Annotated in this window: 55 protein-coding genes (2 of these 55 cut by a window edge); 38 read left to right on the forward strand and 17 right to left on the reverse strand. The window is 51.9% G+C overall.

The genetic code is table 11. The features are described from left to right. From purF to rpnB, 8 genes are all read left to right on the forward strand, one after another. Positions 1–953: the 3' portion of an amidophosphoribosyltransferase gene (purF, locus tag ACJHXB_RS20200; protein WP_000334221.1), read on the forward strand. Its footprint begins 565 nt before the window's first position; only the last 953 of its 1518 coding nucleotides appear in the window; its start codon lies beyond the left edge, outside the window; the stop codon is at positions 951–953. Positions 954–1047: 94 nt separating this feature from the next. Next, positions 1048–1617 carry a flavin prenyltransferase UbiX gene (gene ubiX / locus ACJHXB_RS20205; protein WP_000825691.1) on the forward strand — a complete coding sequence of 190 codons (570 nt, stop codon included), beginning with the start codon at positions 1048–1050 and terminating at the stop codon, positions 1615–1617. 265 nt (positions 1618–1882) lie between these two features. After that, a complete protein-coding gene (gene argT / locus ACJHXB_RS20210; protein WP_000748261.1) occupies positions 1883–2665 on the forward strand; it encodes a lysine/arginine/ornithine ABC transporter substrate-binding protein ArgT in 783 nt (260 codons plus the stop codon). A gap of 220 nt (positions 2666–2885) precedes the next feature. Further along, a complete protein-coding gene (gene hisJ, locus ACJHXB_RS20215; RefSeq protein ID WP_000737621.1) occupies positions 2886–3668 on the forward strand; it encodes a histidine ABC transporter substrate-binding protein HisJ in 783 nt (260 codons plus the stop codon). Between the two features lie 89 nt (positions 3669–3757). Next, on the forward strand, positions 3758–4444 hold the full coding sequence (gene hisQ, locus ACJHXB_RS20220) for a histidine ABC transporter permease HisQ (protein ID WP_000965518.1): 687 nt from the start codon (positions 3758–3760) through the stop codon (positions 4442–4444). Then, on the forward strand, positions 4441–5157 hold the full coding sequence (locus tag ACJHXB_RS20225; RefSeq protein WP_000569958.1) for an ABC transporter permease: 717 nt from the start codon (positions 4441–4443) through the stop codon (positions 5155–5157). Before hisQ ends, ACJHXB_RS20225 begins: the two co-directional genes overlap by 4 nt. Positions 5158–5164: 7 nt before the next feature. Beyond that, positions 5165–5938 carry a histidine ABC transporter ATP-binding protein HisP gene (gene hisP / locus ACJHXB_RS20230; protein ID WP_001293612.1) on the forward strand — a complete coding sequence of 258 codons (774 nt, stop codon included), beginning with the start codon at positions 5165–5167 and terminating at the stop codon, positions 5936–5938. Between the two features lie 196 nt (positions 5939–6134). Further along, positions 6135–7037, forward strand: coding sequence for a recombination-promoting nuclease RpnB (gene rpnB / locus ACJHXB_RS20235; protein ID WP_000156126.1), 903 nt, complete (start codon positions 6135–6137; stop codon positions 7035–7037). A gap of 47 nt (positions 7038–7084) precedes the next feature. Here the strand turns inward: rpnB and ACJHXB_RS20240 are convergent, their stop codons facing one another. Genes ACJHXB_RS20240 through yfcG form a run of 3 tightly spaced genes read right to left on the reverse strand, consistent with a single transcriptional unit; the run spans position 7085 to position 9065 of the window. Further along, positions 7085–7978: a TIGR01777 family oxidoreductase gene (locus ACJHXB_RS20240; protein ID WP_001028316.1), complete on the reverse strand. Its 894-nt coding sequence runs from the start codon at positions 7976–7978 to the stop codon at positions 7085–7087. A gap of 20 nt (positions 7979–7998) precedes the next feature. Continuing rightward, positions 7999–8361 (reverse strand): dihydroneopterin triphosphate 2'-epimerase, encoded by a 363-nt coding sequence (gene folX / locus ACJHXB_RS20245; RefSeq protein WP_000068457.1) that lies wholly within the window; start codon positions 8359–8361, stop codon positions 7999–8001. A gap of 56 nt (positions 8362–8417) precedes the next feature. Next, the gene (gene yfcG, locus ACJHXB_RS20250) at positions 8418–9065 is read right to left on the reverse strand and encodes a GSH-dependent disulfide bond oxidoreductase (RefSeq protein WP_000566481.1); all 648 of its coding nucleotides are present in this window, start codon (positions 9063–9065) and stop codon (positions 8418–8420) included. 135 nt (positions 9066–9200) lie between these two features. On the opposite strand from yfcG, the gene yfcF reads away from it, so the two are divergent. Genes yfcF through yfcD form a run of 3 tightly spaced genes read left to right on the forward strand, consistent with a single transcriptional unit; the run spans position 9201 to position 11052 of the window. Further along, complete coding sequence (yfcF, locus tag ACJHXB_RS20255) at positions 9201–9845, forward strand: glutathione transferase (protein ID WP_000042447.1); 645 nt, start codon at positions 9201–9203, stop codon at positions 9843–9845. 55 nt (positions 9846–9900) lie between these two features. Next, on the forward strand, positions 9901–10452 hold the full coding sequence (gene yfcE / locus ACJHXB_RS20260; protein ID WP_001469102.1) for a phosphodiesterase: 552 nt from the start codon (positions 9901–9903) through the stop codon (positions 10450–10452). 57 nt (positions 10453–10509) lie between these two features. After that, positions 10510–11052 (forward strand): NUDIX hydrolase YfcD, encoded by a 543-nt coding sequence (gene yfcD, locus ACJHXB_RS20265; protein WP_000437935.1) that lies wholly within the window; start codon positions 10510–10512, stop codon positions 11050–11052. 32 nt (positions 11053–11084) lie between these two features. Here the strand turns inward: yfcD and yfcC are convergent, their stop codons facing one another. The 3 genes from yfcC to ackA all read right to left on the reverse strand — a co-directional run bounded on the left by yfcC (position 11085) and on the right by ackA (position 16216). After that, a complete protein-coding gene (yfcC, locus tag ACJHXB_RS20270) occupies positions 11085–12605 on the reverse strand; it encodes a putative basic amino acid antiporter YfcC (RefSeq protein ID WP_001274493.1) in 1521 nt (506 codons plus the stop codon). A gap of 189 nt (positions 12606–12794) precedes the next feature. Next, the gene (gene pta / locus ACJHXB_RS20275) at positions 12795–14939 is read right to left on the reverse strand and encodes a phosphate acetyltransferase (protein WP_000086716.1); all 2145 of its coding nucleotides are present in this window, start codon (positions 14937–14939) and stop codon (positions 12795–12797) included. Positions 14940–15013: 74 nt separating this feature from the next. Continuing rightward, positions 15014–16216, reverse strand: a complete 1203-nt coding sequence (gene ackA / locus ACJHXB_RS20280; RefSeq protein ID WP_000095707.1) for an acetate kinase — start codon at positions 16214–16216, stop codon at positions 15014–15016. A gap of 337 nt (positions 16217–16553) precedes the next feature. Between ackA and yfbV the strand changes: the two genes are divergently transcribed. The 4 genes from yfbV (at position 16554) to ACJHXB_RS20300 (ending at position 20165) form a co-directional block, all read left to right on the forward strand. Continuing rightward, positions 16554–17009, forward strand: a complete 456-nt coding sequence (gene yfbV, locus ACJHXB_RS20285) for a terminus macrodomain insulation protein YfbV (protein WP_185172377.1) — start codon at positions 16554–16556, stop codon at positions 17007–17009. 81 nt (positions 17010–17090) lie between these two features. Then, complete coding sequence (locus ACJHXB_RS20290; RefSeq protein ID WP_000426124.1) at positions 17091–17585, forward strand: YfbU family protein; 495 nt, start codon at positions 17091–17093, stop codon at positions 17583–17585. A gap of 10 nt (positions 17586–17595) precedes the next feature. Beyond that, complete coding sequence (hxpA, locus tag ACJHXB_RS20295; protein ID WP_001203389.1) at positions 17596–18246, forward strand: hexitol phosphatase HxpA; 651 nt, start codon at positions 17596–17598, stop codon at positions 18244–18246. A gap of 86 nt (positions 18247–18332) precedes the next feature. Next, positions 18333–20165, forward strand: coding sequence for an SLC13 family permease (locus ACJHXB_RS20300; protein ID WP_001012899.1), 1833 nt, complete (start codon positions 18333–18335; stop codon positions 20163–20165). Positions 20166–20223: 58 nt separating this feature from the next. Here the strand turns inward: ACJHXB_RS20300 and yfbR are convergent, their stop codons facing one another. Beyond that, entirely contained in the window at positions 20224–20823 is a 600-nt protein-coding gene (gene yfbR, locus ACJHXB_RS20305; protein WP_000813854.1) for a 5'-deoxynucleotidase, read from the reverse strand. A gap of 83 nt (positions 20824–20906) precedes the next feature. Next, positions 20907–22124, reverse strand: coding sequence for an alanine transaminase AlaA (gene alaA, locus ACJHXB_RS20310; RefSeq protein ID WP_000074527.1), 1218 nt, complete (start codon positions 22122–22124; stop codon positions 20907–20909). A gap of 919 nt (positions 22125–23043) precedes the next feature. Here alaA and lrhA point away from each other — a divergent pair. The 14 genes from lrhA (at position 23044) to nuoN (ending at position 39636) form a co-directional block, all read left to right on the forward strand. Beyond that, the gene (lrhA, locus tag ACJHXB_RS20315; RefSeq protein WP_000622290.1) at positions 23044–23982 is read left to right on the forward strand and encodes a transcriptional regulator LrhA; all 939 of its coding nucleotides are present in this window, start codon (positions 23044–23046) and stop codon (positions 23980–23982) included. A 629-nt stretch (positions 23983–24611) separates the two neighbouring features. Further along, positions 24612–25055, forward strand: a complete 444-nt coding sequence (gene nuoA / locus ACJHXB_RS20320) for an NADH-quinone oxidoreductase subunit NuoA (RefSeq protein WP_000062997.1) — start codon at positions 24612–24614, stop codon at positions 25053–25055. 15 nt (positions 25056–25070) lie between these two features. Continuing rightward, positions 25071–25733 (forward strand): NADH-quinone oxidoreductase subunit NuoB, encoded by a 663-nt coding sequence (gene nuoB, locus ACJHXB_RS20325; RefSeq protein ID WP_000386733.1) that lies wholly within the window; start codon positions 25071–25073, stop codon positions 25731–25733. Positions 25734–25826: 93 nt separating this feature from the next. Further along, on the forward strand, positions 25827–27629 hold the full coding sequence (nuoC, locus tag ACJHXB_RS20330; RefSeq protein ID WP_000247867.1) for an NADH-quinone oxidoreductase subunit C/D: 1803 nt from the start codon (positions 25827–25829) through the stop codon (positions 27627–27629). A 2-nt stretch (positions 27630–27631) separates the two neighbouring features. Next, on the forward strand, positions 27632–28132 hold the full coding sequence (gene nuoE, locus ACJHXB_RS20335) for an NADH-quinone oxidoreductase subunit NuoE (RefSeq protein ID WP_000545042.1): 501 nt from the start codon (positions 27632–27634) through the stop codon (positions 28130–28132). Next, positions 28129–29466, forward strand: coding sequence for an NADH-quinone oxidoreductase subunit NuoF (gene nuoF, locus ACJHXB_RS20340; RefSeq protein ID WP_000789500.1), 1338 nt, complete (start codon positions 28129–28131; stop codon positions 29464–29466). The genes nuoE and nuoF overlap by 4 nt, the downstream gene beginning before the upstream one ends. 52 nt (positions 29467–29518) lie before the next feature. Further along, positions 29519–32245: an NADH-quinone oxidoreductase subunit NuoG gene (gene nuoG / locus ACJHXB_RS20345; protein WP_001296257.1), complete on the forward strand. Its 2727-nt coding sequence runs from the start codon at positions 29519–29521 to the stop codon at positions 32243–32245. Next, positions 32242–33219: an NADH-quinone oxidoreductase subunit NuoH gene (gene nuoH, locus ACJHXB_RS20350; protein ID WP_000118507.1), complete on the forward strand. Its 978-nt coding sequence runs from the start codon at positions 32242–32244 to the stop codon at positions 33217–33219. Before nuoG ends, nuoH begins: the two co-directional genes overlap by 4 nt. A gap of 14 nt (positions 33220–33233) precedes the next feature. After that, positions 33234–33776: an NADH-quinone oxidoreductase subunit NuoI gene (gene nuoI / locus ACJHXB_RS20355; RefSeq protein WP_000172749.1), complete on the forward strand. Its 543-nt coding sequence runs from the start codon at positions 33234–33236 to the stop codon at positions 33774–33776. A gap of 11 nt (positions 33777–33787) precedes the next feature. Continuing rightward, positions 33788–34342 (forward strand): NADH-quinone oxidoreductase subunit J, encoded by a 555-nt coding sequence (gene nuoJ / locus ACJHXB_RS20360; protein ID WP_000393511.1) that lies wholly within the window; start codon positions 33788–33790, stop codon positions 34340–34342. Beyond that, positions 34339–34641: an NADH-quinone oxidoreductase subunit NuoK gene (nuoK, locus tag ACJHXB_RS20365; protein WP_000612644.1), complete on the forward strand. Its 303-nt coding sequence runs from the start codon at positions 34339–34341 to the stop codon at positions 34639–34641. The genes nuoJ and nuoK overlap by 4 nt, the downstream gene beginning before the upstream one ends. Next, a complete protein-coding gene (nuoL, locus tag ACJHXB_RS20370) occupies positions 34638–36479 on the forward strand; it encodes an NADH-quinone oxidoreductase subunit L (protein ID WP_001056618.1) in 1842 nt (613 codons plus the stop codon). Before nuoK ends, nuoL begins: the two co-directional genes overlap by 4 nt. Before the next feature lie 163 nt (positions 36480–36642). Then, on the forward strand, positions 36643–38172 hold the full coding sequence (gene nuoM / locus ACJHXB_RS20375; RefSeq protein ID WP_000926441.1) for an NADH-quinone oxidoreductase subunit M: 1530 nt from the start codon (positions 36643–36645) through the stop codon (positions 38170–38172). A 6-nt stretch (positions 38173–38178) separates the two neighbouring features. Then, entirely contained in the window at positions 38179–39636 is a 1458-nt protein-coding gene (gene nuoN, locus ACJHXB_RS20380; RefSeq protein WP_000156701.1) for an NADH-quinone oxidoreductase subunit NuoN, read from the forward strand. Between the two features lie 66 nt (positions 39637–39702). On the opposite strand, the gene ACJHXB_RS20385 is transcribed toward nuoN, so the two are convergent. The 4 genes from ACJHXB_RS20385 to rbn all read right to left on the reverse strand — a co-directional run bounded on the left by ACJHXB_RS20385 (position 39703) and on the right by rbn (position 43998). Then, complete coding sequence (locus ACJHXB_RS20385; protein WP_000525377.1) at positions 39703–40206, reverse strand: YfbM family protein; 504 nt, start codon at positions 40204–40206, stop codon at positions 39703–39705. Positions 40207–40304: 98 nt separating this feature from the next. Next, positions 40305–41279, reverse strand: a complete 975-nt coding sequence (locus ACJHXB_RS20390; RefSeq protein WP_001604680.1) for a M28 family metallopeptidase — start codon at positions 41277–41279, stop codon at positions 40305–40307. 390 nt (positions 41280–41669) lie between these two features. Then, the gene (locus tag ACJHXB_RS20395; protein WP_019843083.1) at positions 41670–42893 is read right to left on the reverse strand and encodes an ElaD/SseL family deubiquitinase; all 1224 of its coding nucleotides are present in this window, start codon (positions 42891–42893) and stop codon (positions 41670–41672) included. Between the two features lie 187 nt (positions 42894–43080). Further along, on the reverse strand, positions 43081–43998 hold the full coding sequence (rbn, locus tag ACJHXB_RS20400) for a ribonuclease BN (protein WP_001604679.1): 918 nt from the start codon (positions 43996–43998) through the stop codon (positions 43081–43083). Between the two features lie 64 nt (positions 43999–44062). Here rbn and ACJHXB_RS20405 point away from each other — a divergent pair, with 64 nt between their 5' ends. The 9 genes from ACJHXB_RS20405 to pmrD all read left to right on the forward strand — a co-directional run bounded on the left by ACJHXB_RS20405 (position 44063) and on the right by pmrD (position 52334). Further along, complete coding sequence (locus ACJHXB_RS20405) at positions 44063–44524, forward strand: GNAT family N-acetyltransferase (protein ID WP_000574084.1); 462 nt, start codon at positions 44063–44065, stop codon at positions 44522–44524. A gap of 54 nt (positions 44525–44578) precedes the next feature. Beyond that, positions 44579–44884: a stress response protein ElaB gene (elaB, locus tag ACJHXB_RS20410; RefSeq protein ID WP_000070621.1), complete on the forward strand. Its 306-nt coding sequence runs from the start codon at positions 44579–44581 to the stop codon at positions 44882–44884. 78 nt (positions 44885–44962) lie between these two features. Next, positions 44963–46258: an isochorismate synthase MenF gene (gene menF / locus ACJHXB_RS20415; RefSeq protein ID WP_001191379.1), complete on the forward strand. Its 1296-nt coding sequence runs from the start codon at positions 44963–44965 to the stop codon at positions 46256–46258. 88 nt (positions 46259–46346) lie between these two features. Beyond that, the gene (gene menD, locus ACJHXB_RS20420; protein ID WP_001469117.1) at positions 46347–48017 is read left to right on the forward strand and encodes a 2-succinyl-5-enolpyruvyl-6-hydroxy-3-cyclohexene-1-carboxylic-acid synthase; all 1671 of its coding nucleotides are present in this window, start codon (positions 46347–46349) and stop codon (positions 48015–48017) included. After that, positions 48014–48772, forward strand: a complete 759-nt coding sequence (gene menH, locus ACJHXB_RS20425; RefSeq protein ID WP_000600514.1) for a 2-succinyl-6-hydroxy-2,4-cyclohexadiene-1-carboxylate synthase — start codon at positions 48014–48016, stop codon at positions 48770–48772. The genes menD and menH overlap by 4 nt, the downstream gene beginning before the upstream one ends. A gap of 14 nt (positions 48773–48786) precedes the next feature. After that, positions 48787–49644, forward strand: a complete 858-nt coding sequence (gene menB, locus ACJHXB_RS20430) for a 1,4-dihydroxy-2-naphthoyl-CoA synthase (RefSeq protein WP_000639996.1) — start codon at positions 48787–48789, stop codon at positions 49642–49644. Next, entirely contained in the window at positions 49644–50606 is a 963-nt protein-coding gene (gene menC, locus ACJHXB_RS20435) for an o-succinylbenzoate synthase (protein ID WP_001255636.1), read from the forward strand. The genes menB and menC overlap by 1 nt, the downstream gene beginning before the upstream one ends. Then, the gene (menE, locus tag ACJHXB_RS20440) at positions 50603–51958 is read left to right on the forward strand and encodes an o-succinylbenzoate--CoA ligase (RefSeq protein WP_000577572.1); all 1356 of its coding nucleotides are present in this window, start codon (positions 50603–50605) and stop codon (positions 51956–51958) included. The genes menC and menE overlap by 4 nt, the downstream gene beginning before the upstream one ends. A gap of 109 nt (positions 51959–52067) precedes the next feature. Next, complete coding sequence (gene pmrD, locus ACJHXB_RS20445) at positions 52068–52334, forward strand: signal transduction protein PmrD (protein ID WP_001297080.1); 267 nt, start codon at positions 52068–52070, stop codon at positions 52332–52334. On the opposite strand, the gene arnF is transcribed toward pmrD, so the two are convergent. The 5 genes in view from arnF to arnA are tightly spaced (each overlapping or abutting the next) and all read right to left on the reverse strand, a layout consistent with a single transcriptional unit that may run on beyond the window. Next, entirely contained in the window at positions 52328–52714 is a 387-nt protein-coding gene (gene arnF, locus ACJHXB_RS20450) for a 4-amino-4-deoxy-L-arabinose-phosphoundecaprenol flippase subunit ArnF (RefSeq protein WP_000523863.1), read from the reverse strand. The genes pmrD and arnF overlap by 7 nt on opposite strands. After that, positions 52714–53049 carry a 4-amino-4-deoxy-L-arabinose-phosphoundecaprenol flippase subunit ArnE gene (gene arnE / locus ACJHXB_RS20455; protein WP_000638026.1) on the reverse strand — a complete coding sequence of 112 codons (336 nt, stop codon included), beginning with the start codon at positions 53047–53049 and terminating at the stop codon, positions 52714–52716. Before arnE ends, arnF begins: the two co-directional genes overlap by 1 nt. Next, positions 53046–54698 (reverse strand): lipid IV(A) 4-amino-4-deoxy-L-arabinosyltransferase, encoded by a 1653-nt coding sequence (arnT, locus tag ACJHXB_RS20460; RefSeq protein ID WP_000844016.1) that lies wholly within the window; start codon positions 54696–54698, stop codon positions 53046–53048. Before arnT ends, arnE begins: the two co-directional genes overlap by 4 nt. Beyond that, positions 54698–55588: a 4-deoxy-4-formamido-L-arabinose-phosphoundecaprenol deformylase gene (gene arnD, locus ACJHXB_RS20465; RefSeq protein WP_410233533.1), complete on the reverse strand. Its 891-nt coding sequence runs from the start codon at positions 55586–55588 to the stop codon at positions 54698–54700. Before arnD ends, arnT begins: the two co-directional genes overlap by 1 nt. After that, positions 55585–57316 carry the 3' portion of a bifunctional UDP-4-amino-4-deoxy-L-arabinose formyltransferase/UDP-glucuronic acid oxidase ArnA gene (arnA, locus tag ACJHXB_RS20470; RefSeq protein WP_000860279.1) on the reverse strand. 251 nt of this gene lie beyond the right edge of the window, so the window shows 1732 of its 1983 coding nt (coding positions 252–1983); the start codon falls outside the window, past its right edge; its stop codon occupies positions 55585–55587. Before arnA ends, arnD begins: the two co-directional genes overlap by 4 nt.

The raw sequence follows: 57316 nt of genomic DNA on the forward strand, positions 1-57316 counted from the left end.
GTCCGCTGGTACTGGGAAAACGTGATATTGACGAGAACCGTACAGAATATATGGTCGCTTCCGAAAGCGTAGCGCTCGATACGCTGGGCTTTGATTTCCTGCGTGACGTCGCGCCGGGCGAAGCGATTTACATCACTGAAGAAGGGCAGTTGTTTACCCGTCAATGTGCTGACAATCCGGTCAGCAATCCGTGCCTGTTTGAGTATGTATACTTTGCTCGCCCGGACTCGTTCATCGACAAAATTTCCGTTTACAGCGCGCGTGTGAATATGGGTACGAAACTGGGCGAGAAAATTGCCCGCGAATGGGAAGATCTGGATATCGACGTGGTGATCCCGATCCCGGAAACCTCGTGTGATATCGCGCTGGAAATTGCTCGTATTCTGGGCAAGCCGTACCGCCAGGGCTTCGTTAAAAACCGCTATGTTGGCCGCACCTTTATCATGCCGGGCCAGCAGCTGCGTCGTAAGTCCGTGCGCCGTAAACTGAACGCCAACCGCGCCGAGTTCCGCGATAAAAACGTCCTGCTGGTCGACGACTCCATCGTCCGTGGCACCACTTCTGAGCAGATTATCGAGATGGCACGCGAAGCCGGAGCGAAGAAAGTGTATCTCGCTTCTGCGGCACCGGAAATTCGCTTCCCGAACGTTTATGGTATTGATATGCCGAGCGCCACGGAACTGATCGCTCACGGTCGCGAAGTAGATGAAATTCGCCAGATCATCGGTGCTGACGGGTTGATTTTCCAGGATCTGAACGATCTGATCGAAGCCGTTCGCGCTGAAAACCCGGATATTCAGCAGTTTGAGTGTTCGGTGTTCAACGGCGTTTACGTCACCAAAGATGTTGATCAGGGCTACCTCGATTTCCTCGATACTTTACGTAATGACGACGCCAAAGCAGTGCAACGTCAGAACGAAGTGGAAAATCTCGAAATGCATAACGAAGGATGATGCCTTCGCTCAGGGTGCCGGTCTGGCACCCTGACTTGCAACTCCCGCCGAAATCCTGCAAAGTCTGCCTGCAAGTCTGACAGGGCAACTATTTATGAAACGACTCATTGTAGGCATCAGCGGTGCCAGCGGCGCGATTTATGGCGTGCGCTTATTACAGGTTCTGCGCGATGTCGCAGATGTTGAAACGCATCTGGTGATGAGCCAGGCCGCGCGCCAGACCTTATCCCTCGAAACGGATTTTTCCCTGCGCGAAGTGCAGGCATTAGCCGATGTGACGCACGATGCGCGCGATATTGCTGCCAGCATTTCTTCCGGTTCTTTCCAGACACTGGGGATGGTGATTTTACCCTGTTCAATCAAAACCCTGTCCGGCATTGTCCATAGCTATACTGATGGCTTACTGACCCGTGCGGCAGATGTTGTGCTGAAAGAGCGTCGCCCGCTGGTGCTCTGCGTGCGTGAAACACCATTGCACTTAGGCCATCTGCGTTTAATGACCCAGGCGGCAGAAATCGGTGCGGTGATTATGCCTCCCGTTCCGGCGTTTTATCATCGCCCGCAATCCCTTGATGATGTGATAAATCAGACGGTTAACCGTGTACTCGATCAATTCGCCATAACGCTTCCTGAAGATCTCTTTGCCCGCTGGCAGGGCGCATAACCTCATTGTTGCCCTGTTTCAGGGCAATTTTGCAACCGCGATCAAATCCTCGACATTTTGTTCCTTTCGATGAATCGAAACGCTGCGATTCAACCGCCATACCTGCTATCTTCAACTTTAGGACAATAATGCAACGTCTTATTAACATATTTAACGTTGAATGTTACTGTTGTCGTAAAGATGGCATAAGACCTGCATGAAAGAGCCTGCAAACACACAACACAATACACAACATAAAAAAGCCATTTTCACTTGAGGGTTATGTATGAAGAAGTCGATTCTCGCTCTGTCTTTGTTAGTCGGTCTCTCTGCAGCGGCTTCCAGCTATGCGGCGCTACCGGAGACGGTACGTATCGGAACCGATACCACCTATGCGCCGTTCTCATCGAAAGATGCCAAAGGTGACTTTGTTGGCTTTGATATCGATCTCGGTAACGAGATGTGCAAACGGATGCAGGTGAAATGTACCTGGGTTGCCAGTGACTTTGACGCGCTGATCCCCTCACTGAAAGCGAAAAAAATCGACGCCATTATTTCGTCGCTCTCCATTACCGATAAACGTCAGCAGGAGATTGCTTTCTCCGACAAGTTGTACGCCGCAGATTCTCGTTTGATTGCCGCCAAAGGTTCGCCGATTCAGCCAACGCTGGATTCACTGAAAGGTAAACATGTGGGTGTGCTGCAGGGATCAACCCAGGAAGCTTACGCTAACGAGACCTGGCGTAGCAAAGGCGTGGATGTGGTGGCCTATGCCAACCAGGATTTGGTCTATTCCGATCTGGCTGCAGGACGTCTGGATGCTGCGTTACAAGATGAAGTTGCTGCCAGCGAAGGATTCCTCAAGCAACCTGCTGGTAAAGATTTCGCCTTTGCTGGCTCATCAGTGAAAGACAAAAAATACTTCGGTGACGGCACCGGTGTAGGGCTACGTAAAGATGATGCGGAACTGACGGCTGCCTTCAATAAGGCGCTTGGCGAGCTGCGTCAGGACGGCACCTACGACAAGATGGCGAAAAAGTATTTTGACTTTAATGTCTACGGTGACTGATACGTCGCAGGGAAGCTGTACCTGATGGAATGATCATCATGGTGCACGCCAGGTTTGTTGCACTATCGTGGTGCATTGAAATGCATACTTAAGCATTTTTAATGAAAAATAATACGTCTAACGGGGCGGGATATTTTGCCTTGATGGTCAATTTTATGGCACGATAAGTGTAACAAACCTGTAAATATTCCCTATAAAAAGACTGTCAGTTGAGGACATTATGAAAAAACTGGTGCTATCGCTCTCTCTGGTTCTGGCCTTCTCCAGCGCAACTGCGGCGTTTGCTGCGATTCCGCAAAACATCCGCATCGGTACCGATCCGACCTATGCGCCATTTGAATCAAAAAATTCACAAGGTGAACTGGTTGGCTTCGATATCGATCTGGCAAAGGAGTTGTGCAAACGCATCAATACGCAATGTACGTTTGTCGAAAACCCACTGGATGCGTTAATCCCGTCCTTAAAAGCGAAGAAGATTGACGCCATCATGTCATCGCTTTCCATTACGGAAAAACGTCAGCAAGAAATAGCCTTCACCGACAAACTGTACGCTGCCGATTCTCGTCTGGTGGTGGCGAAAAATTCCGACATTCAGCCGACAGTCGAGTCGCTGAAAGGCAAGCGGGTAGGCGTATTGCAGGGCACCACCCAGGAGACGTTCGGTAATGAACACTGGGCACCAAAAGGCATTGAAATCGTCTCGTATCAGGGGCAGGACAACATTTATTCTGACCTGACTGCCGGACGTATTGATGCCGCGTTCCAGGATGAGGTCGCTGCCAGCGAAGGTTTCCTCAAGCAGCCAGTCGGTAAAGATTACAAATTCGGTGGCCCGTCTGTTAAAGATGAAAAACTGTTTGGCGTAGGGACCGGCATGGGCCTGCGTAAAGAAGATAACGAACTGCGCGAGGCACTGAACAAAGCCTTTGCCGAAATGCGCGCTGACGGTACTTACGAGAAATTAGCGAAAAAGTACTTCGATTTTGATGTTTATGGTGGTTAATCGCCATCGGTGAAAGAAAGCCCGCTCCCTTCGGGTAACCGGAGGGAGACAAGAGGCGGTAATTCACCACACACGACAGGACAGGCTGCATGTTGTATGGGTTTTCAGGTGTTATTTTACAGGGTGCGCTCGTCACGCTGGAGCTGGCTATCAGCTCTGTAGTGCTCGCCGTAATCATCGGTTTAATTGGCGCTGGCGGTAAGCTCTCGCAAAATCGGCTTTCGGGCCTTATTTTCGAAGGCTACACCACGCTGATTCGTGGCGTGCCGGACTTGGTGTTGATGCTGCTGATTTTCTACGGTTTGCAGATTGCACTAAACACGGTGACGGAGGCGATGGGCGTCGGGCAGATTGATATTGATCCGATGGTCGCAGGTATTATCACTCTTGGTTTTATCTACGGTGCTTACTTTACCGAAACGTTCCGTGGCGCGTTTATGGCTGTGCCGAAAGGACATATAGAAGCGGCGACGGCGTTCGGTTTTACTCGTGGGCAAGTGTTTCGGCGGATCATGTTTCCGGCGATGATGCGTTACGCCCTGCCAGGCATTGGCAACAACTGGCAGGTGATCCTTAAATCTACCGCACTGGTTTCGTTACTTGGCCTGGAAGATGTGGTCAAAGCCACGCAGCTGGCAGGCAAAAGTACCTGGGAACCGTTCTATTTCGCCATCGTTTGTGGCGTGATTTACCTGGTTTTCACCACCGTTTCCAATGGTGTGCTGCTGTTCCTTGAGCGCCGCTACTCCGTGGGTGTGAAGAGGGCTGACCTGTGATCGAAATCTTACATGAATACTGGAAACCGCTGCTGTGGACTGACGGTTATCGCTTTACTGGCGTGGCGATCACCCTGTGGCTGCTGATTTTGTCGGTAGTGATAGGCGGAGTCCTGGCGCTGTTTCTGGCGATTGGTCGCGTCTCAAGTAATAAATACATCCAGTTTCCAATCTGGTTATTTACCTATATTTTTCGCGGTACGCCGCTGTATGTTCAGTTGCTGGTGTTCTATTCCGGCATGTACACGCTGGAAATTGTTAAGGGAACCGAGTTCCTTAACGCCTTTTTTCGCAGTGGCCTGAACTGTACCGTGCTGGCGCTGACGCTCAACACCTGCGCTTACACTACCGAGATTTTTGCCGGGGCAATCCGTTCAGTGCCGCATGGGGAAATTGAAGCCGCCAGAGCCTATGGCTTCTCGACCTTTAAAATGTATCGCTGCATTATTTTGCCATCGGCGCTGCGTATTGCGTTACCGGCCTACAGCAACGAAGTGATCCTGATGCTGCACTCTACTGCGCTGGCTTTCACCGCTACAGTGCCGGATCTGCTGAAAATAGCCCGCGATATTAACGCCGCCACGTATCAACCTTTTACCGCCTTCGGCATTGCCGCGGTGCTCTATTTAATCATCTCTTATGTCCTGATCAGCCTCTTTCGCAGAGCGGAAAAACGCTGGTTGCAGCATGTGAAACCTTCTTCAACGCACTGAGAATACGATGTCCGAGAATAAATTAAACGTTATCGATTTGCACAAACGCTATGGCGAACACGAAGTGCTGAAAGGGGTCTCACTGCAAGCGAATGCCGGAGATGTCATAAGCATCATCGGATCGTCGGGATCGGGGAAAAGTACCTTTCTGCGCTGCATTAACTTCCTCGAAAAACCGAGCGAAGGATCGATCGTGGTCAATGGCCAGACGATCAATCTGGTGCGCGACAAAGATGGTCAACTCAAAGTCGCCGATAAAAATCAGCTGCGCTTACTGCGCACACGCCTGACGATGGTATTCCAGCACTTCAATCTCTGGAGCCATATGACGGTGCTGGAAAATGTCATGGAAGCGCCGATTCAGGTGTTGGGCCTGAGCAAGCAGGAAGCGCGCGAGCGGGCGGTGAAGTATCTGGCGAAAGTCGGGATAGACGAACGTGCGCAGGGGAAATATCCGGTGCATCTTTCCGGCGGTCAGCAACAGCGTGTTTCCATCGCAAGGGCGCTGGCGATGGAACCGGAAGTTTTACTGTTTGATGAACCTACCTCGGCGCTCGATCCTGAACTGGTAGGCGAAGTGCTGCGCATTATGCAGCAACTGGCAGAAGAGGGGAAAACCATGGTGGTAGTGACTCACGAAATGGGCTTTGCTCGCCATGTTTCTACTCACGTCATTTTCCTCCATCAGGGGAAAATAGAAGAAGAGGGCGCGCCAGAACAGTTATTCGGTAACCCGCAAAGTCCTCGTCTGCAACAGTTCCTTAAGGGATCGCTGAAATAATTCCCCCTCCGGTGGCTAACGCTGCCGGAGTATTTTCAAGGGGAATTTGCGAGTCAGCTTCCGCTGAAATGTAAAAGTTGCAGTCCGCTAAAAATAGTTCTGAATTCGCTGTCCAAAGATAAAAACTGCCTGCTGCATTGGGGGTTAATCGTGGTTATTGTCGCGTTATCTTAAATTTGAGGGGTGACGGAACGCCATGACAATATCGACAACTTCCACGCCGCATGACGCGGTATTTAAATCTTTTTTACGCCATCCAGACACCGCGCGGGATTTTATTGATATTCATCTTCCCGCGCCGCTGCGCAAACTGTGTGATTTAACAACGCTTAAACTGGAACCAAACAGTTTTATTGATGAAGACCTGCGGCAATATTATTCCGACCTCTTGTGGTCTGTGAAAACGCAGGAGGGAGCGGGTTATATTTATGTGGTGATAGAGCACCAAAGTAAGCCAGAGGAATTAATGGCTTTTCGCATGATGCGCTATTCCATTGCGGCGATGCAAAACCATCTTGATGCGGGCTATAAAGAGCTTCCATTAGTGATCCCGATGCTGTTTTATCATGGTTGCAGAAGCCCTTATCCATATTCACTCTGCTGGCTTGATGAATTTGCCGAGCCTGCGATTGCCCGCAAAATTTATTCATCGGCTTTTCCGCTGGTGGATATTACCGTGGTGCCAGATGACGAGATTATGCAACATCGCAAAATGGCGCTGTTGGAGTTAATTCAGAAACATATTCGTCAGCGCGATCTGTTGGGATTAGTCGACCAAATTGTTTCGCTGCTAGTTACAGGGAACACTAATGACAGACAGCTAAAAGCCCTGTTTAATTACGTATTACAAACGGGGGATGCCCAGCGTTTCCGTGCATTTATTGGTGAGATAGCGGAACGCGCACCACAAGAAAAGGAGAAACTGATGACTATTGCTGACAGATTACGTGAAGAAGGCCGGAATGATGGATTAATTCTGGGCAAACGCGAAGAAGCCCTGCGTATTGCTCAGGAGATGCTGGAGAGAGGTTTAGACAGAGAGTTAGTTATGATGGTGACCCGACTTTCACCAGACGATCTTATCGCGCAAAGCCACTAATTCTGTAACACCAGGAGTTAACTGGCGGATGTTTGCAGTAAACCACATCAGCGAACAACATCCGCCAGCGCCTCTTCTAAATCGTACCAGCGAAACGCAAAACCCGCTTCTTCCAGCCGTTTAGGCAATGCTCGTTGTCCACCTAATACTAGTACTGAAGATTCGCCCATTAACAGTCGAATGGCGGTCACAGGGACGCGCAAAATGGCCGGGCGATGCAGCGCATGACCGAGCGCATGGGCAAATTGTTCATTGCGTACCGGGTAGGGCGAAACCATATTAAATGGCCCGCGCAGCTCGTTATCCAGCAGCCAGAGAATGCCGTTGACCATATCATCAATATGAATCCAGGCCAGATACTGCCGACCGGAACCAATCGGCCCGCCCAAGCCAAGACGAAACGGCGGCAGCATTTTACCGAGAATACCGCCATCCGGTGCCAGCACTACGCCGGTACGCAGCAGGCACACTCGCGTTTTGTCACTTTGTGCCCGACAGGCAATTTCTTCCCAGCGGGCGCAGAGTTTATGGGTAAATTCGTTATACGGCGGTTCCTCTTCGGTAACCACCACTTCACCTAAGTCGCCATAAAAGCCCGTTGCCGAGCCGGAAATGAGTACCGACGGTGGCGTGTCGCTGGCATTAATCAAATCGACCAGTTTTTGCGTGATATTCCAGCGGCTTTGGCAGAGACGCTCTTTTTGCTCGTGAGTCCAGCGTTTATCAGCAATCGGTTCTCCGGCCAGGTTGATTACCGCATCAACGCCGTTGAGGTTGCTTTGATCGGCAAGCCCTTGCCATAGTGTCACCCGAGGGCCGAGAACAGAACTGGCTTTCTGCGGGTTACGCGTCATTACCGTGATTTGATGGCCCAGCTCCAGCAAACGTGGAATCAAATGGCGACCAATTAATCCCGTCCCTCCGGTGATCACTATGTTCATGCAGCCTCCCGATATGGCGGTTAACGCTGCCAGCTTAAGGTCATGGATACCGAATCGGCGTAGCGCAGCGCGTGCAGTTTATCGATCTCCACTTCAGCATACGTCACCCAGTGATGTTCACGTGCGATATCGAGCACATCCTGAGTTAATTTTTCCAGCAAAGAGAAACGGTTATTCTCTACATGCTGAATAATGTTTTTCGTTACGGTGCGATAATTCAGCGCATCGTTGATATCTTCGCTGGTGCGCGCTTTATCGGCGGGATAGTGGATAGTCACATTGATAACAATATCCTGACGGTTGTTAATTTCTTCTTCCTTAATTCCGATAAACGTACGTAAACGAAGGTTCTTTATACGAATAATAGCGGCAGGTTGTGCCATTGCAGGTTCTCCGTTGTTTTACTTAGGATGAAATAATACACGAGAACCTGTTTCTGTTAACTATCCGAACGCTCATCACCGAGTTGTGCTTTTAGCAGTGCCTGACCGGTGGCAGGGCGCGAACGGATCCGCTCATGCCAGTTCTTGACTGCCGGATACATTGCGAGGTCAATTCGCTGGCGAGTCCAGGCATTAACCCACGGCCAGCAGGCAATATCCGCAATGCTGTAGTTCTCACCTCCCAGCCAGGGCGAGTTTTCCAGTCGCTTGTTCAGTACATGGTACAGACGCTGAGTTTCAACCTGATAACGTTCAATAGCGTAAGGAATGGTTTGGGGGGCTGCGTGATTAAAATGATGATTCTGCCCAAGCATCGGCCCCAGTCCGCCTACCTGCCAGAATAACCACTGTAATGTGGCGGCGCGTTCACGCATTTCATGACTCAAAAAGAGTCCCGTTTTCTCAGCCAGATACAACAAAATGGCACCAGACTCAAAGAGGCTTAGCGGTTCGCCGCCATCGGCTGGAGAATGATCAACAATTGCCGGAATTTTGTTGTTAGGCGAAATGTGCAAAAATTCCGGGCGAAACTGACCGCCTTTCCCCAGGTCTACCTTTATCAAGCGATAATCCAGCCCTGCTTCTTCGAGAAACAGCGTAATTTTGTGACCATTTGGTGTCGGGGCGAAATAGAGATCGATCATTGCAGCTCCGGTTGTCTAATCATCTGAACACCACAAGTATAGAAAGCGCGGCGACTTGCGTGAGTATTCGTCACGTGACAGTGACAAAAAGGCTCTATAGTTTGATAGCTAGCCACCTTTATTGCCGAGGACATAATGAGTAAACCCGCTATCACGCTTTGGTCAGATGCTCATTTTTTCTCCCCTTATGTGTTATCCGCCTGGGTGGCGTTGCAGGAAAAAGGCCTGTCGTTTCATATCAAGACCATCGACCTCGACAGCGGTGAACATTTGCAGCCGACGTGGCAAGGTTACGGTCAGACACGCCGTGTGCCGTTATTACAAATCGATGATTTTGAGTTGAGTGAATCTTCTGCCATTGCGGAGTATCTGGAAGATCGATTTGCGCCACCGACCTGGGAACGCATTTATCCGCTTGATTTAGAAAATCGTGCGCGTGCACGACAGATTCAGGCCTGGCTGCGTAGCGATCTGATGCCCATCCGCGAAGAACGTTCGACAGATGTCGTTTTTGCGGGTGCGAAAAAAGCGCCATTAACGGCGGAGGGAAAAGCCAGTGCAGAGAAACTGTTCGCGATGGCAGAACATTTGTTAGCACTGGGGCAGCCGAATTTATTTGGTGAATGGTGCATTGCTGATACTGATCTGGCGCTAATGATTAACCGCCTGGTACTACATGGCGATGAGGTGCCGGAACGCCTGGTGGATTATGCGACATTCCAGTGGCAGCGAGCGTCTGTGCAGCGTTTTATTGCACTTTCGGCGAAGCAATCTGGCTGATAGCGACGACAGAATCCAGTATCATAGCTTACGTTTTTTCGACGAGGAGTGAGTGATGAAACTGATGTTTGCATCGGACATTCATGGGTCGTTACCGGCGACGGAACGTGTTCTGGAGTTGTTTGTCCAAAGCGGTGCCCAGTGGCTGGTGATCCTTGGCGACGTGTTGAATCACGGCCCGCGTAATGCTTTACCGGAGGGTTACGCGCCAGCCAAAGTCGCTGAACGGCTTAATGAAGTGGCACATAAGGTTATCGCTGTGCGCGGCAACTGCGACAGCGAAGTGGATCAAATGCTGCTGCATTTCCCGATAACCGCGCCGTGGCAACAGGTATTACTGGAAAAACAACGTCTGTTTTTGACGCATGGTCATCTTTTTGGCCCGGAAAATCTACCTGCTTTAAACCAGAACGATGTGCTGGTGTACGGTCATACTCATTTGCCAGTGGCAGAACAGCGGGGGGAGATTTTCCACTTTAACCCCGGCTCGGTGAGTATTCCGAAAGGCGGTCATCCGGCGAGTTATGGCATGCTGGATAATGACGTACTTAGTGTAATCGCACTCAATGATCAAAGTATCATTGCGCAGGTCGCGATTAATCCGTAATTTACCCACAACTCAAAATGCGCCGTAAGAGCGCCAGAAAAAGAAGGTTTCCTGATAATGGAACAGCGTCGTTTGGCAAGTACTGAATGGGTGGATATTGTCAATGAAGAGAACGAAGTCATTGCACAAGCCAGCCGGGAACAAATGCGGGCACAGTGTCTGCGTCATCGTGCAACTTACATCGTCGTGCATGATGGCATGGGCAAAATTCTGGTCCAGCGTCGTACCGAGACAAAAGACTTTTTACCCGGCATGTTAGATGCGACCGCAGGCGGTGTAGTCCAGGCCGATGAGCAACTGCTGGAATCCGCGCGTCGCGAAGCGGAAGAAGAGTTGGGCATTGCCGGTGTCCCCTTTGCCGAGCACGGGCAGTTCTATTTCGAAGATAAAAATTGCCGAGTCTGGGGCGCGTTGTTCAGTTGCGTCTCTCACGGTCCCTTCGCTCTACAGGAAGATGAAGTCAGTGAAGTTTGCTGGCTGACGCCGGAAGAAATCACCGCACGCTGCGATGAGTTCACTCCAGACTCGCTGAAAGCGCTGGCGTTGTGGATGAAGCGCAATGCCAAAAATGAAGCCGTAGAGACTGAAACGGCAGAATGAAAAAAGAGCCGCAATTGCGGCTCTTAACATTTTTAGTGGTAGCCCATCAACTGAGCGCCGATCACCACGACGCTGGACATAATAAACAGCAGTCCAAGCAGTGTCGCGCCCACCTTCAGCCAGTTACGGAAGTCCACCCGGCAAACACCGAGCGTTGCCATTAACGAAGCTGAGGTCGGGTAAATGATGTGGCTGAAGCCATCACCAAACTGGAACGCCAGCACGGTAACCTGACGGTTAACACCGACCAGATCGCCAAGCGGTGCCAGTAACGGCATGGTTAACGCCGCCTGACCAGAACCAGACGTCACGAAGAAATTAAATACCGCCTGGAAGAGCAACATAAACCAGGCCGCGACCGCGTTATCCAGACCGCTAATGGCATTGGCAATGCTGTTGAGGATGGTATTTAACACGCTGGCATCACCCGCTTCACCATTACCGACCAGCAGCAAAATCCCTTTGGCGAAACCCACCAGCAGGGCAGGGGCGATCATCATTCGCGCCCCTTCGGTAAAGGATGAAGCCATGGTATTAACCGTCATGCCGTTAAGGCGGAAAACAACACCGATGATGCCAATCACCAGACCCATGGTGAAGAACTGGCTGGCAATTTCAGGAATAAACCAGGCATTAACGATCACGCCCCAAATCACCCAGACCATTACGGCGGTCAGGACAATCAATACCAGCCAGTCACCAAAGGTAAACGGACGTTGTTCAACATCAGCCTGCTTTTCACGAAAGAAGCGGTCGGACTCATGCACGCGTGACAGAAGAGGATTCTTTTTCACTCGTGAGGCGTACACCATGGTAAAGATCAGGCCAATCAGAGTGGCGATAACCCACACCACGATGCGCAACCCGGAGCCAGAAAGCACCGGAACGCCGGCAATCCCCTGAGCAACGACCACACAAAACGGGTTCATCCACGAACTGGCAAAACCGATTTGCGTGGCGATATAGGTCACCAGGACGGTGGTAATACTATCATAGCCCAGCCGGACCATTAGCGGTGCGATGATAATGGCAAAGGCGACGGCCTCTTCTCCCATACCAAATACCGCGCCGCCAAGTGAAAACAGAATAAAGAGCGCAGGAATAAAGAGAATTTCATTCCCGCGGGTATGGCGAATAAGCGCCAGGATACCGTTATCAATGGTTCCTGTACGCATCACAATGCCAAACGCGCCGCCAATCACCAGCATAAACATGATGATGCCAACGGCTGTCCCGTATTTCGATCCTGAGGTTAACCCTTCAAACGGGAAGTTCATCAGGCCCGGGCGTTCATCGCCCGTCGTGAACAGCTGTACGCGGTGATACTCAGGTTCGCCTGCTTCGTTAGTCAGAATGCGAAATGAGTGTGGATCTACGACTTTGCGTGTTTTTGTTTGACCATCAACCTGATACTGCACTTCCTGACTGTCAAACATCCCCACCGGAACTACCCAGGTGGCAAGGCTGGTTAAAATAGCAACAAAAAAGATAATCACCAACGTATCGGGCATTGCCCATCTTCTTGTTGGTTTAGATTCAGTGATTGCGGACATAGCGCAAATATTCCCTTGCACAAAACAAAGTGGTAAGTATGCAAATTGAGATGGCGTAATTCATTGATGCAGCGCAGTTAAGCAAGATAATCAGAAAGGATTAATGCAAATTAAGAGAATAAAAAACCGGAAATAGTCACTATTTCCGGTTCAGATATCCGCAGCGCAAAGCTGCGGATGATGACGAGATTACTGCTGCTGTGCAGACTGAATCGCAGTCAGCGCGATGGTGTAGACGATATCGTCAACCAGTGCGCCACGGGACAGGTCGTTAACCGGTTTGCGCATACCTTGCAGCATCGGCCCGATGGAGATCAGGTCGGCAGAACGCTGTACCGCTTTGTAGGTGGTGTTACCGGTGTTCAGATCCGGGAAGATGAACACGGTAGCGCGACCAGCAACCGGAGAGTTCGGCGCTTTGGATTTCGCAACGTCAGCCATTACCGCAGCGTCGTACTGCAGCGGACCGTCGATCATCAGGTCAGGACGTTTTTCCTGCGCCAGACGAGTTGCTTCGCGAACTTTTTCTACGTCGCTACCAGCACCAGAAGTCCCGGTGGAGTAGGAGAGCATAGCAACGCGCGGTTCGATACCGAAGGCCGCAGCGGAATCAGCGGATTGAATCGCGATTTCTGCCAGCTGTTCTGCGGTCGGATCCGGGTTGATCGCACAGTCACCGTAAACGTAAACCTGTTCCGGCAGCAGCATGAAGAACACGGAAGATACCAGGGAGCTGCCCGGAGCCGTTTTGATCAGCTGCAGCGGCGGACGGATGGTGTTTGCGGTAGTGTGAACAGCACCGGAAACCAGACCATCAACTTCATCCTGTTCCAGCATTAGCGTACCGAGAACCACGTTGTCTTCCAGCTGTTCTCGGGCAACGGTTTCGGTCATGCCTTTGTTCTTACGCAGCTCGACCAGACGACCAACATAGCTTTCGCGAACCACTTCTGGATCAACGATTTCAATGCCTGCACCCAGTTCTACACCCTGAGACGCTGCAACACGGTTGATCTCTGCCGGATTACCCAGCAGTACGCAAGTTGCGATACCACGTTCAGCACAGATAGCGGCTGCTTTAACGGTACGCGGTTCGTCACCTTCCGGCAGAACGATACGTTTGCCCGCTTTGCGCGCAAGTTCAGTCAGCTGATAACGGAACGCTGGCGGAGACAGACGACGGCTGCGCTCAGAAGTGGCAGTCAGAGAATCGATCCAGTCAGCGTTGATGTAGTTAGCAACGTATTCCTGAACTTTCTCGATACGCTCGTGATCGTCAACCGGAACTTCCAGGTTGAAGCTCTGCAGGCTCAGAGAAGTCTGCCAGGTGTTGGTGTTCACCATAAATACCGGCAGGCCGGTAGCGAAAGCACGTTCGCACAGTTTAGAAATGCGCGCGTCCATTTCGTAGCCGCCAGTCAGCAGCAGGGCACCGATTTCTACGCCGTTCATGGCAGCCAGGCAAGCGGCAACCAGCACGTCAGGACGGTCTGCGGAAGTCACCAGCAGAGAACCGGCACGGAAGTGCTCCAGCATGTGTGGAATGCTGCGTGCGCAGAAAGTGACGGATTTAACGCGGCGAGTATTGATGTCGCCTTCGTTGATGATGGTCGCATTCAGGTGGCGAGCCATATCGATCGCACGAGTCGCGATCAGGTCAAAGCTCCACGGCACCGCGCCGAGAACCGGCAGCGGGCTGGATTCTTGCAGCTTCGCCGGATCAACATTGTTTACTTTAGCTTTGGAAGAGTCGTCGAAAATCTCGGACAGATCCGGGCGAGTACGACCCTGTTCATCAACCGGTGCGTTCAGTTTGTTAACGATAACGCCGGTGATGTTGGTGTTTTTGGCACCGCCGAAGCTGTTGCGGGTCAGTTCGATACGCTCTTTCAGCTGTTCCGGGGTGTCAGTGCCCTGAGACATAACGAAGACGATTTCCGCATTCAGCGTTTTAGCGATTTCGTAGTTCAGAGACTGGGCAAACTGGTGCTTACGTGTCGGGACCAGACCTTCAACCAGAACGACTTCAGCGTCTTTGGTGTTAGCGTGGTAGTTTGCGACGATCTCTTCCATCAGCACATCTTTCTGATTGCTGGAAAGCAGACCTTCAACGTAGCTCATTTTCAGCGGTTCAGCGGCCGTCGTGGTGGAAGAGTTCGCACGCACGATAGTCGTAGTCTGATCGGGCGCATCGCCACCGGTACGCGGCTGAGCGATAGGTTTGAAAACGCTCAGACGAACGCCTTTGCGTTCCATTGCACGGATCACGCCAAGGCTGACGCTGGTCAGACCGACGCTGGTTCCGGTAGGGATCAGCATAATAATACGGGACACGGTTTATCCTCTTTCGTTACCGCCGATTTGGCGGGTTACAAAACAGCACCGCCAGCTGAGCTGGCGGTGTGAAATCAGGCAGTCAGGCGGCTCGCGTCTTGCGCGATAACCAGTTCTTCGTTGGTTGGGATAACCACCGCAGGACGGGTACCTTCTTTGTTGATGAAACCAGATTTGCCGAAACGTGCAGCCAGGTTGCGTTCATGATCAACTTCAAAGCCCAGCACGCCCAGTTTGCCCAGAGACAGTTCACGAACCATCGCGGCATTTTCACCGATACCACCGGTGAATACAACAGCGTCCAGACGACCATCCATCAGCGCAGTGTAGGCACCGATGTATTTCGCCAGGCGGTGGCAGTAAACGTCCATTGCGCGCTTCGCGTCTTCTTTCGTCGCGTAGTTGTCTTCAACATAGCGGCAGTCGCTGGTCACTTCGGTCAGACCCAGCAGGCCAGACTCTTTGGTCAGCAGTTTGTTGATTGCGTCAACGCTCATGCCCAGGGTGTCGTGCAGGTGGAAGATGATCGCCGGATCGATATCACCAGAACGGGTACCCATGACCAGACCTTCCAGCGGGGTCAGGCCCATAGAGGTGTCAACGCATTTACCGTTGCGGATAGCAGAAACGGAACCACCGTTGCCCAGGTGGCAGGTGATGATGTTCAGTTCTTCTACCGGTTTGTTCAGCATTTTTGCCGCTTCCTGGGTTACATAGAAGTGGCTGGTGCCGTGCGCGCCGTAACGACGGATGCCGTGCTCTTTGTACAGGTTGTACGGCAGGGCGTAGAGGTAAGACTCTTCCGGCATAGTCTGGTGGAACGCGGTGTCAAATACAGCAACGTTTTTGTCTTTCAGCTGTGGGAAAGATTTCAGAGCTTCTTCGATACCGATCAGGTGAGCCGGGTTGTGCAGCGGTGCAAAAGAAGCTGCATCTTTGATACCCTGAATAACAGACTCATCGATCACTACGGAGCTGGTATACTTTTCGCCGCCGTGTACGATACGGTGACCGATAGCAGTCAGCTGCGCAGACAGTTCTGGTTTTTGTGCCAGAATAGTATTAACGATAAAGTTGAGCGCTTCGCTGTGAGCGGCGCCTGCACCTAAAGCCGCTTCCTGTTTATTGCCGTCCATTTTCCATTTGATACGTGCTTCGGGCAGGTGGAAACATTCGGCTAAACCAGAAAGGTACTCTTCACCATTTACTGCATCGATGATGGCAAATTTCAGTGAAGAACTACCGCAGTTCAGAACCAGTACTAACTTACTCGACATGGAAGTACCTATAATTGATACGTGGCTAAAAAAACGTCAGGGAGCCATAGAGCGTAGCGCATGATGACACCGACATTTATGATTAACATCATGCACTGCAAATTTTTTTTGCATGATGGAAGAAATATCTTGAGTCTATGCCATTTTGCGTAATTTTCAGCCAATGGCATAATGTATATGAATTTGACGACTCAATGAATATGTACTACTTAGGCCTTCAGGCTGCTAAAGGATACCTGATAGTGGGTATGGAAGACAAAATGTTTTGAACGTTGTCCCGCTGAGTTGTGAATTTGCACAAATTTTTGAATCTTTATATGTGAAGTTGAGGTGAAGCATGTCAACGCCGGATAATCGTTCTGTTAATTTTTTTAGCTTGTTTCGCCGGGGACAGTATTACTCAAAGACGTGGCCGCTGGAAAAACGCCTTGCCCCGGTCTTTGTCGAAAATCGCGTTATCAAGATGACGCGTTATGCGATCCGTTTTATGCCGCCGATCGCCGTATTTACTCTCTGCTGGCAGATTGCCCTGGGCGGTCAGCTTGGGCCGGCAGTTGCCACTGCGCTGTTCGCTTTAAGTTTACCCATGCAGGGATTGTGGTGGCTGGGCAAACGTTCTGTAACGCCATTACCCCCTGCAATCCTTAACTGGTTTTATGAAGTTCGCGGTAAATTGCAGGAGTCTGGACAGGTGTTGGCACCCGTTGAAGGCAAGCCTGATTACCAGGCATTAGCTGACACGCTTAAGCGCGCCTTCAAACAACTGGATAAAACTTTCCTTGATGATTTGTAATTGACCCCTGATTACGCATATAAAAGAAGGCATACTCAGCCTTCTTTTTTTCACCGTAATAGAGTGATACAGGAGTCAACAATGGAAATGACCAACGCGCAACGTCTTATTTTGTCTAACCAGTACAAGATGATGACTATGCTCGATCCGGCAAATGCTGAACGTTACCGTCGCCTGCAAACAATCATTGAGCGTGGTTATGGATTACAGATGCGTGAACTGGATCGCGAGTTTGGCGAGCTGAAAGAAGAAACCTGCCGCACTATCATCGACATTATGGAGATGTATCATGCGTTGCATGTTTCCTGGTCTAATTTGCAGGACCAGCAATCCATCGATGAACGTCGTGTCACCTTCCTCGGCTTTGACGCCGCCACTGAAGCACGTTACCTCGGTTATGTCCGCTTTATGGTTAATGTGGAAGGGCGCTATACCCATTTTGACGCCGGAACTCACGGTTTTAACGCCCAGACGCCAATGTGGGAAAAATATCAGCGCATGCTTAATGTGTGGCATGCCTGCCCGCGTCAGTACCATTTGAGCGCCAACGAAATTAATCAAATTATCAACGCCTGAGGAGGTCCGCGTGCGGTGCAAAGGTTTTCTGTTTGATCTTGATGGAACGCTGGTGGATTCCCTGCCTGCGGTAGAGCGGGCGTGGAGCAACTGGGCCAGACGTCATGGGTTAGCGCCGGAAGAGGTGCTGGCTTTCATTCACGGTAAACAGGCGATCACCTCTCTGCGCCATTTTATGGCGGGCAAATCCGAGGCTGATATTGCCGCCGAGTTTACGCGTCTGGAGCACATCGAGGCCACGGAAACCGAAGGTATTACCGCGCTTCCGGGGGCAATCGCCTTACTCAATCATTTGAATAAAGCAGGTATTCCGTGGGCCATTGTGACTTCTGGCTCCATGCCGGTAGCGCGAGCGCGCCATAAAATAGCTGGGCTTCCCGCACCAGAGGTGTTTGTAACCGCTGAGCGAGTGAAGCGCGGAAAACCAGAACCTGATGCGTATCTGTTAGGTGCGCAGCTGCTGGGGCTTGCGCCGCAGGAGTGTGTGGTGGTGGAAGATGCTCCCGCTGGCGTGCTTTCAGGCCTGGCGGCGGGTTGTCATGTCATTGCGGTTAACGCTCCGGCAGATACCCCGCGCCTGAATGAGGTCGATTTGGTCCTCCACAGTCTGGAGCAAATTACTGTGACCAAACAGCCAAATGGCGATGTTATTATTCAGTGAAACACCTGATCATGATTTAGCCCCGTCTCGTCGGGGCTTTTTTATGGCAGAATCAAGTCATCCCCCTCAATTAACAAGGATAAGTTGTGAACGGTGAATTGATTTGGGTTCTTTCATTACTGGCCGTTGCCATCGTCTTGTTTGCGACGGGCAGAGTGCGTATGGATGCGGTCGCTTTGTTTGTTATTGTCGCGTTTGCATTAAGCGGAACGCTGACGGTCCCCGAAGTATTTTCCGGCTTTTCCGATCCTAACGTTGTCCTGATTGCCGCCTTGTTCATTATTGGCGATGGTTTGGTCCGTACCGGTGTTGCCACTGTAATGGGGACATGGCTGGTCAAAGTGGCGGGCAACAGTGAAATCAAAATGTTGGTTTTGTTGATGCTGACCGTCGCGGGGCTTGGCGCGTTTATGAGTTCAACCGGCGTTGTCGCTATCTTTATTCCCGTGGTGTTAAGCGTTGCCATGCGTATGCAAACGTCGCCGTCGCGCCTGATGATGCCGTTAAGTTTTGCCGGGCTGATTAGCGGCATGATGACGCTGGTGGCGACGCCGCCGAACCTGGTAGTCAACAGTGAATTGCTGCGTGAAGGCTATCATGGTTTTAGTTTCTTTAGCGTAACACCTATTGGCCTGGTCGTGCTGGTGCTGGGTATTTTGTATATGTTAGTGATGCGTTTCATGCTGAAAGGGGATACCCAGACCCCACAGCGCGAAGGCTGGACGCGTCGAACCTTTCGCGATCTTATCCGTGAATATCGACTGACCGGGCGTGCGCGTCGTCTGGCTATTCGCCCCGGTTCGCCAATGATTGGTCAACGGCTGGACGATCTCAAATTACGTGAGCGTTATGGCGCTAACGTCATCGGTGTAGAACGCTGGCGGCGTTTTCGTCGCGTTATCGTGAACGTTAATGGGGTTTCTGAATTTCGCGCGCGTGACGTTTTGCTTATTGATATGTCTGCGGCTGATGTCGATCTCCGGCAATTTTGTAGTGAGCAATTGCTGGAGCCGATGGTACTGCGCGGCGAGTATTTTTCTGACCAGGCCCTTGATGTGGGCATGGCAGAGATTTCATTAATTCCTGAGTCAGAACTGATTGGTAAATCGGTGCGCGAAATTGGTTTTCGTACCCGCTACGGACTGAATGTGGTGGGGCTAAAGCGCAATGGCGTGGCGCTGGAAGGTTCGCTGGCGGATGAGCCTCTGCTGCTGGGCGATATCATCCTGGTTGTGGGTAACTGGAAACTGATCGGTATGCTGGCCAAACAGGGCCGCGACTTCGTTGCGCTGAACTTACCGGAAGAGGTGAGTGAAGCATCGCCCGCGCACAGCCAGGCACCCCATGCGATTTTCTGTCTGGTGCTAATGGTGGCGTTAATGCTGACCGATGAAATCCCTAATCCTGTTGCCGCTATCATCGCCTGCCTGCTGATGGGGAAATTCCGCTGTATCGATGCTGAAAGCGCCTATAAATCCATTCACTGGCCGAGCATTATTTTGATCGTTGGGATGATGCCGTTTGCTGTGGCATTACAGAAAACGGGAGGTGTCGCGCTGGCGGTGAAAGGGCTGATGGACATTGGCGGCGGTTACGGGCCACATATGATGCTGGGTTGTTTGTTTGTCTTGTCGGCGGTTATTGGGCTATTTATCTCTAATACCGCAACGGCGGTGTTGATGGCTCCGATTGCGCTGGCTGCTGCCAAAACGATGGGTGTGTCGCCTTATCCATTTGCGATGGTCGTGGCGATGGCAGCATCCGCCGCCTTTATGACACCGGTTTCTTCACCGGTAAACACACTGGTTTTAGGCCCGGGAAATTACAGCTTCAGTGACTTTGTGAAGTTGGGGGTACCGTTCACCATTATCGTGATGGCGGTTTGTGTGGTGATGATCCCGATGCTGTTTCCGTTTTGACAAGAGCCTGATGTCGCATCCGGCGCTTATTGCCTGATGCGACGCAGACTCCGGCTGCTTACAGCGGTGAATCCTGGCTAATCTCATCGAGCGAAAGATGGAAGCTGGGAACAAAGACTTCCATGAAGTAGTCCATCTCCTGGCTGCGGCGCGCTTCAAGCGTCGCTTCCAGTCGCGTTTTTGCCAGCAAGAATTCATTATTTCCCGCCGCGAGTTCTTCCAGACATTTCAGATATGCACACAGTGCATCTGCCTGTTTCACCAGCGATTTTTCTTCATCGCTATATGCATGCTCGTCAATTAACGGCGCAAAAATATCCTGCAGCTCTTCCGGAACCATATCGACCAGTTTTTGCTGAGCGATTTTTTCAATAGCCTTGTATTCCTGAGCGATTTGCGAATTGAAGTATTTCACCGGGGTAGGGAGATCGCCGGTAAGCACTTCTGAGGCATCGTGGTACATCGCCAGTAAAGCGATACGTTCGGCGTTGACATTACCGCCAAATTTCCGATTTTTGATAGCTGCCAGCGCATGGGCGACCATCGCTACCTGCAAACTGTGTTCGGACACATTTTCAGTCCGCACGTTGCGCATCAGCGGCCAGCGGTTAATGAGTTTCAGACGGGAGAGATGGGCAAAAAAATGGCTCTGTTTCATAGTGACCTTACGTATGATGACATCATCAGGTCATTGTGGCGGGATAACACTGCCGGATGCAATCTCCGGCAGTGAAATTAAGATTACAGCTGATGATAACCAGAAAGGAAACGCGCGAACTTACTCAAAGACAGCTCGATATCATCGACACGCGGTAGCGTGACAATGCGGAAGTGATCCGGCCACGGCCAGTTGAATGCCGTCCCTTGCACCAACAGAACTTTTTCCTGCAACAGGAAATCCAGCACCATTTTCTGATCGTCGTGAATATTAAAGCGTTTGGCGTCGATTTTCGGGAACATGTACAGCGCACCGCGCGGTTTCACGCAGGAAACGCCCGGAATATCGTTGATCAATTCCCACGCGCGGTTACGCTGCTCATAAAGACGCCCGCCGGGAGTAATAAATTCACTGATGCTCTGATAACCGCCTAGTGCAGTCTGAATGGCGTGTTGCGCAGGAACGTTAGCACACAGGCGCATTGAGGCCAGCATTTCCAGACCTTCGATGTAACCTTTGGCGTGTTTTTTCGGCCCGTTCAACACCATCCACCCCTGACGGAAGCCAGCAACGCGGTACGTTTTCGACAGTCCGTTAAAGGTAATAGTCAGCAGATCAGGTGCCAGCGGCGCAATTGAGTGATGCTCAGCGTCGTCGTAGAGAATTTTGTCATAAATTTCATCGGCGAAGATAATGAGATTATGCTGACGTGCAATCTCCACTATCTCCATTAAAAGCTCTTTGGAATATACCGCGCCAGTTGGGTTATTTGGGTTGATAATAACGATCCCACGCGTACGAGGCGTAATTTTAGCGCGAATATCATCAAGGTCCGGGAACCAGTCAGAGGATTCATCGCAAAGATAATGCACCGCTTTACCGCTGGAGAGCGAAACCGCCGCGGTCCATAGTGGGTAATCAGGTGCAGGAACCAACATTTCGTCGCCGCTGTTCAGCAATGCCTGCATTGCCTGAACGATAAGCTCCGATACACCATTGCCGATGTAAATATCTTCCACGGTAACATCACGCATGCCACGAGCCTGGTAGTGCTGCATGATGGCTTTACGCGCGGAGTAAAGCCCTTTGGAATCGCAATACCCTTGAGCGGTAGGCAGGTTGCGAATCACGTCAACGAGGATTTCATCTGGCGCGTCAAAACCGAACGGGGCAGGGTTGCCGATGTTCAGTTTCAGTACCTTGTTACCTTCTTCTTCCAGGCGTTTTGCTTCTTTCAGCACCGGACCACGGATGTCGTAACAGACATTCTCTAATTTGCTGGATTTTTCAATGGGGGACATGAATCTTGACCTTTTTTGCTGTTATCGCCACTCCCTGCCGTGGAAGTCAGCTTAGAACAATGTACTCCCCCAGGACGGCGTTTTGAAGGTCTGCAGAATAAGATTTTGCCAGAGGGGAAGACTCGATTGTGCTGTTAATAACTTAATAATGGCAAAATAATGAGGTGTATATGCTTAGTAATTAATGTTATGTAGTGAATTGTTCTGATTCTTAATTGTGAGTGTGGTTTTTTTATCTGTAAGATAATTGTTTGAAAATGCCTCGTTTAAGAATTCACTAATGAATCGTGATGATGATATTTCCGCATTACGGAGAGTTTAACAGCGTGATGATTTCCGAGGTGTCGTAATGGGTGCAAGGTGTGAAACTATTGTTAAGCGGGATTAATGAATGAGGATGATGCTAATTAATTATTATTTAATATTCAAAAAGGTTTTGTTGTGCTTATTAATAATAGAAGATTACTTTGCCTAACATAACATAACTTTGCATCAGATAATTCGCAATGACCCTTATAAATAAAAGGTTTTTGGGGTAAAATGCTCGCATAAATGACGGATCCCTGCTCTTGATGCCGCCTCACCATTGCTGTTTGTACGTGTTCGCGTATGACCAGCGATGCTGCACGAGAGTGGAACAAGGACTCACATTTACATTTATACAAACACGCGCATGTCATAAATACAAAAGAGTGAGTAACTTAATAGATATGCGATTCCTGAAGATATATTCTGTGATCTACTTCAGGCATTATAACGGAACAATGTGAGTCGCTTTTTTAGTGCAACTCATATGCATTTTTACTTTCGTCCGGGTTCCGGATGAAACTGCCAGGGAGGCACATTACAAATGGAATTGCTTGTTTGTGTGTGCACAGCATTAACCAGCTCAGTATGAGCCGCCAGTAAGTGATAATATATGATAAGTGCAAATCGTCCGATAATTAACCTCGACCTCGATCTGCTGAGAACATTTGTTGCTGTTGCCGATCTGAACACTTTTGCTGCCGCAGCTGCCGCTGTGTGTCGTACTCAGTCCGCCGTAAGTCAGCAAATGCAGCGTCTGGAACAACTTGTTGGGAAAGAACTGTTCGCTCGTCACGGTCGCAACAAACTGTTAACTGAACATGGCATTCAACTTCTTGGTTACGCCAGAAAAATTCTGCGTTTTAATGATGAGGCCTGCTCATCATTAATGTTCAGTAATCTTCAGGGCGTGTTAACTATCGGTGCTTCAGATGAATCTGCCGATACGATCTTACCTTTCCTGTTAAATCGCGTGAGTTCGGTTTATCCGAAACTAGCGCTGGATGTCCGCGTTAAACGTAATGCCTATATGGCAGAAATGCTGGAATCCCAGGAAGTGGATTTGATGGTAACCACCCATCGTCCTTCAACGTTTAAGGCATTGAACCTGCGTACCTCGCCAACACACTGGTACTGCGCAGCGGAATACGTATTGCAAAAAGGCGAGCCGATCCCTCTTGTATTGCTGGATGATCCTAGCCCGTTTCGCGATATGGTGCTGGCGACGCTTAATAAAGCAGATATTCCATGGCGACTGGCTTATGTCGCCTCGACGCTTCCGGCAGTTCGTGCGGCAGTAAAAGCCGGTCTTGGCGTGACGGCAAGGCCGGTCGAGATGATGAGTCCAGACCTGCGTGTGCTGAGTGGAGTAGATGGCTTACCGCCGCTACCCGATACCGAATATTTGCTGTGCTATGACCCGTCCAGTAATAATGAGCTGGCCCAGGTGATCTATCAGGCGATGGAGAGCTACCATAATCCGTGGCAATACAGCCCAATGTCTGCTCCGGAAGGCGATGACTCATTGTTGATTGAAAGGGATATCGAGTAATCGACGGACCATAGATAATTTCTGAGACAATAGTGTAAAAACGAGCCGCTGGGGGTGTTTTAAACCCCAGCGGCTTTTTTTTAGTAAAAAGCCTTCCTCGTATCGTGCAGAACGTACAAAACTGTTCATTTTTCAATCACCAGAGATTCACGTCCCGAACGCACAAATAATCGCCTGAAAAAAATCACCTGCTACAATGATGTTAAAAAATACGTAAATTTGTTGCTGCGTTTTTGTTATGGAATGACAAAAGCGTGTCACAGATCAAGAAAATACTCTCTTTTGGGGGGAGGAATCGACACAAATTCCTGTCAAAATAGACCCGTATTTTTTCCATTGCTTCACAACGGACACGATTCAACAACATCTAATTATCCTGGAGTCGTCAAGGATCTGGGGTGAAAGGGCATTAAATGCTAATGGTGTTGATATTATGTAAACTAATGTGAAGAAACTTTTGTTAAAGTTGACAAAAGGTTATAGAAAGGAGTAAAAGACCACATCAATTAGCTGTATAAAAGAATTTCTACAGTGATTGTAAGGTTTTTTTTATTCCTCCCCATGAATCGATGTGGCGTCCATCTGCCGTGAAGAGCAGTGAATCTGGCGCTACTTTTGATGAGTAAGCAATGAGTATGTCAACATCCACTGAAGTCATCGCTCATCACTGGGCATTCGCTATCTTTCTTATCGTTGCCATTGGCCTGTGTTGCCTGATGCTGGTAGGCGGTTGGTTTTTAGGCGGTCGCGCACGCGCGAGGTCGAAAAACGTGCCGTTTGAATCCGGTATCGACTCGGTCGGCTCCGCCCGCTTACGCCTGTCCGCCAAGTTTTATCTGGTGGCCATGTTCTTCGTTATCTTCGACGTTGAAGCGCTGTATCTGTTCGCATGGTCAACCTCTATCCGCGAAAGCGGCTGGGTAGGCTTTGTGGAAGCTGCAATTTTTATTTTTGTGTTACTGGCAGGTCTGGTTTATCTGGTGCGTATTGGCGCGCTGGACTGGACGCCCGCGCGTTCACGCCGCGAGCGTATGAACCCGGAAACGAACAGTATCGCTAATCGTCAACGCTAACCGCGAGGCATTAAGATGGATTATACGCTCACCCGCATAGATCCCAACGGTGAGAACGACCGTTACCCCCTGCAAAAGCAGGAGATCGTAACCGACCCTCTGGAGCAAGAAGTTAACAAAAACGTGTTTATGGGCAAGCTCAATGACATGGTTAACTGGGGTCGTAAAAACTCAATTTGGCCGTATAACTTCGGTCTTTCCTGCTGTTACGTTGAGATGGTGACTTCGTTTACCGCGGTGCATGACGTGGCGCGTTTTGGCGCAGAAGTATTGCGAGCTTCGCCGCGTCAGGCTGACCTGATGGTCGTTGCAGGAACCTGCTTTACCAAAATGGCACCGGTTATTCAGCGTCTGTATGACCAGATGCTGGAACCAAAATGGGTTATCTCAATGGGGGCCTGTGCCAACTCCGGCGGTATGTACGATATTTATTCCGTTGTGCAGGGCGTCGATAAATTTATCCCGGTTGATGTGTATATCCCGGGCTGCCCGCCGCGTCCTGAAGCGTACATGCAGGCACTGATGCTGTTGCAGGAATCTATCGGTAAAGAACGTCGTCCGCTCTCCTGGGTGGTTGGCGATCAGGGCGTTTATCGCGCCAACATGCAATCAGAGCGCGAACGCAAGCGCGGTGAACGCATTGCCGTAACCAACCTGCGTACACCTGACGAGATTTAATTTGCGCCTGTCGGCAAAGGGATTTTTCTTCGCTTATTCCTAAATCTATTTCGCGAAGCTTACTGCGCCGACAGTCACCACGGACCATTTGCAATGGTGAACAATATGACCGACTTAACCGCGCAAGAACCCGCCTGGCAGACCCGCGATCATCTTGATGATCCGGTGATTGGCGAACTGCGCAACCGTTTTGGGCCGGATGCCTTTACTGTTCAGGCGACTCGCACCGGGGTTCCCGTTGTGTGGATCAAGCGTGAACAATTACTGGAAGTTGGCGATTTCTTAAAGAAACTGCCGAAACCTTACGTCATGCTGTTTGACTTACACGGCATGGACGAACGTCTGCGCACACACCGCGAAGGGTTACCTGCCGCGGATTTTTCCGTTTTCTACCATCTGATTTCTATCGATCGTAACCGCGACATCATGCTGAAGGTGGCGCTGGCAGAAAACGACCTGCACTTACCGACCTTCACCAAACTGTTCCCGAACGCTAACTGGTATGAGCGTGAGACCTGGGATCTGTTTGGCATTACTTTCGACGGTCACCCGAACCTGCGCCGCATCATGATGCCGCAAACCTGGAAAGGTCACCCGCTGCGTAAAGATTACCCGGCGCGCGCTACCGAATTCTCGCCGTTTGAGCTGACCAAAGCCAAACAGGATCTGGAGATGGAAGCCCTGACCTTCAAACCGGAAGAGTGGGGGATGAAGCGCGGAACCGAAAACGAGGACTTCATGTTCCTCAACCTCGGCCCGAACCACCCGTCGGCGCACGGGGCTTTCCGTATCGTTTTGCAGCTCGATGGCGAAGAGATTGTCGACTGCGTACCAGACATCGGCTACCACCACCGTGGTGCGGAGAAAATGGGCGAGCGCCAGTCCTGGCATAGCTACATTCCGTATACCGACCGTATCGAATACCTCGGCGGCTGCGTTAACGAAATGCCTTACGTGCTGGCTGTAGAGAAACTGGCCGGGATCACCGTGCCGGATCGCGTTAACGTCATTCGCGTAATGCTTTCTGAGCTGTTCCGCATCAACAGCCATCTGCTGTATATCTCCACCTTTATTCAGGACGTCGGCGCGATGACGCCAGTGTTCTTCGCCTTTACCGATCGTCAGAAAATTTACGATCTGGTGGAAGCAATCACTGGTTTTCGTATGCACCCGGCGTGGTTCCGTATTGGCGGCGTAGCGCACGACCTGCCGCGCGGCTGGGATCGCCTGCTGCGTGAGTTCCTCGACTGGATGCCGAAACGTCTGGCGTCTTACGAGAAAGCGGCGCTGCAAAACACCATTCTGAAAGGTCGTTCCCAGGGCGTTGCCGCCTATGGCGCGAAAGAGGCGCTGGAGTGGGGCACCACTGGCGCGGGCCTGCGCGCCACCGGGATCGACTTCGACGTGCGTAAGGCGCGTCCTTATTCTGGCTATGAAAACTTCGACTTTGAAATCCCGGTGGGTGGTGGTGTTTCTGACTGCTACACCCGCGTAATGCTGAAAGTGGAAGAGCTGCGCCAGAGTCTGCGCATTCTTGAGCAGTGCCTCAACAACATGCCGGAAGGCCCGTTCAAAGCGGATCACCCGCTGACCACGCCGCCGCCGAAAGAGCGCACGCTGCAACATATCGAAACCCTGATCACCCACTTCCTGCAAGTGTCGTGGGGTCCGGTGATGCCAGCCAATGAATCTTTCCAGATGATTGAGGCGACCAAGGGGATCAACAGTTACTACCTGACCAGCGACGGTAGCACCATGAGTTATCGCACCCGTATCCGTACGCCGAGTTATGCGCATTTGCAGCAAATTCCGGCGGCGATCCGCGGCAGCCTGGTGTCTGACCTGATTGTTTATCTGGGCAGTATCGATTTTGTTATGTCAGATGTGGACCGCTAATTATGCACGAGAATCAACAACCACAAACCGAGGCTTTTGAGCTGAGTGCGGCAGAGCGTGAAGCGATTGAGCACGAAATGCACCACTACGAAGACCCGCGTGCGGCGTCCATTGAAGCGCTGAAAATCGTTCAGAAGCAGCGTGGCTGGGTGCCGGATGGCGCGATCCACGCGATCGCCGATGTGCTGGGTATTCCGGCGAGCGACGTCGAAGGTGTGGCAACGTTTTATAGCCAGATCTTCCGCCAGCCGGTTGGTCGCCATGTGATCCGTTATTGCGACAGCGTGGTCTGTCATATCAACGGTTATCAGGGTATTCAGGCGGCGCTCGAGAAAAAGCTGAACATCAAACCAGGGCAAACGACATTTGACGGTCGCTTTACGCTGCTGCCAACTTGCTGCCTGGGGAACTGTGATAAAGGGCCAAACATGATGATCGATGAGGACACTCACGCGCATCTGACCCCGGAAGCGATTCCTGAACTGCTGGAGCGGTATAAATGAAAAACATTATCCGAACTCCCGAAACGCATCCGCTGACCTGGCGTCTGCGCGATGACAAACAGCCAGTGTGGCTGGACGAATATCGCAGCAAAAACGGTTACGAAGGCGCGCGTAAGGCGCTGACCGGGCTGTCTCCGGACGAAATCGTTAATCAGGTAAAAGACGCTGGTCTGAAAGGGCGCGGCGGCGCGGGCTTTTCGACTGGTCTGAAGTGGAGCCTGATGCCGAAAGACGAATCCATGAACATCCGTTACCTGCTGTGTAACGCGGATGAAATGGAGCCGGGCACCTATAAAGACCGCCTGCTGATGGAACAACTGCCGCACCTGCTGGTGGAAGGTATGCTCATCTCCGCGTTTGCGCTGAAAGCGTACCGTGGCTACATCTTCCTGCGCGGCGAATATATCGAAGCGGCAGTGAATCTGCGCCGTGCCATTGCCGAAGCCACCGAAGCAGGCCTGCTTGGCAAAAACATTATGGGAACAGGTTTCGATTTCGAACTGTTCGTCCATACCGGGGCAGGGCGCTACATCTGCGGGGAAGAAACAGCGTTAATCAACTCCCTGGAAGGGCGTCGCGCTAACCCGCGCTCGAAGCCACCATTCCCGGCAACCTCCGGTGCATGGGGCAAACCGACCTGTGTCAATAACGTCGAAACCCTGTGTAACGTTCCGGCGATCCTCGCTAACGGCGTGGAGTGGTATCAGAACATCTCGAAAAGTAAAGATGCTGGCACCAAGCTGATGGGCTTCTCCGGTCGGGTGAAAAATCCGGGCCTGTGGGAACTGCCATTCGGCACCACCGCACGCGAGATCCTCGAAGATTACGCCGGTGGTATGCGTGACGGTCTGAAATTCAAAGCCTGGCAGCCAGGCGGCGCGGGTACCGACTTCCTGACCGAAGCGCACCTTGATCTGCCGATGGAATTCGAAAGTATCGGTAAAGCGGGAAGCCGTCTGGGTACGGCGCTGGCGATGGCGGTTGACCATGAGATCAACATGGTGTCGCTGGTGCGTAACCTGGAAGAGTTTTTCGCCCGTGAGTCCTGCGGCTGGTGTACGCCGTGCCGCGACGGTCTGCCGTGGAGCGTGAAAATTCTGCGTGCGCTGGAGCGTGGCGAAGGTCAGCCGGGCGATATCGAAACACTTGAGCAACTGTGTCGATTCTTAGGCCCGGGTAAAACTTTCTGTGCCCACGCACCTGGTGCAGTGGAGCCGTTACAGAGCGCCATCAAATATTTCCGCGAAGAATTTGAGGCGGGAATCAAACAGCCGTTCAGCAATACCCATTTGATTAATGGGATTCAGCCGAACCTGCTGAAAGAGCGCTGGTAACCGAATTTCGATTAACGCTCAGTCTCTGACTGAGAAAACTGGAAGCATGCTAATGGCTACAATTCATGTAGACGGCAAAGAATACGAGGTCAACGGAGCGGACAACTTGCTGGAAGCTTGTCTGTCTCTGGGCCTTGATATTCCTTACTTTTGCTGGCATCCGGCGCTGGGAAGCGTCGGTGCTTGCCGCCAGTGTGCGGTGAAGCAATACCAAAACGCGGAAGACACGCGTGGTCGCCTGGTGATGTCCTGTATGACACCGGCTTCCGATGGCACCTTTATTTCCATTGACGATGAAGAAGCGAAACAGTTCCGTGAAAGTGTGGTCGAGTGGTTAATGACCAACCACCCGCACGACTGTCCGGTATGTGAAGAAGGCGGTAACTGCCATCTTCAGGATATGACCGTGATGACCGGACACAGCTTCCGTCGCTACCGTTTCACCAAACGTACCCACCGTAATCAGGATTTGGGGCCATTCATCTCTCACGAAATGAACCGCTGCATCGCCTGTTACCGCTGCGTGCGTTACTACAAAGATTACGCTGACGGCACGGACCTGGGCGTTTACGGTGCGCACGACAACGTCTACTTCGGTCGCCCGGAAGACGGCACGCTGGAAAGCGAATTTTCCGGTAATCTGGTCGAGATTTGCCCGACCGGCGTATTCACCGACAAAACGCACTCCGAGCGTTACAACCGTAAATGGGATATGCAGTTTGCGCCGAGCATCTGCCAGCAATGTTCCATCGGCTGTAACATCAGCCCCGGCGAGCGTTATGGCGAACTGCGTCGAATCGAAAACCGTTACAACGGTACAGTAAACCACTACTTCCTCTGCGACCGTGGTCGTTTCGGTTACGGTTACGTCAACCTGAAAGATCGTCCGCGTCAGCCAGTACAGCGTCGTGGCGATGATTTCATTACCCTCAACGCCGAACAGGCAATGCAGGGCGCGGCAGATATTCTGCGTCAGTCGAAGAAAGTGATCGGCATTGGTTCTCCGCGTGCCAGCGTGGAAAGCAACTTTGCGCTGCGTGAGCTGGTGGGCGAAGAAAACTTCTACACCGGTATCGCTCACGGTGAGCAGGAGCGTCTGCAGCTGGCGCTGAAAGTGCTGCGTGAAGGTGGTATTTATACGCCGGCACTGCGCGAAATCGAATCTTACGATGCGGTACTGGTGCTGGGCGAAGACGTTACCCAGACCGGGGCGCGTGTCGCGCTGGCAGTGCGTCAGGCGGTGAAAGGTAAAGCGCGCGAAATGGCGGCAGCACAGAAAGTGGCTGACTGGCAGATTGCGGCAATCCTCAATATTGGCCAACGAGCGAAGCATCCGCTGTTTGTTACCAACGTTGATGACACCCGTCTGGATGATATCGCGGCGTGGACTTACCGCGCACCGGTTGAAGATCAGGCGCGTTTAGGTTTTGCCATCGCCCATGCGCTGGACAACTCAGCACCAGCGGTTGACGGTATCGAACCTGAGCTGCAAAGCAAAATCGACGTCATCGTGCAGGCTCTGGCGGGGGCGAAGAAACCGTTGATTATCTCCGGGACGAACGCCGGCAGCGCTGAAGTTATTCAGGCGGCGGCTAACGTCGCAAAAGCCCTGAAAGGTCGCGGCGCTGACGTCGGTATCACCATGATTGCCCGTTCCGTCAACAGCATGGGGCTGGGCATTATGGGCGGTGGATCGCTTGAAGAAGCGTTAACCGAACTGGAAACCGGACGCGCCGACGCGGTGGTGGTGCTGGAAAACGATCTGCATCGTCACGCTTCCGCTACCCGCGTGAATGCTGCGCTGGCGAAAGCGCCGCTGGTGATGGTGGTTGACCATCAACGCACAGCGATTATGGAAAACGCCCATCTGGTACTTTCCGCCGCCAGCTTTGCTGAAAGCGACGGTACGGTAATTAATAATGAAGGTCGCGCCCAACGTTTCTTCCAGGTTTACGATCCGGCTTATTACGACAGCAAAACTGTCATGCTGGAAAGCTGGCGCTGGTTACACTCGCTGCACAGCACCCTGCTGAGCCGTGAAGTGGACTGGACGCAGCTCGACCACGTGATTGACGCTGTTGTGGCGAAAATCCCGGAACTGGCAGGTATCAAAGATGCTGCGCCGGATGCGACATTCCGTATTCGTGGGCAGAAACTGGCCCGTGAGCCGCACCGTTACAGCGGTCGTACCGCCATGCGCGCCAACATCAGCGTTCATGAGCCGCGTCAGCCGCAGGATATTGACACCATGTTCACCTTCTCGATGGAAGGTAACAACCAGCCGACCGCGCACCGTTCGCAAGTGCCGTTTGCCTGGGCACCGGGCTGGAACTCCCCGCAGGCGTGGAACAAATTCCAGGACGAAGTGGGCGGCAAACTGCGCTTTGGCGATCCAGGCGTGCGTCTGTTTGAAACCAGCGAAAATGGTCTGGATTACTTCACCAGCGTACCGGCACGCTTCCAGCCGCAAGACGGGAAATGGCGTATCGCGCCGTACTACCACCTGTTTGGCAGCGATGAATTGTCACAGCGTGCTCCGGTTTTCCAGAGCCGTATGCCACAGCCGTACATCAAACTTAACCCGGCGGATGCCGCGAAGTTGGGTGTGAACGCGGGCACTCGCGTCTCCTTTAGCTACGATGGCAACACGGTCACTCTGCCGGTTGAAATCGCCGAAGGGCTGACGGCAGGGCAGGTGGGCTTGCCGATGGGTATGTCCGGCATTGCTCCGGTGCTGGCTGGCGCGCATCTTGAGGATCTCAAGGAGGCACAACAATGAGTTGGATATCACCGGAACTGATTGAGATCCTGCTGACCATCCTCAAAGCGGTGGTGATCCTGCTGGTGGTTGTCACCTGTGGGGCATTCATGAGCTTTGGCGAACGTCGCCTGCTGGGTCTGTTCCAGAACCGTTACGGACCTAACCGTGTTGGCTGGGGCGGTTCGCTCCAGCTGGTTGCGGACATGATCAAGATGTTCTTTAAAGAAGACTGGATCCCGAAATTCTCGGATCGCGTCATCTTTACCCTGGCACCGATGATTGCCTTTACCTCGCTGCTGCTGGCCTTTGCGATTGTGCCAGTCAGCCCAGGTTGGGTGGTTGCCGACCTGAACATCGGGATTTTGTTCTTCCTGATGATGGCCGGTCTGGCGGTCTACGCGGTGCTGTTTGCGGGCTGGTCAAGTAACAACAAATACTCGTTGCTGGGGGCGATGCGTGCTTCTGCGCAGACTCTGAGCTACGAAGTGTTCCTCGGGCTTTCCCTGATGGGCGTGGTGGCGCAGGCCGGTTCATTCAACATGACCGACATCGTCAACAGCCAGGCGCATGTGTGGAACGTCATCCCGCAATTCTTTGGTTTTATTACCTTTGCCATCGCGGGCGTGGCGGTGTGTCACCGTCACCCGTTTGACCAGCCGGAAGCCGAGCAGGAACTGGCGGATGGTTACCACATTGAATATTCCGGTATGAAGTTCGGTCTGTTCTTCGTGGGTGAGTACATCGGGATTGTGACCATCTCTGCATTGATGGTGACGCTGTTCTTCGGTGGCTGGCAAGGCCCGTTGTTACCGCCATTCATCTGGTTCGCGCTGAAAACCGCGTTCTTTATGATGATGTTCATTTTGATTCGTGCGTCGTTACCGCGTCCGCGTTATGACCAGGTAATGTCCTTCGGCTGGAAAATCTGCCTGCCGCTGACGCTGATCAACTTGCTGGTAACGGCGGCTGTCATTCTCTGGCAGGCGCAATAAGGGGCAATAAGACCATGACCTTAAAAGAATTGTTAGTAGGTTTCGGCACCCAGGTTCGTAGTATCTGGATGATCGGCCTGCACGCGTTCGCCAAACGCGAAACGCGAATGTACCCGGAAGAGCCGGTCTATCTGCCGCCCCGTTATCGTGGTCGTATCGTTCTGACCCGCGATCCGGACGGCGAAGAGCGTTGCGTAGCCTGTAACCTCTGTGCGGTAGCCTGCCCGGTCGGCTGTATCTCGTTGCAAAAAGCAGAAACCAAAGACGGTCGCTGGTATCCGGAATTTTTCCGCATCAACTTCTCACGCTGCATTTTCTGTGGCCTGTGCGAAGAAGCCTGTCCGACCACGGCGATTCAGTTAACCCCGGATTTCGAAATGGGGGAATACAAGCGCCAGGATCTGGTTTACGAGAAAGAGGATCTGCTGATCTCCGGTCCGGGCAAATACCCGGAATATAACTTCTACCGGATGGCAGGTATGGCAATCGACGGCAAAGATAAGGGCGAAGCAGAGAACGAAGCCAAGCCTATCGACGTCAAGAGCCTGTTACCGTAAGGAGAGGGGCAATGGAGTTCGCTTTTTATATCTGTGGCCTGATAGCCATACTTGCGACCTTGCGAGTGATCACCCATACCAATCCGGTACACGCACTGCTGTACCTGATTATTTCGCTGCTGGCGATCTCTGGGGTGTTCTTCTCACTGGGCGCTTACTTTGCCGGTGCGCTGGAAATTATCGTCTACGCGGGTGCCATTATGGTGCTGTTCGTGTTCGTGGTGATGATGCTCAACCTGGGCGGTTCAGAAATTGAACAGGAACGCCAGTGGCTGAAACCGCAGGTGTGGATTGGTCCGGCGATTTTGTCGGCCATCATGCTGGTGGTGATTGTTTACGCCATTCTCGGTGTTAACGATCAAGGTATCGACGGTACGCCAATCAGTGCTAAAGCAGTGGGTATTACGCTGTTCGGGCCTTACGTACTGGCGGTGGAACTGGCTTCTATGCTGCTGCTCGCGGGTCTGGTTGTGGCCTTCCACGTCGGTCGTGAAGAGCGTGCGGGTGAAGTGCTGAGCAATCGTAAAGACGACAGCGCGAAAAGAAAAACGGAGGAGCACGCATGATCCCCTTACAACATGGACTGATCCTCGCGGCAATCTTATTCGTTCTTGGCTTAACTGGTCTGGTTATCCGTCGCAATCTGCTGTTTATGCTGATTGGTCTGGAAATCATGATTAACGCCTCTGCGCTGGCCTTTGTGGTCGCCGGAAGCTACTGGGGCCAGACCGACGGTCAGGTGATGTATATTCTCGCCATCAGCCTCGCGGCGGCAGAAGCGAGTATCGGCCTAGCGCTGCTGCTGCAACTTCACCGTCGTCGCCAGAACCTGAACATCGATTCAGTAAGTGAGATGCGCGGATGAACATGCTTGCCTTAACCATTATTTTGCCATTGATTGGCTTTGTCCTGCTGGCGTTCTCCCGTGGGCGCTGGTCTGAAAACGTCTCGGCGATCGTTGGCGTTGGCTCTGTAGGCCTGGCGGCACTGGTAACTGCCTTTATTGGCGTCGACTTCTTCGCTAACGGCGAGCAGGCATACAGCCAGCCGCTGTGGACATGGATGTCGGTAGGCGACTTTAACATCGGTTTTAACCTGGTGCTGGACGGCCTGTCGCTGACCATGCTCTCGGTGGTCACTGGTGTGGGTTTCCTTATTCACATGTACGCCTCCTGGTATATGCGCGGTGAAGAGGGCTACTCTCGCTTCTTCGCTTACACCAACCTGTTCATCGCCAGCATGGTAGTTCTGGTGCTTGCCGACAACCTGCTGCTGATGTACCTCGGCTGGGAAGGCGTGGGCCTGTGCTCCTATCTGCTGATCGGTTTCTATTACACCGATCCGAAGAATGGCGCAGCGGCAATGAAAGCGTTCGTCGTGACCCGTGTGGGTGACGTCTTCCTCGCTTTCGCGCTGTTCATTCTTTACAACGAACTGGGCACCCTGAACTTCCGCGAAATGGTGGAACTGGCACCAGCGCACTTTGCTGACGGCAATAACATGCTGATGTGGGCGACGCTGATGCTGCTGGGCGGTGCGGTCGGTAAATCTGCGCAGTTGCCGTTGCAGACATGGCTTGCCGACGCGATGGCGGGCCCGACGCCTGTCTCCGCGCTGATCCACGCCGCAACGATGGTAACCGCGGGTGTCTACCTGATCGCCCGTACCCACGGCCTGTTCCTGATGACGCCGGAAGTTCTGCATCTGGTGGGCATTGTTGGGGCGGTTACGCTGCTGCTGGCCGGTTTTGCGGCGCTGGTACAGACCGACATCAAACGTGTTCTCGCTTACTCTACCATGAGCCAGATTGGCTACATGTTCCTCGCGCTTGGCGTACAGGCATGGGATGCGGCGATTTTCCACTTGATGACTCACGCGTTCTTTAAAGCGCTGCTGTTCCTGGCATCCGGTTCCGTCATTCTGGCCTGCCATCACGAACAGAACATCTTCAAGATGGGCGGTCTGCGTAAATCTATTCCGCTGGTTTATCTCTGCTTCCTGGTGGGCGGCGCAGCACTGTCGGCACTGCCGCTGGTCACTGCGGGCTTCTTCAGTAAGGATGAGATCCTCGCGGGTGCGATGGCGAATGGTCATATCAATCTGATGGTGGCTGGTCTGGTCGGTGCGTTTATGACCTCGCTCTACACCTTCCGTATGATTTTCATCGTCTTCCACGGAAAAGAACAAATTCACGCTCACGCCGTGAAAGGGGTAACTCACAGCCTGCCGCTGATTGTGCTGCTGATCCTTTCCACCTTCGTTGGCGCACTGATTGTACCGCCGCTGCAGGGCGTGCTCCCGCAAACGACGGAGCTGGCGCACGGCAGCATGTTGACCCTGGAAATTACCTCTGGTGTGGTCGCGGTGGTCGGCATTCTGCTGGCAGCCTGGCTGTGGCTGGGTAAACGTACTCTGGTGACCTCCATCGCCAACAGTGCTCCGGGCCGTCTGCTGGGCACCTGGTGGTACAACGCCTGGGGCTTTGACTGGCTGTACGACAAAGTGTTCGTCAAGCCGTTCCTGGGTATTGCCTGGTTGCTGAAACGCGATCCGCTGAACTCAATGATGAACATCCCGGCTGTCCTTTCCCGCTTTGCAGGTAAAGGTCTGCTGTTAAGCGAGAACGGTTATCTGCGCTGGTATGTGGCATCCATGAGCATCGGTGCGGTCGTGGTGCTGGCACTGTTGATGGTACTGCGTTGAGTTAAGGATTGTGGGATTGCCCCTGGGCATATAAGAACGTAGGTCGGATAAGCCGCATTCGCGGTGCATCCGACACTACCCCCAGTCCGAAGAGAATTTTCTGTCGTGAGAATTCGTTGAAAATCCGGTCCTGACGGGACTTTTACAAGGAATAAAGATCGCCATGTTACTACCCTGGCTAATATTAATTCCCTTTATCGGCGGCTTCCTGTGCTGGCAGACCGAACGCTTTGGCGTCAAGGTGCCGCGCTGGATCGCGCTGATCACCATGGGATTGACGCTGGCGCTGTCGCTGCAACTGTGGTTGCAGGGCGGTTATTCACTGACGCAATCCGCCGGAATTCCGCAGTGGCAGTCTGAATTCGACATGCCGTGGATCCCGCGTTTTGGTATCTCTATCCATCTCGCCATTGACGGGCTATCGCTGCTGATGGTCGTGCTGACCGGTCTGCTCGGTGTGCTGGCGGTACTCTGTTCGTGGAAAGAGATCGAAAAATATCAGGGCTTCTTCCACCTCAACCTGATGTGGATCCTGGGCGGCGTTATCGGCGTGTTCCTTGCCATCGACATGTTCCTGTTCTTCTTCTTCTGGGAAATGATGCTGGTGCCGATGTACTTCCTGATCGCACTGTGGGGGCATAAAGCCTCTGACGGTAAAACGCGTATCACGGCGGCAACCAAGTTCTTCATTTACACCCAGGCGAGTGGTCTGGTGATGTTGATCGCCATCCTGGCGCTGGTTTTTGTTCACTACAATGCGACCGGCGTCTGGACCTTCAACTATGAAGAGCTGTTGAATACGCCAATGTCCAGTGGTGTGGAATATCTGTTGATGCTGGGCTTCTTCATCGCGTTTGCGGTGAAAATGCCGGTGGTTCCGCTGCATGGCTGGCTGCCGGATGCGCACTCACAGGCTCCGACCGCCGGTTCCGTTGACCTCGCGGGGATCTTGCTGAAAACTGCCGCTTACGGTTTGCTGCGTTTCTCCCTGCCGCTATTCCCGAACGCGTCGGCAGAGTTCGCGCCAATCGCTATGTGGCTGGGTGTTATCGGCATCTTCTACGGTGCGTGGATGGCCTTCGCCCAGACCGATATCAAACGTCTGATCGCCTACACCTCGGTTTCCCACATGGGCTTCGTGCTGATTGCTATCTATACCGGCAGCCAGTTGGCCTACCAGGGCGCGGTAATCCAGATGATTGCGCACGGCTTGTCGGCGGCGGGTCTGTTTATTCTCTGCGGTCAGCTTTATGAACGTATCCATACCCGCGACATGCGCATGATGGGCGGTCTGTGGAGCAAGATGAAATGGCTGCCAGCACTGTCGCTGTTCTTTGCGGTGGCAACGCTTGGGATGCCAGGCACCGGTAACTTCGTCGGCGAATTTATGATTCTGTTCGGCAGCTTCCAGGTTGTCCCGGTGATTACCGTTATCTCTACCTTTGGGCTGGTCTTTGCATCTGTTTATTCGCTGGCGATGTTGCATCGCGCTTACTTCGGTAAAGCGAAAAGCCAGATTGCCAGCCAGGAACTGCCAGGGATGTCGCTGCGTGAGCTGTTTATGATCCTGTTGCTGGTGGTGCTGCTGGTACTGCTGGGCTTCTATCCGCAGCCGATTCTGGATACCTCGCACTCCGCGATTGGCAATATCCAGCAGTGGTTTGTTAATTCCGTTACTACTACAAGGCCGTAAATCGCCATGACAATAACTCCACAAAACCTGATCGCACTGCTACCGTTGCTGATCGTCGGCTTGACGGTGGTGGTTGTGATGCTCTCCATTGCGTGGCGACGCAATCATTTCCTCAACGCTACGCTCTCGGTTATTGGGCTTAACGCGGCGCTGGTTTCGCTCTGGTTTGTCGGCCAGGCGGGCGCTATGGACGTTACGCCGCTGATGCGCGTTGATGGTTTCGCCATGCTTTACACCGGGCTGGTATTGTTGGCGAGCCTCGCCACCTGTACTTTCGCCTACCCGTGGCTTGAAGGCTATAACGACAACAAGGACGAGTTCTACCTGTTGGTGTTAATTGCCGCGCTGGGCGGGATCCTGCTGGCGAATGCCAACCATCTGGCGTCTCTGTTCCTCGGTATTGAACTGATCTCTTTGCCGCTGTTTGGCCTGGTCGGTTACGCTTTCCGCCAGAAACGTTCGCTGGAAGCCAGTATCAAATACACTATCCTTTCTGCCGCAGCGTCTTCTTTCCTGCTGTTCGGTATGGCGCTGGTGTATGCGCAGTCTGGCGACCTGTCGTTTGTCGCGCTGGGTAAAAACCTCGGCGACGGTATGCTCAACGAGCCGCTGTTGCTGGCAGGTTTCGGCCTGATGATTGTTGGCCTTGGCTTCAAACTCTCTCTGGTGCCGTTCCACCTGTGGACGCCAGACGTATACCAGGGCGCGCCTGCGCCGGTTTCCACTTTCCTGGCGACGGCGAGCAAAATCGCTATCTTCGGCGTGGTGATGCGTCTGTTCCTTTACGCTCCGGTGGGTGACAGTGAAGCGATTCGCGTGGTGCTGGCGATTATCGCCTTTGCCTCTATCATCTTCGGTAACCTGATGGCGCTGAGCCAGACCAATATCAAACGTCTGCTTGGTTACTCATCTATCTCTCACCTCGGCTATCTGCTGGTGGCGCTGATTGCGCTGCAAACCGGCGAGATGTCGATGGAAGCGGTAGGGGTTTACCTGGCCGGTTATCTGTTCAGCAGCCTCGGCGCGTTCGGCGTGGTCAGCCTGATGTCCAGCCCGTATCGTGGCCCGGATGCTGATTCCCTGTTCTCTTACCGCGGACTGTTCTGGCATCGTCCGATCCTCGCGGCGGTGATGACGGTGATGATGCTGTCTCTGGCCGGTATTCCGATGACGCTGGGCTTTATTGGTAAGTTCTACGTGCTGGCGGTCGGTGTCCAGGCACACTTGTGGTGGCTGGTGGGTGCCGTGGTTGTCGGTTCGGCAATCGGCCTCTACTACTACCTGCGCGTGGCTGTGAGCTTGTATCTTCACGCCCCGGAACAACCGGGTCGCGATGCACCATCAAACTGGCAGTACAGCGCGGGCGGTATCGTGGTGCTGATCTCTGCACTGTTGGTACTGGTGCTGGGTGTATGGCCACAACCGCTGATTAGCATTGTGCGGTTAGCAATGCCGCTGATGTAAGCTGTCAGTTCGTAAGTCAGAAAGCCGCCGACATGTTCGGCGGTTTTTTTTGGTGCCCTGACCCCATCACCCAACAATAACCGTCAGCGCATGATTCCCTTGTCGCAGCATACGTCGATACGCACTAATCAGCTTTTCCATATCAAGCATGATCGAAGCAAAGAGCTGCCCCTCTAACTCTTCTGAAAAGGTCACTCCCGGATAAATCTCCATTTCATTGAGTCGTTTAATGGAAAACTGTTTACGCAGCTCACTTCGATCCAGTGATTCCAGGCGATCGATTGTCGCGGCTAACTCCTGATTCCAGGTCAATCCCAGGAAGCCATCTATGCCATCTTCGAGGCTGTGTTCACCAAGCACGGCACGACTCAGCGGATCATTCTTCGCGGGATCAAAAGCAGAGGTGCCTGTCAGCCCAAAGTGTAAAAAATCCCAGCGTTTATCAATATCCAGTCGGCGTAATCCTGAAAGCGTGTCATGTATATTATCCATCAAAGGTTTTTGAGTAGACTCAAGAAGTTGGTTAATCTTTTCTGAGTCAATTTCTGCAAAATAGCCAATCATTCCCATTTATTTTTCCTCCGTTGAATTTCATGTTTCGCATCTTAAAACAGACGAGGGAAAATAAAATGCGCATGTTGCTTTTTCTGGATCCTCCTCGAGAAATTTTATTGTTTACTGTTGTATAACAAGGTGATAACGCCATCCACGACCTGAGCCATTTTCTGATAATTCAATCTGTCTGCGGTATCACCGGGCAAGTGGTATTGTTTATTACGATAAAAAGCGGTGTCGGTAATCATTACGGCGGGAATATCGTGTTGCCAATAATTAAGGTGATCAGAGAAATCAATACCGGGAATAAACCCTGGGGCATTCATAGAATAAACAGATAAATCCCGGGATGACAACAATGCCGCTTTTAGCTGACGAACGGCGTTGATATCCTGCATTCTGCCGACCACGGCAATAAAGTCTCCCCGATCGGGATAAAGCCAGGACATTGCCGGGTAAGGGTAATTCTGACTACCAGGCGCAGAGTCGTAATAGCCAATCATCTCCAGCGCTATCATTAATCTCACTGGACGCTCAAGCGAAGCTGCATGTACCGCGCTCCCCATTTCATCGCTACGAAAGAAGGGCGGCTCTTCCGACGCATAGGCGACCAGCTGCACGCCAGTTTTCGGTACTTGCTGATGTAACAAACGTGCCAGTTCGAGTAATCCTGCCACACCGCTGGCGTTATCATCCGCGCCCGGCGTATAGGTCAATTGATCGTTTTCATAACTGCTGGCAGAGTCATAGTGCGCACCAATAATAATCAGCGGTCCATCGGCAGGACCATAATCAGCAACAATGTTTTTGTAGGGGCCACCCGCAATGGGGACATCCTGCGAGGTAACTCTGGCACCGCTACTGACAAAGACCTCTTTTATATACTCTGCGGACCTATTCAGATTATCAATATTGTCGGCACTACGTGGATGTACAGTTTGTGTAAGATAACGAACTGTTTTTTCTAATTGCTCAGGACTTGCGTGTCGGGGCGTTGGCGGCAATGCATTGACCCAAGGTTGGTAAAAAATAATAAAAGGAAGCGATAGTAGTAATGATATAAAATAAAGAGGTGTCATTTTTTTCATATGTAAATTATCAATAAAAGGCGTTATTTTATAATTATTTATAATGAGTTGTGAGTGTTTATTTTATTACGGTTGGTAGAGATATACAAAAAGTATTTTTTTACAGTGGGTTCGCTATTTTAAAAAGGAATTCATATGAGAAAAAAATATAATTATGTTATTTATTGGCAGATTGAATTGACAGGGGGCAGAAATCTGAGGGTAAGAAAAGTCAGCAACTACAATCCACTACATCAACAGACCAGAAATCGCGTGCCGCGATACGCTGGAAATACCCGTAGATTGAACTGGTGGATGGTGTGACTGGCATCAGTCAGTGATGACTTTTTAGCAAACTATGTTCGACCAGTCAGCATATTTGCTGATTGGTCGAATTGATTAACAATAATGTTAACTTACTCTTTTTCCTGATGCTCTATTTTTGGGTTGTGAGTGTGTTTTTTCTAATTGTGTATAAGAAGCATTGATTAGTGCATCGCCATATTTATCTAAATAACAATTTCTGTTTATCAGTCGATGTTGGAAATCAATTTCGTACTGCTCTTCTGCTGAATATTTTTTAAATCTGTCAGCATAGTTTTTTAATAACGTATAGGGGGAGCTGTCAGAATTGCTTTCCCTTTGTTCAATCACTTCCTGGGCTGCCATGCACACAAATGCACCGCAACTTTGGCTTAAGTATTGCTGAAGATCGGCATGTAAAAATATTATCTCTGGTTCAGTTAAATGATCTGTTATATTATCATTATTCGGCATTTCCCCAATGAATTTAGAATTGAAACTATTAATGACACGCTTAAGTGAATTTTCTTTATCATGGCCTAGTGCACGTAATGAGTTGAATATGACGCATTTTATTTGTTGTGTGTTGTTTTTTTCATTAACTATTTTTTGGAGCGAAACTAATATCCAGTGTCCGCCAGTATTTATGGGGAATAACTGGACTGCTTTCGGCCATGATGGATCGCTCTTAATATTATCATTGAGAGCGATTTCCAGGTAAGTGCTGTTGGAATCGGGGAGGTAGAGACTAGTAGGATAATTGACTTGAGTATTTTTTGCATTAGCGGCGATCTTCTGAAGATAGCAATCTATTTCATCCGTGGTTAATTGACGATTTTTATCCCAGAAGTTTGTACCATCACTCAGTTCATTATTCTTATCATTTAAAAGCACCTTTGAAAGCGACTGTTTTTCTGATATAAGAGGAATTTCATCACCGATAATTGTCATTAATTTTGACGGGGAGAATAGCTTTTCGAACAGGAGATTATCTGAATTATCCGGACCAGCTGGTTTAAGGGGGGAGTTGGTTGCGGTATGTGCCAAATTATATAATTTTAAACAGGCATTTTTGATAAGTCGGATAATCGATAGGGGTTCATTTGTTGGGGTTCTAACAATATGGTAAAGAATATCTTCAGCTTTTTTTCCAAATTCATCATAACCTAACGCAATATTATGCAGTAACTCAATGCTTTCTTCATCTCCGGATAACGCTGTTTTTTTTAAAGACTGCAGTAATTCCTCGGTCACAGTAAATTTTTCTGCAAATGTCTGACAGAGTTGGGTTTGAGATAATTGACAATAATTGCTGACAACTGTAACCATCATAGGCTCCTTTTAGTTGCAAAGGTTGTGCTGAATGAAGATGAAAAGAGGCAACTTATTGCTCTGAATATAGTGCGTGAGGAGATGAATAAATATCAAAAATCGCTCAATATGCCCGTGTGGGTGGATATATGTGGCGCGGGTTGCGATAACAGGGCAAGTTTCGCCCTGTTTTTAATAATAAGCAGAGTTAAACGTTAAACACGGTGAAATCATTCGCCAGTTCAGTCGCCGGGAAAATTGACCTGCATTCACGTAACAGGTGCTGACAACCTTTGTCATCATAGCGCGAGCTGACGTGGGTAATGATTAGCTTACCGACTCCAGCCTCACGGGCCAGTGTCGCAGCCTGGCGTGTAGAGCTGTGGCCGCGACTATTGGCTTTGGCTTCCATGGTTATATCCAACGTCGCTTCGTGCACCATGACATCGACGCCTTTAGCCAGGTCAAGTGCGGCATCGCAGGGGCCGGTATCGCCGAAAATAGCGAGCGCTTTACCTGGCACTGGAGCGGCTAAGTAATCTGCGCCGTTAATCTGCCTTCCATCTTCCAGCATGATTGTTTTGCCCGCTTTTAATGCCTGAAACAGTGGGCCAGGCGGTACGCCAGCAGCTTTTAATGCCTGGGCATTTAATGCACCCGGTTTATCATGTTCTTCAATACGATAGCCATAACATTCCAGTGGGTGTTCCAGCGGATAAGCGGTTACTTTGCGCAGGCCATCATCGAAAATTTCGCCAGCGCCAATTTCGACAATTTCCAGCGGATAATCGGTCCATGAGCCGCTAATCCGCAGCGCGGTCTCCACAAATTCACGGATACCTTGCGGACCATAAATCGTTAAGGGTTGGACAATACCAGACATAGAACGACTGCACAGCAAGCCGGGTAAACCAAAGAGATGATCGCCATGAAGGTGACTGATAAAAATCTTGTCCAGTTTTCCAGGGTTAAAGGCGGTATGCAGTAGCTGATGCTGGGTGCCTTCACCGCAGTCAAACAACCAAAGACCGCTCTGGGTCGGATGTTGCAGGTTAAGCAATATTGCCGTGACATTGCGCGTACGGGTTGGCACACCGGCTGAAGTACCTAAAAAAATTAATTCCATGAGTTCATCACGTTTCAAAAAATATTCCGGCTAGTATAAGGCATACATCTAAAAGGAGAGCATTATGATTGAATGGCAAGATCTGCATCACTCTGAATTATCGGTTTCCCAGCTTTATGCCTTATTACAACTGCGTTGCGCGGTGTTTGTTGTTGAGCAGAATTGCCCTTATCAGGATATCGATGGTGATGATTTGACGGGGGATAATCGCCATATTCTCGGTTGGAAAAATGATGAACTGGTGGCGTATGCGAGGATTCTGAAAAGTGATGATGATCTTGAGCCGGTCGTTATTGGTCGGGTGATTGTTAGTGAAGCGTTGCGTGGCGAAAAAGTGGGGCAGCAGCTGATGAATAAAACACTCGAAACATGTACGCGTCACTGGCCTGATAAACCTGTTTACCTCGGGGCGCAGGCGCATCTGCAAAACTTCTACCAGAGTTTTGGCTTTATCCCTGTGACGGAGGTCTATGAAGAAGATGGTATCCCACACATTGGGATGGCACGCGAGGTAATTCAGGCGTAATCAATAACCCTTGTCTATAGTTAGTGACAGGTTTTACGCAAATGGAGAACGAGAATGTCTAATCAGTTTGGTGATACACGTATCGATGATGACCTGACGCTGCTTAGTGAAACACTGGAAGAGGTGCTCCGCTCCTCTGGCGATCCCGCCGATCAGAAATATGTTGAGCTGAAAGCGCGTGCAGAAAAAGCGCTGGATGATGTGAAAAAACGGGTTAGCCAGGCTTCAGACAGTTATTACTATCGGGCGAAGCAGGCTGTTTATCGTGCTGATGACTACGTCCACGAAAAACCCTGGCAAGGAATTGGTGTGGGCGCGGCCGTTGGGCTGGTACTAGGACTGTTGCTGGCACGCCGTTAAAACCTCCCTACACCGGGGTACTGCATTTTTTTTGTAGTACCCCGTATAATGTGAGGCTTTTAACAGGGAGAGGTCCGCGTGCAATCACTTACTACGGCGCTGGAAAATCTACTGCGCCATTTGTCGCAAGAGATTCCGGCGACACCCGGCATTCGGGTTATCGATATTCCTTTCCCTCTCAAAGACGCTTTTGATGCCTTGAGCTGGCTGGCCAGTCAGCAAACGTACCCGCAATTCTACTGGCAACAACGTAATGCTGATGAAGAAGCTGCCGTCCTGGGCGCGATTACCCGTTTTACGTCGTTGGACCAGGCACAACGGTTTCTTCGTCGGCACCCGGAACACGCCGACTTACGCATCTGGGGGCTGAATGCGTTTGACCCGTCGCAGGGTAATTTACTTTTACCACGCCTCGAATGGCGACGCTGTGGCGGTAAAGCCACGCTGCGGCTGACGCTATTCAGCGAAAGCTCCCTTCAGCATGATGCGATTAAGGCAAAAGAATTTATCGCCACACTGGTGAGTATTAAACCCTTGCCTGGGTTACATTTAACCACCACCCGAGAACAACACTGGCCGGACAAAACGGGCTGGACGCAATTAATCGAACTGGCAACGAAAACCATCGCCGAAGGTGAGCTCGACAAAGTGGTGCTTGCTCGGGCAACTGACCTGCATTTCGCAAGTCCGGTCAATGCGGCAGCGATGATGGCTGCCAGTCGTCGGCTTAATCTGAACTGCTATCATTTTTATATGGCCTTTGATGGCGAAAATGCTTTTCTTGGCTCTTCACCGGAACGGTTATGGCGGCGGCGTGACAAAGCGCTGCGTACTGAAGCGCTGGCGGGAACGGTAGCAAATCATCCTGATGATAAGCAGGCGCAGCGGTTGGGTGAGTGGCTGATGGCGGATGATAAAAACCAGCGCGAGAACATGTTGGTGGTGGAAGATATCTGCCAACGATTACAGGCCGATACCCAAACGCTGGATGTTTTACCGCCGCAGGTACTGCGTCTGCGTAAAGTGCAGCATCTTCGCCGCTGTATCTGGACTTCACTCAACAAAGCGGATGATGTGATCTGTTTACATCAGTTGCAGCCAACGGCAGCAGTTGCTGGCTTACCGCGCGATCTGGCGCGACAGTTTATCGCCCATCACGAACCGTTCACCCGAGAATGGTACGCCGGTTCTGCGGGCTATCTCTCTTTACAACAAAGCGAATTCTGCGTTTCCCTGCGCTCAGCAAAAATCAGTGGCAATGTCGTGCGATTATATGCTGGCGCGGGCATTGTCCGTGGTTCCGACCCCGAGCAAGAGTGGCAGGAAATCGACAACAAAGCGGCAGGGCTGCGTACTTTATTACAAATGGAATAGTAATGAGTCGCATCATTACCGATTCATATCAATAATCTATTTTTGTAGCTCCTTATACTTAGCCGCAATATTGATACCGGACAAACTCATGTCAGTAAGCGCATTTAACCGACGCTGGGCGGCGGTCATTCTGGAAGCATTAACGCGTCACGGCGTCAGACACATCTGTATCGCCCCTGGCTCGCGTTCTACACCGTTAACGTTAGCGGCGGCGGAGAATTCCGCATTCATTCACCACACCCATTTCGATGAGCGTGGACTGGGGCATCTGGCGCTGGGGCTGGCGAAAGTCAGCAAGCAGCCGGTGGCTGTGATTGTGACCTCCGGCACGGCGGTAGCAAATCTCTATCCGGCACTGATTGAAGCCGGGTTAACCGGAGAAAAACTGATCCTGTTAACCGCCGATCGCCCGCCGGAGCTAATTGACTGCGGCGCGAATCAGGCGATTCGTCAGCCGGGAATGTTCGCCTCTCACCCCACGCACAGTATTTCACTGCCGCGCCCGACCCAGGATATCCCCGCACGTTGGCTGGTTTCTACCATCGACCACGCTCTCGGTACGCTTCATGCTGGTGGAGTCCATATCAACTGCCCGTTTGCTGAACCGCTGTATGGCGAAATAGACGACACCGGGCTTAGCTGGCAACAGCGTCTGGGCGACTGGTGGCAGGACGACAAACCGTGGCTGCGTGAAGCGCCTCGTCTGGAAAGTGAAAAACAGCGCGACTGGTTCTTCTGGCGACAAAAGCGCGGCGTGGTGGTTGCCGGGCGCATGAGTGCGGAAGAGGGCAAAAAAGTCGCACTGTGGGCGCAAACTCTTGGCTGGCCGCTGATTGGCGATGTGCTGTCGCAAACCGGACAGCCGTTGCCGTGTGCCGATCTCTGGTTAGGCAATGCCAAAGCGACCAGCGAACTGCAACAGGCGCAAGTTGTGGTGCAACTGGGAAGCAGCCTGACGGGCAAACGGCTCCTGCAATGGCAGGCAAGCTGTGAACCCGAAGAGTACTGGATTGTTGATGACATTGAAGGGCGACTTGATCCGGCACACCATCGCGGACGTCGCTTAATTGCCAATATTGCCGACTGGCTGGAGCAACATCCGGCAGAAAAACGCCAGCCCTGGTGCGTTGAAATCCCGCGCCTGGCTGAACAGGCAATGCAGGCGGTTATTGCCCGTCGCGATGCGTTTGGCGAAGCGCAACTGGCGCATCGCATCAGCGACTATCTGCCTGAACAGGGGCAATTGTTTGTCGGTAACAGCCTGGTGGTACGTCTGATTGATGCGCTTTCGCAACTTCCGGCAGGTTACCCGGTATACAGCAACCGTGGTGCCAGCGGTATCGACGGGCTGCTCTCGACCGCCGCAGGCGTTCAGCGGGCCAGTGGCAAACCGACGCTGGCGATTGTGGGCGATCTCTCAGCTCTTTACGATATCAACGCGCTGGCGTTATTACGTCAGGTTTCCGCGCCGCTGGTATTAATTGTGGTGAACAACAACGGCGGGCAAATTTTCTCGCTGTTGCCAACGCCGCAAAGCGAGCGCGAACGTTTCTATCTGATGCCGCAAAACGTTCATTTTGAGCACGCCGCCGCGATGTTCGAGCTGAAATATCATCGTCCGCAAAACTGGCAGGAACTTGAAACGGCACTTGCCGACGCCTGGCGCACGCCGACCACCACGGTAATTGAAATGGTGGTTAACGACACCGATGGTGCGCAAACCCTCCAGCAACTGCTGGCGCAGGTAAGCCATTTATGATCCTGCACGCGCAGGCAAAACACGGCAAACCAGGTTTACCCTGGCTGGTGTTTTTGCACGGTTTTTCCGGCGATTGCCATGAATGGCAAGAAGTGGGCGAGGCGTTTGCCGACTACTCGCGGTTGTATGTTGATCTCCCAGGTCACGGTGGTTCGGCAGCAATTAGCGTCGATGGATTTGATGATGTCACCGGCTTACTGCGTAAAACTCTGGTTAGTTACAACATCCTTAACTTCTGGCTGGTGGGGTACTCGCTTGGCGGACGGGTGGCGATGATGGCGGCTTGTCAGGGGATGCCGGGGCTTTGTGGGGTTATTGTCGAAGGCGGGCACCCTGGGTTGCAAAATGCTGAACAACGCACGGAACGTCAGCATTCCGATCGCCAATGGGCGCAGCGTTTTCGCACAGAACCGTTAACGGCGGTATTTGCCGACTGGTATCAACAGCCTGTTTTTGCCTCGCTCAATGACGATCAACGCCGGGAGCTGGTGGCGCTGCGCAGCAGCAATAATGGCGCAACCCTTGCCGCCATGCTGGAGGCGACTTCTCTCGCCGTCCAGCCCGATTTACGTGCTAACCTTAGCGCCCGCACATTTGCGTTTTATTATTTATGTGGTGAACGTGACAGCAAATTCCGCGCTCTGGCGACGGAACTGGCTGCCGACTGCCATGTCATTCCTCGCGCCGGACATAACGCGCACCGGGAAAATCCCGCTGGCGTAATCGCAAGTCTGGCGCAGATCTTGCGTTTCTGACTAAAGGACACAATATGATTTATCCTGATGAAGCAATGCTTTACGCACCGGTTGAATGGCACGACTGCTCCGAAGGTTTCGAGGACATTCGTTATGAAAAATCCACCGACGGTATCGCAAAAATCACCATTAATCGTCCGCAGGTGCGCAATGCCTTCCGTCCTCTGACGGTAAAAGAGATGATCCAGGCACTGGCAGATGCGCGTTATGACGACAACATCGGCGTGATCATTCTGACTGGCGCAGGCGATAAAGCGTTCTGCTCCGGTGGTGACCAGAAAGTGCGTGGTGATTACGGCGGCTATAAGGATGATTCCGGCGTACATCACCTGAACGTGCTGGACTTCCAGCGTCAGATCCGTACCTGTCCGAAACCGGTTGTCGCGATGGTGGCTGGCTACTCCATCGGCGGCGGTCACGTTCTGCACATGATGTGCGACCTGACTATCGCGGCAGATAATGCCATCTTCGGTCAGACTGGCCCGAAAGTCGGTTCCTTCGACGGCGGCTGGGGCGCTTCCTACATGGCGCGCATCGTCGGACAGAAAAAAGCGCGTGAAATCTGGTTCCTGTGCCGTCAGTACGACGCGAAACAGGCGCTGGATATGGGCCTTGTCAACACCGTGGTGCCGCTGGCGGATCTGGAAAAAGAAACCGTGCGCTGGTGCCGCGAAATGCTGCAAAACAGCCCGATGGCGCTGCGTTGCCTGAAAGCTGCGCTGAACGCCGACTGTGACGGTCAGGCAGGTCTGCAGGAGCTGGCAGGTAACGCCACCATGCTGTTCTATATGACGGAAGAAGGTCAGGAAGGTCGCAACGCTTTCAACCAGAAACGTCAGCCTGATTTCAGCAAATTTAAACGGAATCCGTAATGCGTAGCGCGCAGGTATACCGCTGGCAGATCCCCATGGACGCGGGGGTGGTTCTGCGCGACAGGCGGTTAAAAACCCGCGACGGGCTGTATGTTTGCCTGCGTGAGGGCGAGCGCGAAGGGTGGGGGGAGATCTCCCCACTGCCGGGCTTCAGTCAGGAAACCTGGGAAGAGGCACAAAGCGTGCTGCTTGCCTGGGTAAATAACTGGCTGGCAGGCGATAGCGAGCTACCGCAGATGCCTTCCGTGGCCTTTGGCGTAAGCTGTGCATTGGCGGAGCTGGCAGATACGCTCCCGCAGGCGGCCAATTATCGTGCTGCGCCGCTGTGTAATGGCGATCCTGACGATCTGATCCTCAAACTTGCCGATATGCCTGGCGAGAAAGTGGCGAAGGTCAAAGTGGGATTGTACGAAGCCGTGCGCGACGGCATGGTGGTCAATCTGTTGCTGGAGGCAATTCCGGATCTGCATTTGCGTCTTGACGCGAACCGCGCCTGGACGCCGCTGAAAGGCCAGCAGTTTGCCAAATACGTTAACCCGGATTATCGCGACCGCATCGCGTTTCTCGAAGAGCCGTGCAAAACCCGCGATGATTCGCGAGCGTTTGCCCGTGAAACCGGCATTGCCATTGCCTGGGATGAAAGCCTGCGCGAGCCGGATTTTGCCTTTGTGGCTGAAGAGGGCGTGCGCGCGGTAGTTATCAAACCCACGCTCACGGGCAGCCTGGAGAAAGTACGCGAGCAGGTGCAGGCGGCGCATGCGCTGGGGCTGACGGCGGTGATCAGTTCATCTATTGAGTCGAGCTTAGGCTTAACGCAACTGGCGCGGATTGCCGCCTGGTTAACACCAGAGACTATTCCAGGGCTGGACACGCTGGATCTGATGCAGGCGCAGCAGGTTCGTCGCTGGCCGGGTAGCCCACTGCCGTTAGTGGACATTAATGCACTGGAGCGGCTGCTATGATCTTCTCTGACTGGCCGTGGCGTCACTGGCGGCAAGTGCGGGGAGAAGCCATCGCCTTACGTCTCAATGACGAGCAACTCAACTGGCGCGAGCTTTGTGCTCGCGTCGATGAATTAGCCTCCGGCTTTGCGGTACAGGGCGTTGTTGAGGGCAGCGGCGTGATGTTGCGGGCGTGGAATTCGCCGCAAACGCTGCTGGCCTGGCTGGCGTTACTGCAATGCGGGGCGCGGGTGCTGCCCGTGAATCCACAGCTGCCGCAACCGTTACTTGAGGAATTGCTCCCCAATCTTACGCTGCAATTTGCGCTGGTGCCGGATGGGGAAAACACGTTTCCGGCATTAACTTCGCTGCACATTCAGCTGGTTGAAGGCGCACATGCCGCTGCGTGGCAGCCGACGCGTCTGTGCTCAATGACGTTAACCTCTGGCTCCACTGGCTTGCCGAAAGCCGCTGTTCATACTTACCAGGCCCATCTTGCCAGCGCTGAAGGGGTGTTATCGCTAATTCCGTTTAGCGATCACGATGACTGGTTGCTCTCTTTGCCGCTGTTTCACGTCTCCGGTCAGGGAATTATGTGGCGCTGGTTATACGCTGGCGCGCGGATGACGGTACGTGATAAACAGCCATTGGAGCAAATGCTGGCAGGCTGTACTCACGCTTCACTGGTGCCAACACAACTCTGGCGTTTGCTGGTTAACCGCAGTTCCGTTTCCCTGAAAGCGGTGTTACTTGGTGGTGCGGCAATTCCAGTCGAGTTGACGGAACAGGCGCGCGAGCAGGGGATTCGTTGCTTTTGCGGCTATGGTCTGACCGAGTTTGCCTCCACAGTGTGTGCGAAAGAAGCCGACGGTCTGGCAGACGTCGGTTCGCCGCTGCCGGGTCGGGAAGTGAAAATCGTAAACGACGAAGTGTGGCTGCGGGCTGCCAGCATGGCAGAAGGTTACTGGCGTAACGGGCAACTGGTTCCACTGGTTAATGATGAAGGCTGGTACGCCACGCGCGATCGCGGTGAGATGCATAATGGCAAGCTGACCATTGTCGGACGTTTAGACAATCTGTTCTTCAGTGGTGGCGAAGGCATTCAGCCAGAAGAAGTCGAGCGCGTTATTGCTGCACATCCTGCGGTTTTGCAGGTGTTTATCGTTCCCGTTGCTGACAAGGAGTTTGGTCATCGACCGGTAGCGGTGGTGGAGTATGACCAGCAAACCGTTGATCTTGGCGAATGGGTGAAAGATAAGCTGGCCCGTTTTCAGCAACCGGTGCGTTGGTTAACGTTGCCGCCTGAACTGAAAAACGGCGGTATTAAAATTTCACGTCAGGCGCTAAAAGAGTGGGTGCAACGTCAGCAATAATTAACCCTCCGTTTCACTTCTCATTTCTGCCATTCCATTGCCGTTGATAAAGAGTTTATCTGTTAATCTGTAAATTGATGTGAAAACTCTTAGCAAACAGGATAATGCAATGGAATGGCTGGTCAAAAAATCGTGCTGCAATAAACAAGATAACAGACATGTACTTATGCTCTGCGATGCTGGCGGCGCGATAAAAATGATCGCCGAAGTGAAGAGTGACTTCGCCGTGAAAGTGGGGGATTTACTCTCCCCTTTGCAGAATGCGCTTTATTGTATTAATCGTGAAAAGCTGCATACGGTGAAAGTCCTCTCGGCAAGCAGTTATAGCCCCGATGAGTGGGAACGGCAGTGTACAGCGGCAGGGAAAACTCAGTAACGTTGTTTTGTCGTGGGCAGGAAAATCAACATCAACCCGCTCATAATACAAGCAACTCCCAGTAGTGCCTTCAGCGAAAAAGTTCCTTCCCAGCTGGGAAGTATCATTGATGCAATCCATACCAGCACATAGCTCATACTGAGCAAGGCATAGGCTTTGCTTAACGCAAGTTTATGTAGCGTTTTATACCAACAAAAAACGGAAAGCAGATAACCCAGCAGCCCGAGTAACAGTATCCGGGCATCCAGGCCAAAAGCTAACAGCGCCGCGATAAAATCCCATAAGTGCGTCATCGGCGGCAGATGACTCGCCGCAAAACCTAGGCTTAATTGCGCAGCGGAGGCGATAATGACGCTGAATAATCCCCACATCAGGCCCATTACACGGTACTCCCGAGGATCACAATGCCGCCAATAATGAATGCCACCCCACACCAGTGACGCAGTGATACCGGCTCGTGCCACAGTTTTACTGCAGCCAGCGTCACCCAGACAAAATTCATACTTAACATCGGGTAGGCAATGCCTACCGGTACGTTCTGCAAGATCAGCAGCCAGAGCACCATGGCAAGACCAAGACAAGCCAGCGCCAGTCCCAGCCACAGCACGATATGTTTGCGCCGTTTGTTTATCGCCACAAAGCAGGTTGCCTGTTTCTGACACAACTGCCCGGCAACGCTAAGCAAGCTGGCAAAGACTAATGTTAGCCAGATCATTTGGGACGATACTGAATCAGCACCAGACGCTCCTGACGATCGATGGCATCTGCGGGCGGAATGGCGAGACTGTTGATATCTTCATCGCGGTCAACCGAAAGCACGAGTGTAATAATCCCCTCCTGACGATGTTGATTAAGCCAGTTTGCGAACTCATCACCGCTGACAAATCTCCCTTTCGCATCCGGATAATTAAGGCCGTATTTCAACTCACCTGTCTGGCGATACATGATGATGTCATCGCGTTGCAGGCTCCATGCCAGACCTGCGGCAACACCGACGCTATCAGTAAGAATATAGCGGCTTGGCTGAAGTGATTCTTGTGTCATCTCGACAAAAAATTGCGGATGTTTTCCTTCCATGACTCTGTCAGGAATTGAAAATCCTACCAGCAACGCCAGCCCCAGCGGGCAAAGCGCGGCAAAAGACCAGGTCTTTTCGACGTTTGTTAAGGTGTACCAGCCGAAAAATGCCCATAGCGAAAAAATCGACCAGGCACAAAAGACTTTATAGCTCTCGAAGGTTTGCCACACTGGCGTGTTCATTGGTCCCCATGGGGAGACCACAAATGTGGCAATAATGCCAGTGACACCAAAAGCGATGTTAATCCAGCCATTAATCCGCAGCGCCAGAGGATTATTTTTTGCTGCCAGCAAAGCGTAATGCGCCATCAGCATTGCCAGAGGTGCAAAGCAGGAAAGAATATAGGTGGGCAATTTGCCTTTAGCGACGGAGAAAAACAGCAGCGGCATTATCGTCCAGCTCAACAAATAGACGGTTGCGGAATGCTTGCGGTTTTTCCAGCCTGCGTACAGTGCTCCGGGGAGTAATCCCAGCCACGGCAGGCTACCGGCAATGATGACCGGCAAGTAGTACCAGAACGGAGCTCTATGTTGGGCATCATCCAGTGCAAAGCGTTGAATATGCTCAACCCAGAAAAAATAGTGCCAGAAGTCAGGCTCCCGCTGCGCTATCGCCAGTCCCCAAGGGAGAACCGTCAGTACGCAACTGATGACCGCCAGCCAGCCGTAAATAAAGAGATCTTTCCAGCGTTTTTGCGTCGCCACCCATGGCAGCACGCTTAATACCGGCACGGCAAGGGCGAGAAAACCTTTGGTCATCACCCCCATGCCGCAGGTGATCCCCAGCAGTAAAAATCCTGCGCTTTTGCCTTTCCACGTCTGTGCCTGCATTGCCAGCCAGAAGCTGCACATTCCCGCCACCAGCCAGAAGGCAATAAACGGATCGAGCACGGCATAAGTGCCGATGGCATAGACAATGAACAATGAGAGGTAAATCACTGCGGCGAGTAATGCCAGACGTTTATCGCGCCATAAGCGCAGAGTAAACCAGGTCACCAGCGCGGCAGTTAACAGGGTCGCAAAGATAACGCCTGCCCGCACACCAAAGTTATTTGCGCCAAATAGCCATTGCCCAATGCTGTTAATCCAGTATCCGGCAATGGGTTTTTCGAAATAACGTAGCCCTAACAAATGGGGCACAATCCAGTCGCCGGATGCCAGCATTTCCCGACTGATTTCCGCATAACGCGTTTCATCGGGTTGCCAGAGCAGACGCGTGCTGATCGGTAACAGGTAATAGCAGGCAATAAACGCGAAGAGGCCGATAAGGTAACGTACCGATTTCATCAGCGACTACCCGCAATTTGTTGGCAACCCAGCCAGCCTTCACGTCCGGCAATATTTCCGCGAACAACTTGCCCGAGCGGCAACGACCCTGATAACAGTTCGCTTAAAGGGCAAAATGTCATGCCTTCCTGGGCTGCGCGTTTCAGGAGATCCACAAAATTATGCTGATAAGCGCAGCCTTCAACTTCTGCATGAATGGTATAAACCGGCGTGCCTTTATCTCGCAGGATGCGGTTGAGTAACCAACCGTTAAAATCTTCTGCTTTCACATCCCGACCAATCACTTCATCCCAGGTGGGTAAGGTCACCGGAATTTGCGCAGTGCCAGGGTTTCCTGATTCGAGCAGTGGCCGAAACGGCATCGCCCCACGACAATCGCTGTTGTAGCGCAAATGGAACGCTTCTTTTGCTTCGATCACCTGCTGGTCGGCACGCCAGCCAGCGGCTGCGGAGCAGGTTACCGGTTGGCCGATAATTTCTTCCAGGGTGCGAAGGCCGCGTGCGATATCGTCGATCATTGTTTGCCGATCCCAGTTACAGCTATGGGCTTGCCAGGCATGGTGATCCCAGGCGTGCAGGCCGACTTCGTGATGTTTAGCCGCTTCACGAATGATATCGGCATTGGCATGACCAATCTCTTTACCTGGCCAGGCCGTACCTGCCAGTAAAATATCCCAGCCATAAAGCGATGCCGCGTTTGAGCGCAGCATCTTCCACAAAAACCTTGGCTTCACCAGTCGCCAGAGATGGCGGCCCATATTGTCCGGGCCGACGCTGAAAAAAATGCTGGCCTGAATATTATGCTTACTCAAGATTTCCAGCAGACGCGGCACGCCTTCACGGGTGCCACGAAAGGTATCGACATCAATGCGTAAGCCTACTTTGGTCATGATGGTTTATCCGTAAGATCAACGGTGCGCAGGAAGAAATCCAGCGTTTCGTCGATGGTTTCCTGCATATCAATTTTCGGCTCCCAGTCTAGGCAGCGGCGGGCATTGCGGATGCTTGGTTTACGATGCTCTACGTCCTGATATCCTTTGCCGTAGTAGCTGCTACTTTCGACAACGCGAAAGCCCGCAAACGGTGGGAAGTGATGGCGCAGCGGATGTTTTTCGAAGCTCGCCAGCAGCATCTCGCCCAGTTCCTCAATACTCGCTTCGTTATCAGGATTGCCAATGTTGATAATTTCGCCGTCGCAGCGATTTCCCGCATTTTCGATGATGCGGTATAACGCCTCGATACCATCGCGAATATCAGTAAAGCAGCGTTTTTGTTTTCCGCCATCAATCAGCTTAATCGGTGAACCTTCTACCAGATTGAGAATGAGTTGCGTAATAGCGCGGGAGCTGCCAATTCGCGCTGCATTAAGGTTATCCAGTCGTGGCCCCATCCAGTTAAACGGGCGGAAGAGGGTGAACTGTAAACCCTCTTTTTCGCCATAGGCCCAGATCACTCGATCAAGTAATTGTTTAGACACCGAATAAATCCAGCGTGGTTTATTCACCGGGCCGACGATTAAATTAGAATGGTCCTCATCGAAGTATTTATCGCTACACATCCCATAAACTTCTGAAGTCGACGGGAAGATGATTCGCTTACGGTACTTCACGCAGTAGCGGATAATGCGTAGATTCTCTTCAAAATCGAGTTCAAATACGCGCAGTGGGTTGCGGGTATATTCAATCGGCGTGGCTATCGCCACCAGCGGCAACACGACATCACATTTTTTGACGTGATACTCAATCCATTCGGAATGAATACTGATATCGCCTTCGACAAAGTGAAAATGCGGATGATTCAGAAAACGGCTTATCGCATCGCTGCCAATATCCAGACCGTAAACTTCATAATGATCTTCGCGCAGCAGGCGTTCTGTCAGATGGTTGCCAATAAAGCCATTCACCCCGAGGATGAGTACCCGGGTACGGCGTCGGGCGGTGCAGGCAGGCTGGCTATTCAAGCGTGAACCTTGCACCAGGCCCAGCGTCTGCGCTAATTGCGAGCCCTGCATAGTAATGCCGTCGCCCGCCTGTCCGGTGACGATTTCCAGCGCGCCATCGCCACAGGCAATCAGCAGTGGCGCTACAGAAATCACGCTCCCCGGCTGTGCTGCAGGCGCATGAGAATGCACGCGTGACGACCAGACGGTAAATTTCTGATTACCAACATAGCTGAAGGCACCCGGCCACGGATCGGCAACGGCACGCACCATGTTGTGCAGCACGGATGCCGGTTTATGCCATTCGAGGAAACTGTCTTCCGGTGTTCTGCGACCAAAACAGGTGGCTTCGTTTTCGCGCTGGGCGATTTCCAGAATATTACCGTGTTTAATGGCGGGTAATGTCTGCTCCAGTAGCTGGCGCGCGGCATGACATAACTTATGATGCAGCGTAATGGCGATATCGTCTGGCGCAATGGCAATGCGCAGTTGCGCCACAATGGCCCCGGCATCGGCACGTTTCACCATTCGGTGCAATGTAACGCCAGTTTCCGTTTCACCGTTCACCAGCACCCAGTTCAGCGGCGCGCGACCACGATATTTTGGTAACAGCGAACCATGCAGATTAAATGCACCTGCGGGAGCGAGCTGCAAAATCTCGTCGCAAATAAGATGGCGA

The sequence above is a fragment of the Escherichia sp. WS3227_2 genome, assembly GCF_046486495.1.
GTDB classification, from domain to species: domain Bacteria; phylum Pseudomonadota; class Gammaproteobacteria; order Enterobacterales; family Enterobacteriaceae; genus Escherichia; species Escherichia coli.

What these genes read in the sequence shown, in the direction of transcription:
- ubiX (WP_000825691.1), top strand. Translation starts at nt 1,048, where the DNA reads ATGAAACGACTCATTGTAGGCATCAGCGGTGCCAGCGGCGCGATTTAT.
- argT (WP_000748261.1), top strand. Translation starts at nt 1,883, where the DNA reads ATGAAGAAGTCGATTCTCGCTCTGTCTTTGTTAGTCGGTCTCTCTGCA.
- hisJ (WP_000737621.1), top strand. Translation starts at nt 2,886, where the DNA reads ATGAAAAAACTGGTGCTATCGCTCTCTCTGGTTCTGGCCTTCTCCAGC.
- hisQ (WP_000965518.1), top strand. Translation starts at nt 3,758, where the DNA reads ATGTTGTATGGGTTTTCAGGTGTTATTTTACAGGGTGCGCTCGTCACG.
- hisP (WP_001293612.1), top strand. Translation starts at nt 5,165, where the DNA reads ATGTCCGAGAATAAATTAAACGTTATCGATTTGCACAAACGCTATGGC.
- rpnB (WP_000156126.1), top strand. Translation starts at nt 6,135, where the DNA reads ATGACAATATCGACAACTTCCACGCCGCATGACGCGGTATTTAAATCT.
- ACJHXB_RS20240 (WP_001028316.1), bottom strand. Translation starts at nt 7,978, where the DNA reads ATGAACATAGTGATCACCGGAGGGACGGGATTAATTGGTCGCCATTTG.
- folX (WP_000068457.1), bottom strand. Translation starts at nt 8,361, where the DNA reads ATGGCACAACCTGCCGCTATTATTCGTATAAAGAACCTTCGTTTACGT.
- yfcG (WP_000566481.1), bottom strand. Translation starts at nt 9,065, where the DNA reads ATGATCGATCTCTATTTCGCCCCGACACCAAATGGTCACAAAATTACG.
- yfcF (WP_000042447.1), top strand. Translation starts at nt 9,201, where the DNA reads ATGAGTAAACCCGCTATCACGCTTTGGTCAGATGCTCATTTTTTCTCC.
- yfcE (WP_001469102.1), top strand. Translation starts at nt 9,901, where the DNA reads ATGAAACTGATGTTTGCATCGGACATTCATGGGTCGTTACCGGCGACG.
- yfcD (WP_000437935.1), top strand. Translation starts at nt 10,510, where the DNA reads ATGGAACAGCGTCGTTTGGCAAGTACTGAATGGGTGGATATTGTCAAT.
- yfcC (WP_001274493.1), bottom strand. Translation starts at nt 12,605, where the DNA reads ATGTCCGCAATCACTGAATCTAAACCAACAAGAAGATGGGCAATGCCC.
- ackA (WP_000095707.1), bottom strand. Translation starts at nt 16,216, where the DNA reads ATGTCGAGTAAGTTAGTACTGGTTCTGAACTGCGGTAGTTCTTCACTG.
- yfbV (WP_185172377.1), top strand. Translation starts at nt 16,554, where the DNA reads ATGTCAACGCCGGATAATCGTTCTGTTAATTTTTTTAGCTTGTTTCGC.
- ACJHXB_RS20290 (WP_000426124.1), top strand. Translation starts at nt 17,091, where the DNA reads ATGGAAATGACCAACGCGCAACGTCTTATTTTGTCTAACCAGTACAAG.
- yfbR (WP_000813854.1), bottom strand. Translation starts at nt 20,823, where the DNA reads ATGAAACAGAGCCATTTTTTTGCCCATCTCTCCCGTCTGAAACTCATT.
- alaA (WP_000074527.1), bottom strand. Translation starts at nt 22,124, where the DNA reads ATGTCCCCCATTGAAAAATCCAGCAAATTAGAGAATGTCTGTTACGAC.
- lrhA (WP_000622290.1), top strand. Translation starts at nt 23,044, where the DNA reads ATGATAAGTGCAAATCGTCCGATAATTAACCTCGACCTCGATCTGCTG.
- nuoA (WP_000062997.1), top strand. Translation starts at nt 24,612, where the DNA reads ATGAGTATGTCAACATCCACTGAAGTCATCGCTCATCACTGGGCATTC.
- nuoB (WP_000386733.1), top strand. Translation starts at nt 25,071, where the DNA reads ATGGATTATACGCTCACCCGCATAGATCCCAACGGTGAGAACGACCGT.
- nuoC (WP_000247867.1), top strand. Translation starts at nt 25,827, where the DNA reads ATGGTGAACAATATGACCGACTTAACCGCGCAAGAACCCGCCTGGCAG.
- nuoE (WP_000545042.1), top strand. Translation starts at nt 27,632, where the DNA reads ATGCACGAGAATCAACAACCACAAACCGAGGCTTTTGAGCTGAGTGCG.
- nuoF (WP_000789500.1), top strand. Translation starts at nt 28,129, where the DNA reads ATGAAAAACATTATCCGAACTCCCGAAACGCATCCGCTGACCTGGCGT.
- nuoG (WP_001296257.1), top strand. Translation starts at nt 29,519, where the DNA reads ATGGCTACAATTCATGTAGACGGCAAAGAATACGAGGTCAACGGAGCG.
- nuoH (WP_000118507.1), top strand. Translation starts at nt 32,242, where the DNA reads ATGAGTTGGATATCACCGGAACTGATTGAGATCCTGCTGACCATCCTC.
- nuoI (WP_000172749.1), top strand. Translation starts at nt 33,234, where the DNA reads ATGACCTTAAAAGAATTGTTAGTAGGTTTCGGCACCCAGGTTCGTAGT.
- nuoJ (WP_000393511.1), top strand. Translation starts at nt 33,788, where the DNA reads ATGGAGTTCGCTTTTTATATCTGTGGCCTGATAGCCATACTTGCGACC.
- nuoK (WP_000612644.1), top strand. Translation starts at nt 34,339, where the DNA reads ATGATCCCCTTACAACATGGACTGATCCTCGCGGCAATCTTATTCGTT.
- nuoL (WP_001056618.1), top strand. Translation starts at nt 34,638, where the DNA reads ATGAACATGCTTGCCTTAACCATTATTTTGCCATTGATTGGCTTTGTC.
- nuoM (WP_000926441.1), top strand. Translation starts at nt 36,643, where the DNA reads ATGTTACTACCCTGGCTAATATTAATTCCCTTTATCGGCGGCTTCCTG.
- nuoN (WP_000156701.1), top strand. Translation starts at nt 38,179, where the DNA reads ATGACAATAACTCCACAAAACCTGATCGCACTGCTACCGTTGCTGATC.
- ACJHXB_RS20385 (WP_000525377.1), bottom strand. Translation starts at nt 40,206, where the DNA reads ATGGGAATGATTGGCTATTTTGCAGAAATTGACTCAGAAAAGATTAAC.
- ACJHXB_RS20390 (WP_001604680.1), bottom strand. Translation starts at nt 41,279, where the DNA reads ATGAAAAAAATGACACCTCTTTATTTTATATCATTACTACTATCGCTT.
- ACJHXB_RS20395 (WP_019843083.1), bottom strand. Translation starts at nt 42,893, where the DNA reads ATGATGGTTACAGTTGTCAGCAATTATTGTCAATTATCTCAAACCCAA.
- rbn (WP_001604679.1), bottom strand. Translation starts at nt 43,998, where the DNA reads ATGGAATTAATTTTTTTAGGTACTTCAGCCGGTGTGCCAACCCGTACG.
- ACJHXB_RS20405 (WP_000574084.1), top strand. Translation starts at nt 44,063, where the DNA reads ATGATTGAATGGCAAGATCTGCATCACTCTGAATTATCGGTTTCCCAG.
- elaB (WP_000070621.1), top strand. Translation starts at nt 44,579, where the DNA reads ATGTCTAATCAGTTTGGTGATACACGTATCGATGATGACCTGACGCTG.
- menD (WP_001469117.1), top strand. Translation starts at nt 46,347, where the DNA reads ATGTCAGTAAGCGCATTTAACCGACGCTGGGCGGCGGTCATTCTGGAA.
- menH (WP_000600514.1), top strand. Translation starts at nt 48,014, where the DNA reads ATGATCCTGCACGCGCAGGCAAAACACGGCAAACCAGGTTTACCCTGG.
- menB (WP_000639996.1), top strand. Translation starts at nt 48,787, where the DNA reads ATGATTTATCCTGATGAAGCAATGCTTTACGCACCGGTTGAATGGCAC.
- menC (WP_001255636.1), top strand. Translation starts at nt 49,644, where the DNA reads ATGCGTAGCGCGCAGGTATACCGCTGGCAGATCCCCATGGACGCGGGG.
- menE (WP_000577572.1), top strand. Translation starts at nt 50,603, where the DNA reads ATGATCTTCTCTGACTGGCCGTGGCGTCACTGGCGGCAAGTGCGGGGA.
- pmrD (WP_001297080.1), top strand. Translation starts at nt 52,068, where the DNA reads ATGGAATGGCTGGTCAAAAAATCGTGCTGCAATAAACAAGATAACAGA.
- arnF (WP_000523863.1), bottom strand. Translation starts at nt 52,714, where the DNA reads ATGGGCCTGATGTGGGGATTATTCAGCGTCATTATCGCCTCCGCTGCG.
- arnE (WP_000638026.1), bottom strand. Translation starts at nt 53,049, where the DNA reads ATGATCTGGCTAACATTAGTCTTTGCCAGCTTGCTTAGCGTTGCCGGG.
- arnT (WP_000844016.1), bottom strand. Translation starts at nt 54,698, where the DNA reads ATGAAATCGGTACGTTACCTTATCGGCCTCTTCGCGTTTATTGCCTGC.
- arnD (WP_410233533.1), bottom strand. Translation starts at nt 55,588, where the DNA reads ATGACCAAAGTAGGCTTACGCATTGATGTCGATACCTTTCGTGGCACC.